A 56,113-nucleotide genomic window follows, 5' to 3' on the forward strand; every position below is an offset into this window, starting at 1 on the left:
GAGTCTTGCATTTGGTATAATTTGGAAACACAAATATCAAGATTTTAATATTTCCCCACAACATTTTGTCTTGATCCGTTTTTTCGTTTTCACTAAAGGCAAAATAATGTTAATTTTGATAGATATTGCGTGTTATAATTGTTAATATTTTTGTTTAATTAAACCATTTTTACGATTTTAAAAGTTTACTTTCGCTGAAGTAGCGATTATTCTATAAATGTCTAAACAACAAATTCAAGGGCTTTTATTTTGCTAGATTGGTGATTTTCCATATGGGGTCTTAAACTGATTTATAGTCAATAAAAAGTAATAGTTTTTTCAATTAAATTAAATCAAAACAAAATATTCTTGAATGAAATTACAAAATAGGTTTTTTCTGTTTTTCATATTTACACTCTCTTTTTCATCATTTGGTCAATACTTCCCCTCCAAAAACTACACAACCGCAGATGGTTTGCCTAATAATGCGGTGCGATCTTTATTTTTAGATTCTAAGAACGTATTATGGATTGGTACAGAAAATGGCGTTTCCATAATGCAGAATGGAGTATTTTCAACAATAGATGAATCCAAGGGCTTAGGACATAACAGTTGTTGGGATATTTCACAAGATACGAATGGTAATATGTGGTTTGCCAGTTACGGAGGTGGTGTCAGTAAATTTGATGGTCAGAAATTTACTGTTTTCACGCAGAAAGAAGGCTTACTCGCCAATAAGACAAGAAAGGTTTTTCCTTATAAGAATAAAATGTATGTTGGCACAGAGCAAGGTGTTTCTATAATTGACATTTATAGTAATAAAGTCATTACGCCAATTGTACTAGTCCATAAAGAGGATTTTATATGTATTTCGTTTTTTGAATATGGCGGTATAGTATATTTTGCTTCCGTTTTTGATGGTTTGTATAAGATTGACGAATCGGGTTCATTTCCCAAGATAATTCCTGTAATTTTTCATAAAAACACTTATGGTTTAGGTCTTTTTGGTTCTAGTTTATACAGCGGAAATAATGGTTTTGTTGATAGGTTTGATATATTAGATATTAAAAAAGGTAAATTGGGCTCTTCTCAATTTGGAAAATCAACGGTTTGGCAATTTGCTAAGGATAAAAGAAACATCGTTTTTGCAGCTGCTTGGGGTATTTATAATCCTGATGGCGGGTTGTATCGTATTGAGAATGATGAAATGATTAATATCTCTGATTTGTATGGAATCGATTCCAAAGTTTTACTCAATGTCGTTTATAATAAAAAAGAAGACATTTTATATGTTGGCTCGAATGATAAAGGAATCTATGAAGTTCGATTAGATAAAATGATTGATTATTCTCCATTTTATGGATATTCAGTCATAAATTTTGAGAATAATGGGAAACAAAAAATTGTTTTACACAGTAAGGGAGTTAGTATTTTAAATACAGATAAAGAAATTTTAAAAACGGTCTCGCTGCTTGATTTTAAAAAAGCTGAACAAGCCTTTTTAAATAAAGGAAACAATATAATAAATAAGCAAGGAGTTGAGTCAAGAGATTTTGAACTCAATTTCAATATTAAAGCCGATGGAATTGTGTTTTATGAAATGGTAAAACATAAAACGTCATTTTGGATTGGTAGTAATATTGGTATTTTCGAAATGAATTCAGAAGGGAAGATTATCAATTATATCCCTAAACACAGTCTTAAATTTGGGTTTTCATCAAATGATAAATTTATTGAAACGATTACTTATGCCGGAGTTAGGGTATATGATGATATCTATTCTCTTAAAAGTACCCATTATTCTAAGTTTGAAAAAAACACGCCAAAATATATCGTACAAATATTAAATAATAAGAACAAAACGTATCTTCTGTCGGTTTTTAATGGCTTGTATGTTTATCACAATAATCAATTTCAATCGTATTTAGCTGATGGTATTTGGAAAGAAAATAAATTCAAGCATATTACGGTAAATGAAAAAGACCAACTTATATTAGCTGCTGAATTTGGAAATGTATTTATCGTGGATGATAGGGCCGCTTTTAAAGTATTGGATACAATCAAAAAAGAGGATTTAATTGGTAAAACAATCCTTTTTCTAGAAGCTTACAAGGATTATATTTTTATTGGTACTGAAAAGGGAATCAATATTTATCAAAATGGAATCTTCCGGTTTATTAATAAAGAGCAAGGTTTGAATGACTGTAATTTCACTGTTTCCCAAATCAGGGATAATGAGTTATGGTTGGGAACAAAAAATGGTTTTTATACTGTTGATTTAGATATATTTTTAAAAGAGCAGATTGCCGTTTCAGGTATAGATATAACTAAGATAACAGTTAATAACATTCCTGTCAGTAGATCTAATTATAAATGGTTTAGGTATTCTTCTAAAAAGATAGTTTGTGATTATCAACAAAATTCTTTTTTAATTGATTTTGTTCCCAATGGAAACCCCTTTCCTGAAAAATTAAAATTTAGATATCGTTTAAAGTCAACTAATAGATGGAGTCCATACAGCGATAAGACCAATTTGTTTTTACCGTATTTACCCTATGGCAAGTATGAAGTACAAATTGAAGTATTTGATCTGAACAATGGTTTGGCGCGTGTTTTTAATGTATTGTCGATTCAAATTAGGCCTCCATTTTGGTTAGCTTGGTGGTTTATTTCTCTTATTATTATAATTGTTTTTGGTATTGTAGTTTATATAATCATACGTAGAAATAATAGCGAAAAAGAAAAAGCAGAAAAGGAAAAACAAATAACAGAGGCCAAACATGAAGCTTTGTCTAACCAGATGAATCCTCACTTTATTTTTAATGCTTTAAATTCTATTCAAGAGTATGTTGGTTCAAATGACGAACACAATTCCTCATTATACATTAGTGAATTTGCAGGATTGATGAGAAAAACTTTAAAAAACTCACCAAAGCAAACAATTACTATTGAAGATGAAATAGAGTATTTAAGTAGTTATATCTATATTGAAAATAGGCGTTTTAAAGACCGTGTTGCAATTGAAATTTTCATTGATCCTTCAATTGATATGAAGGTATTAGAAATTCCACCCATGTTAATTCAGCCTTTTGTGGAAAATGTTTTTGTTCACGCTTTTGATGAATGTCATCTTTCACCAAAACTGAAAATATCTTTTGAAATGGTCGCTGATAATATTTTAGAATGTAAAATTAGTGATAACGGAAAAGGCTTAAATACACATAAACAATCTAAATTCCACGTTTCAAGAGGTATTGCGTTGGCTAGAGAGCGAATTATTTTATTGCAGCCCTCTAATATGGATCCCATCCATCTTAATTTTACGGAGAATGAGGGTACAACGATTACGATTCGACTGATTATTTAAGAAATAGGTGTTTTGGGTTGCTAAATTGCATCAACTTACTAAGGTGCTAATAATTTTTATGGCAGTTAATCTAAATTAAAAATTATGTACTACTTTAGGGGTGGATTTTTAGAAATAATGCTCAAATACTTTCAGCTATGAAAAGAAGAACTTTTTTAACTACAACAACTATGGCTTCTGCTGGTCTTAGTGCTTTTTTCATTTCGGGTTGTACTAATATAAAAAAGAACGAGGAACCAGATGTTGTTGCGGATTCTACAGTGGTATTTGAATTAGAAGAAGAAACAATCACTAGCTTAAGAGAGAAATTAGCTTCCAGTAAATATACTTCAGAACAATTAGTACAATTATATCTAAACCGTATTGACGCTATAGATAAAAACGGGCTTGAGTTACATTCGATTATAGAAATAAATTCGGAAGCTTTAGCTATTGCAAAGGCGATGGATGGCGAGATGAAAGCGGGTAAATCAAGAGGCCCTTTACACGGTATACCGATTGTAATAAAAGATAATATCGACACGGCTGACAAAATGCAAACTACTGCTGGTTCACTGGCTTTGGAAGGGAATATTGCTTCGAAAGATGCTTTTATAGTAAAGAGGCTCAGGGAAGCGGGTGCCATCATTATTGGTAAGGCAAACTTGAGTGAATGGGCAAATTTTCGTTCCACTCAGTCATGTTCTGGATGGAGCAGTAGAGGCGGACAAACAAAAAATCCTTATATTTTAGATCATAATCCATGTGGCTCCAGCGCGGGTTCTGCAGTGGCAGTAGCAGCAAATCTTTGCGTCGTGGCTGTGGGTACTGAAACTGATGGTTCTGTGGTTTGTCCCTCTGCAGTTAGTGGTATCGTGGGTATTAAACCTACAATAGGATTAGTCAGCAGATCTGGAATTATTCCCATATCGCATACTCAAGATACGGCTGGACCAATGGCAAGGACAGTTAAAGACGCTGCTATTTTACTTGGAATATTAGCAGGAATTGATTCTAAAGACCCCGTTACTAGTGAAAGTGTTGGAAAAAGTGAAACAGACTATAATAAATTTCTAGATGCAAAGTCATTACAAGGGAAAAGAATTGGGGTGGAGAGAAAACCTCAGGGTCAAAATCAGTTTATGCATGCACTACAAAAGAAAGCGATTGATCTGATTAAAAAGCAAGGGGCGACAGTCATTGAAATCGATTATTTAGATAAAATAAATGAATTAGGAGCCGCTGAATTTGAAGTGATGCAGTATGAATTCAAAGCTGGAGTCAACAAGTATTTGGCTGCTTCAAATGCGAAAGTAAAAACATTAAAAGAGGTGATTGATTTCAATATTGCCAATGAAGACAAGACGATGCCTTATTTTAAACAGGAAACGTTAATAAGTTCGAACGAAAAGAAAGGACTTGATGACAACAATTATATTGAAGCATTAAATAAAAGCCATTTCGGTTCTAAGAAAATTTTGGATGATATAATCAAAGAGAATAGGCTTGATGCAATATGCGGATTAACAATGGGACCTGCATGTAGTATCGACAATATATATGGAGACCGTTGGGGAGATGTATTCCTGACAACTCCGGCAGCTGCAAGTGGGTATCCTCATATTACGGTGCCTTGCGGGAAGGTATATGAATTACCAATAGGTTTTTCATTCTTTGGGACAGCTTATTCAGAACCTGAATTAATAGGAATGGCCTATGCTTATGAACAAGCCTCCACTAACAGAATTAAACCTAGTTTCAAGAAATCCTTTTTATAGAAATAGTTGGTAAAAAAGACCTGTGACAAATAATGGGATGAATATCCTTTATTTGTTATGGTACTCTTGAATGTGTTTTACTTTTTGTAAATACCTATTGTAAGTTTTACTTTTTTGTCAATTGATGCGCTGTACATTCTGGCAGTTTTGAACTCCATGGTATTATTCCTGTCTTTATCCATGTAGACAATTCCATCGTCACCTGTTAATTTTAGAAATTCTCTTTGTAATACTTACAGATTGGATTAATCGGACATTCAAGGCATTTTGGAGTTGGGCGACAAATTTCTCTTCCCAGAAAAGATATTGCCATACCTATTTCGCCCCAAATTTCTTGTGGTAATACTTGCATCAATTGTTTTTCGACCTTGTTACCATCTTGTGCTTCTGAGATTAATCCGATTCTGGGCGCTACACGGATGACATGTAAATCTGCAATTATCCCTTCTGCAGGAACTTTTGCTTCGCGCAGGATAACATTCGCAGATTTGCGGCCTATACCTTTTAAAGCCGTCAAGCCATCCATTGTGAGAGGAATGCTATCGTTTTTTTTAATGGTTTTTGCGATTTCTATTAACCAATTGGCTTTAGTTTCAAAATTTTTGACTTTGGAGATATAGGGTATTAGCCTCTCTACATTCGAAACTGCCAAACTTTGTATATTTGGATAAACTTCAAAAAGGATTGGAGCTATTTTATTTATATTGGCATCAGAATCCTGAGCTGATAGAACAACCATCACCAAAAGCTGATATAAACTGCGGTACTCCAATGGATGTTTTCTTCCTTTGTATTTTATTAGAATAGGGTCTAATTTTTGTGCCCAATCATTTGAGTTTCCGAATAAATCCATTTACTATTATTTGAAATCTATTGACAGCGAATTTACGCAATACCGTTGACTGGTAGCCGTTGGGCCATCATTGAATAAATGTCCTAAATGGCTTCCACAATTAGCACAAACTATTTCGGTACGTGTCATTCCATGCGTTTTATCTAAGACATATTTTACTTTTCCAGGGATTGAATCATCAAACGATGGCCAACCACAATGCGCGTCGAACTTTGAATTGCTTTCAAATAAAGGTTCTGAGCAAGCGCCACAGCAATAAGTTCCTTCTTCATAGTGCAAATTGTAAGTTCCGGTGTGTGGACGTTCTGTTCCTTTTTCACGCAGGACACGGTATCTTTCTTCTCCCAGTTCTTGTTTCCATTGGGCTTCGGATTTTTCTAAAGGATATTTCATTTGTACAGTTGATATTGAGATAATAATTAGTTTTTGGTTACAAATTGAACCGTTCTTTTAACGACCTCCGAATCACCTAAAATTTTTCGGTGCCCCAAACCTTCTGTTAATAGGAGTTCGCCATTTTTTAAATGATCGTAAATGTTTTGGCCTGCTTTTACAGGAACTTCAGGATCATCTTTATCATGGATTACCAAAACAGGCATCGTAATTTCTTTAGCCGCTTGATAAGCGGAATAGTCGTTCATTTTTTCGCCATACTTTTTTTCAAAATGAAGTCTTAAAGTAGTGGCAAAACTAGGCTTTAGTTCTAATTTAGCAATAAAATCTTCGATAATATCTTGAACAACATCTCCACTTCCTATAATTACAGCAGTATTTAATTTAAGTCCTTTTTTTATTGCATTTAGCACCGACATTCCGCCCAGAGAATGACCAATAGCCGATTCAAAAGGACCATACTGTTTGTCAATTTCCAAAATTGAAGCGATAAACTCAGTCATTATAGATTGATTTCCAGGTGATTTACCATGTGCAGGAGCGTCAAAACTAACGGTAGAATAACCTGATTTCACTAATGCATCTGCAATCTTCACTAATTGTGTACCCCGGCCAGACCAACCGTGAACTAACAAAACTTTCTTGTCACTTTGACCATATTGGTAAACAACTACCGTTTTGTTTATAACAGGAATCTGAAGTTTTTTTTGGTCACTTATCTGATCCATTTCGAATTCCCTTTTGGGAATGGTATGTTTTATGGGTGTCGTAAACAATTTTGCGGCAAACAATATGGTGAGTTTAGACGAAATTAAAGAGATAAATTTACTAGCAAGTAGAATAGGCTTAGGAATTTTCAATGATTGCGTATGAATGGAAGTTTTTTTTGTCATATTGATAAATTTTTGAGACGCTTTTTATATTATATAATTTTTACTAAATTTAGAAAAGCATAAAAGTAGTATATTTAGTAAAGTTTTAATGTCAATTTAACCATTTACATTAAATAAAGAATGGCATTAACAAAAAAAGAATTTTCAATTCGACTACATAATTTGAAGAATAACAAAATTTAATAAATGGAAATATTTCATATTAGCGCAGAGTGTTATCCCGTAGCAAAAGTGGGTGGTTTAGCAGATGTTGTAGGGGCTTTACCAAAATACCAGAATAAAGCTGGTCACCTTGCAAGAGTTGTGATTCCTTGTTATGACACAAAATTTAAAATAGAAAATAAATTTGAATGTGTCCATTGGGGTTCTGTAAAACTGGGAAAATTCAATTTTTCATTTAATGTACTCAAGGAAACAACAGATAAGTTAGGATTTGAGTTATACCTTATTGAAATTCCCGAATTATTCGACAGAAAAGAAGTTTACGGATATGAAGATGATATCGAACGGTTTTTATCTTTTCAAATTGCGACTTTAGATTGGATAATTGGACGTGATGAGATGCCGGATGTAATCAATTGTCATGATCATCATACAGGCTTGATTCCATTTATGATGTTGTATTGTGCCAAATATAAAAAATTACAAAATACACCTTCGATGATTACCATTCATAATGGATTATATCAAGGGCAATTTGGATTTGATAAACTACACTATTTGCCAGAATTTGATTTAGCTCATGTAAATGTTTTAGAATGGGATAAATGTATCAATTCTTTGGCAGTAGGTATTAAATGCGCTTGGGCAGTGACGACCGTTTCGCCAAATTATTTGAATGAGATTAATTATTCAGCAAATGGATTAGAATCACTTTTTAATATTGTACGCTATAAATCAAAAGGAATATTAAACGGTATCGATACCGAAGTTTGGGATCCGGCCAAGGATAAAATGTTAGAAAAAAATTATTCAGTTGAAAATTTTGAGAAAGGCAAACAACAGAATAAAAAGATATTATGCACTTTATTTAATTTAGATCCTACAAAACCACTTTTTAGTTTTATAGGACGTTTATTAGAAGAAAAAGGAGGTGATTTATTACCACAAGCATCTGCTTTGGCCTTATCAGAAAATTATAAAGAAATCAACATTCTTATTTTAGGCTCCGGAAATCAAGAGATAGAAAACCATTTGAATAGTTTATTGGTAGATTATAAAGGAAATTATAACACGTTTATTGGATACAACGAAGAATTAGCGCATTTAATTTATGCAGGAGCTGATTTTTTATTGATGCCATCAAGGGTAGAACCTTGCGGGTTGAATCAAATGTACTCCCTTAGATACGGAACAATTCCAATTGTGAGAAGAACAGGAGGGTTGAAAGACACAGTAACTGATTTTGGAGATAATGGCAACGGAATTTCTCATGATCAAGCTTCTGTTGGAGATATTTGTTACTCCATTCAAAGGGCAGTAAACTTATATAAAGATAAAGAACATTTTAATGAAATTAGAAAATTAGGTATGAACACAGATCATTCCTGGGAAAAAGCATGTCAAGAATATTTAGAGGTTTATAATTTAATAATTAACAAAGTATGAAAGCTAAGAATAAAAATGTTATTGCAATTATTTTAGGAGGCGGTCAAGGATCTAGATTATTTCCATTAACTGAAAGCAGGTCTAAGCCTGCAGTGCCTATTGCTGGAAAATACAGATTAGTTGATATTCCAATTTCAAATTGTATGAATTCAGACATTAAAAGAATGTTTGTATTGACACAGTTTAATTCTGCATCCTTAAATGCACATATAAAAAACACCTATACGTTTAACGCTTTTAGTCAAGCTTTTGTTGATATTCTTGCTGCCGAACAAACTCCTGATAATCCAACATGGTTTCAGGGAACATCTGATGCAGTGAGACAATGTATGCCTCATTTTTTGAATCATGATTTTGATTATGTTTTAATTCTTTCTGGAGATCAATTATACCAAATGGACTTCAACGAAGTGATTGAGGAACATATAAAACATGGAGCAGATATAACAATTGCTACTTTACCGGTTAATGCTAAGGATGCGCCAGAATTTGGAATTTTAAAAACAAATGATGAGAATTGCATAGAATCATTTATTGAAAAACCTGCTAAGGAACTGCTGCCGGATTGGCAATCAGATGTTAGTGAACAAATGAAAAGTGAAGGTAAACTGTACTTAGCTTCCATGGGTATATATATATTTAATAGACAGCTATTAATTGATTTAATGAAAAATCCAGATACAAAGGATTTTGGAAAAGAAATTATACCCCAAGCTGTGGGAAAACAAAAAATACTGAGTTATCAATATGAAGGATATTGGACTGATATAGGAAATATAGATTCGTTTTTTGAGGCGAATATCGGTTTGACAGATGATATTCCTAAATTTAACTTATTTGACAGTGACAATAAGATTTATACCCGTCCTAGATTATTACCTCCGTCAAAATTTCACCAAACGTTAGTGGAGAAATCACTAATTTCTGAAGGTTGTATTATCCATGCTAAAGAAATTAAAAGATCAGTTATAGGGATTCGATCTCGAATAGGCGATGGGACTATTATTCAAAACACCTATGTGATGGGTAATGATTTTTATCAGAGTATTGATGATATGAATGAGGACATAAAAAACCATAAATTATTGGTAGGTATTGGTGAAAGATGTTTTATCAGTCACGCTATAGTGGATAAAAATTGTAGAATTGGTAATGACGTTTACATCAATGGAGGTAAGCATTTAGAAGATGTTTCGCATGAGTTATATGCGATAAAGGATGGTATTGTTGTGATAAAAAAAGGTGCCGTATTACCGGATAATTACATAATTAATTAAACTATTGCTACTTTTTCTAAAATTAATATTCTATTTATTTTAAATATTTAGAATCATACAAGTACTATATGAGTAAAGTTATCACGCATTCCCTTTTTACTGATTTTGACATTGACTTATTTAAAGCTGGAAAACATTACAGATTATATGAGAAACTTGGAGCGCATCTGATTGAATTAGATGGCGTAAAAGGCGTTTATTTTGCTGTTTGGGCTCCAACGGCTCATTCTGTATCTGTTGTGGGAGATTTTAATTTCTGGACACAAGGGGAAAATCTGCTTGAGGTAAGATGGGATTCCTCTGGTATTTGGGAAGGGTTCATTCCAAATATTGAAAAAGGGGCTACCTATAAATATAAAATACAATCGAATAATGGCGGAATTGTTACTGAAAAGGCAGATCCTTTTGCTTTTTATTGTGAAAAGCCACCGCATACCGCATCTATAGTTTGGAATCTCGATTACAAATGGGATGATACTAAATGGATGGAGAATCGCCAGGATCACAATGCGCTGGACAAGCCGTACTCCGTTTATGAGGTTCATTTAGGTTCTTGGAAACGACATATAGAAGACAATCGATTCTTGACTTATCTTGAATTTGCAGAAGACTTAGTTGCTTATGTAAAAGAAACTGGATTTACACATGTGGAGTTTATGCCCATCATGGAGTATCCATACGATCCTTCTTGGGGATATCAACTCGTGGGTTATTTTGCACCGACATCCCGTTTTGGAGATCCACAAGGTTTTATGTTATTAGTTGATAAATTGCATCAAGCTGGAATTGGAGTTATTCTGGATTGGGTTCCTTCTCATTTCCCAGATGACGCACATGGATTAGGATTCTTTGACGGCTCCAATCTTTTTGAACATCCAGATCGTAAAAAAGGCTATCATCCAGATTGGAAAAGTTTAATATTTAATTATGGGCGAAATGAAGTTCGTTCTTTTTTGATCAGTAATGCCTTGTTTTGGTTGCAATATTACCATGCAGACGGGCTTCGCGTGGATGCAGTAGCTTCGATGTTGTACTTAGATTATTCAAGAAAAGTAGGGGAATGGGAGCCTAATATTTACGGTGGAAGGGAAAACCTAGATACCATAAGTTTTTTAAAAGAATTCAACGAAGCAGTATATTCTAATTTTGAAGGTGTCCAAACAATTGCTGAAGAAAGCACCTCATTTCCGATGGTTTCAAGACCCACTTCCATTGGAGGTTTAGGGTTTGGGATGAAATGGATGATGGGTTGGATGCATGATACTTTAGAATATTTTCAAAAAGATACTGTTTATAGAAAGTACCATCAAAATGATTTGACTTTCTCTTCCACCTATGCTTTTTCAGAAAATTTTATGTTGCCACTTTCCCATGACGAAGTGGTGTATGGAAAAAAATCTATCCTTGGCAGAATGCCGGGTGATGAATGGCAAAAATTCGCAAATTTACGACTGCTTTATGGCTATATGTTCACGCATCCGGGAACAAAATTACTATTTATGGGTTGTGAATTTGGCCAAAGTGCCGAATGGAGTTTTGAGGGTAGTCTTGATTGGCATTTAAATGAGTATCCATACCATGAATGGGTAAGAAGGTTGATAACTGATCTAAATGGTTTATATAAAACGGAGCCGGCATTATATGAAAAGCAATTTAGTCCCGATGGATTCGAATGGATAAATTATTCAGACCATCAAAACGCAGTTATATCCTATATTCGAAAAGGAACAAAGGTAAAAGACGATGTAATTATCGTTTGTAATTTTACTCAGGTAGTTCGTGAAAACTATCGGATCGGTATTCCAAGAAAAGGAAAGCTGAAGGAGATTTTTAACAGTGATGCAACTATTTATGGTGGTAGCGGAATAAAGAATACGGCTAAATTAGGGATAGAAGCGGCACCATATGACGGACGCGATTATTCAGTAGAACTAACGCTAGCTCCTTTAGCTGTAACCGTTTTTAAAATTGTATAACCATTTAAATTATTAGGTTTAGTATTTTTATAAATAAATTCTTAATTGGGTAAACTCTATTATTTCCTAAAATTAATAGAGTTTGTTTTTTAATAAAATAGTTTACAACGATTTCGTGAATAAAAATATTTTTCAGGAAAGAAAATATACTTTTGTTGTATGTTTGGAAACAAATAAGGGGCTTAATCTTAATAAGATATAACATGATTACAAATACAGAATTAGAGTTCAAGGGAGATTTATATCCATCAAAAATTATTTCTTTTGAACATGACGTTGATTCAGTTTATTTTAACACAGATAACAGCGTTATTTTAAAAATTACTATTTTGAGAGATAGTCTCATACGTTTTAGATACACAACTAAAGGATATTTTAGCAATGATTTTTCCTATGCTATTGACAAAAGTCATTCGCATGGATATAATTTTCTTGAGGTTACTGAAGAAACCGAATATTATCAAATACTAACCAGTAAGGTAAAATGCGTCATTCAAAAAATAGATATGAGAGTGTCTATTTATGATTTAAAAGGGAATGTTTTACTTGAGGATGAATTGGGTTTCCATTGGGAGGAAAGTTACGAGTATGGCGGTAATATCGTTAAAATGAGTAAGGCTTCAAAAGATGGGGAATGTTTTTATGGCCTCGGTGATAAAGCAACCCAAATGAATTTGAAAGGGAAAAGATTGGAAAATTTTGCCACTGATCAATATGCTTTTCAAAAAGATCAGGAACCCTTATATAAAGTAGTTCCGTTCTATATTGGGTTACAAAATAAACAAGCCTACGGTATTTTCTTCGATAATACATTTAGAACATTCTTTGATTTTTGTCACGAAAGAAGAAATGTCACCAGTTTCTGGGCAGAAGGAGGAGAGATGAATTACTATTTCATCTATGGTCCTCAAATGGAGGGTGTTGTTACCAGCTATACTGATTTGACTGGTAAGCCAGAATTACCGCCTTTGTGGGCTTTAGGGTATCACCAATGTAAATGGAGCTATTATCCGGAAAGCAATGTAAAAGAGATTACAGCAAAATTCCGGGAATTAAAAATACCATGTGATGCCATTTATTTGGATATTGATTACATGGAAGGGTTCCGATGTTTTACCTGGAACAAGGAATATTTTCCTGATCCAAAAAGAATGGTCGCAGAATTAGCAGAAGATGGATTTAAAACCGTTGTGATCATTGATCCTGGAATTAAAATTGACAAGGAATACGCAGTCTATAAAGAGGCTTTGGAAAAAGATTATTTTTGTAAACGTGCCGACGGTCCTTATATGAAAGGTAAAGTTTGGCCTGGGGAATGTAATTTTCCGGACTATACTAATCCCGAAGTCAGAGAATGGTGGGCAGGATTATTTAAAGAGCTGATATCAGATATTGGAGTAAAAGGAGTTTGGAACGATATGAATGAGCCTGCTGTTATGGAGGTTCCAAATAAAACGTTCCCGATGGATGTGCGACATGATTATGACGGAAATCCATGCAGTCATAGAAAAGCACATAATATTTATGGTACGCAGATGGCAAGAGCCACTTATCATGGAGTAAAAAGATTTGCTTATCCTAAAAGGCCTTTTATAATTACAAGATCAGCATACGCTGGGGCGCAACGCTATACTTCCTCTTGGACAGGTGATAATGTGGCCACTTGGGAGCATTTATGGATTGCAAACATACAAGTGCAAAGAATGTCAATTTCTGGAATGGGATTCACCGGGTCTGATATTGGTGGATTTGCAGAACAGCCTTCGGGTGAATTGTACGCACGTTGGATTCAATTGGGTGTTTTCCATCCTTTTTGTAGAACACATTCGTCTGGTGATCATGGAGATCAGGAGCCGTGGGCATTTGATGTAGAGGTTGTTGACATTACCAGAAAGTTCGTTAACCTTCGTTATCAATTGCTACCGTACTTATACACTATGTTTTGGCAATATATTGAAGAGGGAATCCCTATGCTTAAACCATTAGTATACTATGACCAAAGTGATATACAAACACATTATAGAAATGACGAGTTTATTTTTGGAAATCAAATTTTAGTATGTCCTATTTTGGAACCTAATGCCATAGGTAGAAGAATGTATATTCCTCGCGGAGAGTGGTATAATTACTGGACTAATGATTTTGTGACTGGAGGGAAGGAAATTTGGGTTGACACTAAATTCGATGAAATTCCGGTCTTTGTAAAAGCTGGGGCTATTATTCCAAAATATCCTGTTCAACAATATGTGGGAGAATTAGAGTTTGATGAGTTGACCTTAGATTTATACTATAAAGAAGGGAAAGAGAAGTCAGTTGTTTACGAAGATGCACAAGACGGCTATGATTATAAAAAAGGCAGGTATAGTTTCTTGACTTTTCAAGTAACAGGCAAGGAAAAAGAGCTCAATATTCAATTGCATAAAGAAGGTAAATATGATACTAATTATTCTAAGTATAAGATAAATCTAATCGGATTTCCTTTTAAGGTGAAAAGCATAGAGATTGACAACGAAGAAGTTTTATTTGACAGAGTCAAATTTGAGGAAGATAATTATCTTATTGTAAATAAGGAATTTAATGTTTTGCATATCATTGGAGAATAAGAAAAAACAAAAATGTTGAAACATTTGATTTTAATTTTGCAAATAAAACATCTATTATTATTGTATTTTTGTTAAAATAAAAATAGTATCATGAAAAAAAATTCAATATTAATAGGCATTTGTACATTGGGATTATTGGTCTCATGCGCAACGAATCCGCTAACGGGAAAGAAAACATTAAATTTTGTTTCAAATAGCGAGCTTTTTCCTTCCTCTTTTGCGGAGTATGGAACTTTCCTAAATGCAAATAAAGTAATTACAGGTACTGCTGACGCCAGAAGAGTTGAAACTGTAGGGACAAAAATAAAATTGGCAGCCGAAAAATATTTGAATTCTTTAGGTCAAAAGGATTATTTAAACGGTTACCAATGGGAATATAAATTAATTGATGACAAGCAAGTTAATGCTTGGTGTATGCCCGGAGGAAAAATTGTTGTTTATTCGGGTATTTTACCAGTAACTAAGGATGACGCAGGATTAGCGACGGTAATGGGACATGAGGTTTCTCACGCTCTTGCTAATCATGGCGCGCAACGTATGAGTGCTGCTCAACTTCAAGGTCTAGGTGTCGTAGGGGTCGCTGTTGCAACAGGAGGAAAAAGCGAAGAAACACAACAAACATGGCAGCAGATTTATGGTGTTGGTTCACAAGTGGTAGTAATGTTGCCTTATAGTAGAAATCATGAAACTGAGGCTGATAAAATAGGTCTTATATTAATGGCTATTGCGGGTTACAATCCTGATCAAGCAATTTCTTTCTGGACTAGAATGGCAGCAAGTTCAAACGGTCAAGCACCACCTGAATTTTTAAGTTCGCATCCATCTGATGCTACCAGAATAGCAAATTTACAGGCTATGGTTCCAGAAGCTAAAGCTATTGCAGCAAAATTTGGAATGATCTATAAGTAATAGTTTATAGTCACATATAAAAAGAAAAGCCAATTCATTTGAATTGGCTTTCTTGCGTTAGCAGAAGATTAAGTTTTGAACATTCTAGTTATTTTATATGTTTGCTATGAAAAAATAGATAAATTCGTATAAAATAATTCAATTATGGCATTACAAAAAGGAGATAAAAAGTTAATTAATGCATGGGCTTTTTATGATTGGGCTAATTCAGTTTATAGTTTAGTTATTGCTACAGCAGTATTCCCCATATATTATGAAGCAGTAACGAGTGATAATAATGGAATGGTACAATTTTTAGGTTATGAATTTAATAATTCATCGCTGTTATCCTATTCTTTATCTTTTTCCTTTTTGATAGTAGCTTTAATGTCTCCCATTTTGTCTGGTATTGCTGATTATACAGGAAATAAGAAACGATTTCTGAAATTCTTTTGCTATTTGGGATCACTATCTGTGATGAGTTTATTCCTTTTTAAGGGACAAGATACCTTGTGGATTGGAATTGTAGGGACTATTTTAGCAAGTATTGGGTTTTGGGGAAGTATTGTTTTTTATAATTCCTATTTGCCAGAAATTGCTTTTCCTGAACAGCACGATAGAGTAAGTGCCAAGGGATTTATGTTTGGGTACGCGGGTTCTTTAATTTTACTTGCTTTTAATCTAACCATGGTTATGATGCCACACTGGTATGGAATATCAGATGGTTCTTTACCGGCGCGTATTTCATTCTTATCTGTTGGTATTTGGTGGATGGGTTTTGCCCAAGTTACTTTTCATTATTTACCTAATAATGTCTTTCATAAAAAACCAGAGAAGGATTATATCTTTAAAGGACTAAGAGAATTGAGAGTGGTATTAGATAGTCTAAAGAATATGAAGGATTTAAAACAGTTCTTAACTGCTTTTTTTCTTTATAGCATTGGAGTTCAGACTGTTATTTTGTTAGCAGGCCTTTTTGGAAAAAAGGAATTAGGTATTGATACGAGTAAGTTGATCATTATTATATTATTAATAAATGTAGTTGCTATTTTTGGCGCTTATTTATTTTCGCGACTATCAGAAAAAATTGGCAATATAAAAACATTGAAAATTACAATAGTAATATGGGGATTTATTTGTGTTGCGGCATATTTACTAGATGCCAAAAGCGACTATATTGATACTCAATTTTATATTCTTGGCGCAATGATAGGAATGGTTTTAGGAGCAATTCAGTCTTTATCCCGTTCTACTTACTCAAAATTATTACCAGAGACTGAAGATCACGCTACTTATTTCAGCTTTTTTGACGTTACTGAAAAAATATCGATTGTCGTAGGCACATTTGTTTTTGGATTTGTCGCTGCAATTACCAACTCGATGAGAAATTCATTTTTCATTTTGGCCGTGTTCTTTTTACTGGGTTTTATAGTTCTTAGTTTTATAAAAAAGACAGATGAATAGTTTATAGATTTGATATCATAAAAAAAGGTGTTTTTAAGAATTCTTAAAAACACCTTTTTTGTTTAGTTGAAAGCTTTATTTTTGAGTTATATCGCCTGAACCATTCACATTAGCATCTTTTGTTTTTGGATTTCCAGTGTAATAAATATCTCCAGAACCAGAAACCCTTGCTTTCAAATTGTTAGAACAATTTAGGGTTACATCTCCTGAACCAGTAACAGAGACATCAGCATTTTTAGATTTTAAGTCAGCTGTATTGACATCTCCTGAACCCACTAATTTGGTCATTAGACTATCAGTATTCCCTTTTAGGATCAGAGTACCTGAGCCACTTAAGTCGGCCTCAATTTCAATGGCGACTACTGTTAGAGTTATATCACCTGAGCCTGCTAACTTAGTTTTAAATTTATTGGTTTTAATGGTGGTTTTAGTACTTAGATTACCTGATCCCGAAAGTGAAACAGCATTAATATTTTCAAACGGAATAGTGATTAGTATTTTCTTATTAGTACTAATATTGGATTTTTTCTCTGTAAAAACTTTTAAAACACCATTCTCAGTTTCCGTTTTAATATATTGTAATAGGTTTTCTTCTCCTTGAATAGAAATATTTCCTTCTTTACCCGAAACCAATTCAACGTCAAAAAATCCAGCTATTTTTATTTCGTCATAATCAGCGGTTACTCTTTTCTCGGTGATTATTTTACCATTGCCTTTGATGCTGTTTTTAGAATACCACTGTGCATTTGCAATTGTTGTAAAAAGCAAGCTGCAATACAATACTGATTTTAATAGTTTTTTCATTTGTTCTAGTTTTTTTTTTGATTATTGTTTTATGATTAATGATACATTCCCGTAATCTGAAGTTATTTTTAAGGTATTGTTTGTTGTTTATTGATCATTTTTATAAGCTATTGGTTGGCTAATTTTAAATAGACGTTACTACTGATTTTTAATTTAGACTATTTTATTTCTATTTTTTGATTGTTGCACTTTTGTAAAATTACATAAGAGAGCTTCGATTAAGATTGTTTTTATTTTTCCATCTAGATTGCTAAATGAGTTTAGACTTTTCTTGCGAAAGGAAGAAAGTAATAAATTTACGACATTTTATTTAATTAACTTTTAAATTGAGTATTTTTTATTTCTTCAAAATGGCATAAAGATTGCATTTTTACTGCAGCTAATGAATAATGAGGTTTAATGCATGTTTTATTCATATTTAAACAACTGATACCTTATATTTGTTATTTACTTGAAAATTTTTAATGACAAAAAGACTCAAAAACAATATGTCAAATCATAAAATACTTACTATTGACAATCTGTCACTACAGGAATACGACTCAGAAGCAGAATTAATACCATTGTTAACTCCCGAGGATGAGGAGGAGATGATTAATGAAGAATTACCTGATTCGTTACCCATTTTACCGTTGCGTAATATGGTTTTATTTCCAGGAGTTGTTATTCCTATTACTGCTGGCCGAGATAAATCTATTAAGCTGATTAATGACGCAAACGCGGCAGGTAAAATCATTGGGGTTGTTGCTCAAAAAGACGAATCAGACGAAGATCCTACTAAAGATGATATTCACACAGTGGGCACTGTGGCTAGGATTTTGCGCGTTTTAAAGATGCCTGACGGGAATACAACTGTGATTCTTCAAGGAAAAAAACGTTTTGAAATTGATGCTGTTACTTCAGAAGATCCTTATCTGACCGCCACCATCAAAGATTTTCCTGAAAACAGACCTGAAAAAACAGATACTGAATTTTTAGCAATTCTTGAGTCCATAAAAGAATTAGCAATCCAAATTATAAAAGAAAGCCCAAATATTCCAACTGAAGCAACATTTGCGATTAAGAATATTGAAAGCCAATCTTTTCTGATCAATTTCGTTACATCAAACATGAACTTGTCTGTAAAGGAAAAGCAAGATTTGTTAGCGATCAATGATTTGAAAGAAAGAGCGCTGGAGACACTTCGTTATATGAATATTGAGCTGCAAAAACTCGAATTAAAAAACGATATCCAGTCAAAAGTGCGTTTTGATTTAGACCAGCAGCAAAGAGAATATTTTCTTCATCAGCAAATGAAAACGATCCAGGAAGAGTTGGGTGGTTCTTCGCAGGAAGAAGAATTGGAGGAAATGTTAGTTAAGGCAAAGACGAAGAAATGGGATGAAAAAACCAAGAAGCATTTCGAAAAAGAAGTGTCTAAGATGCGCCGAATGAATCCGCAAGCTCCTGATTTTGGTATTCAAAGAAATTATTTGGACTTGTTTTTAGAGTTGCCTTGGAATGAATTTTCCAAAGATAATTTTGATTTGAAACGCGCTCAGAAAATTTTAGATCGTGACCATTTCGGTTTAGAAGATGTGAAGAAAAGAATGATAGAGCATTTGGCAGTTTTAAAATTGCGAAATGATATGAAATCACCAATTATTTGTTTGACAGGGCCTCCGGGAGTGGGTAAAACCTCCATTGGGCGCTCAGTTGCAGAGGCGTTAGGTAGAGAATATGTACGTATTTCCCTTGGTGGTTTGCGTGATGAGTCTGAAATTAGGGGACATAGAAAGACTTATATTGGTGCAATGCCGGGAAGGATAATTCAAAGTTTGAAAAAAGCGGGTACATCAAATCCAGTATTTGTTTTGGATGAGATTGATAAATTATCTATTAGTAGTCAAGGTGATCCATCATCAGCGTTGCTTGAAGTATTAGATCCGGAACAAAACAATTCTTTTTATGATAATTTCCTTGAAATGGGATATGACTTATCTAAAGTGATGTTTATTGCTACATCGAATACCATGTCAACGATTCAACCGGCTTTGAGAGATCGTATGGAGATTATAAAAATGTCTGGATATACCATCGAAGAAAAGGTAGAAATAGCACGTCAGCATTTACTTCCAAGACAGTTGAAAGAACATGGTTTGACTTCTAAAGATTTAACGTTCGGAAAAAAACAATTGGAAAAAATTGTAGAAGGGTATACCCGTGAGTCTGGTGTTCGTGGTTTAGAAGCAAAAATTGCTCAAGTTATCCGAAATGCAGCAAAATCAGTTGCGATGGAAGAAGAGTACAATAAAAAAGTAACGGATGAAGATATCATAAAAGTGCTAGGTGTGCCAAGATTAGAAAGAGACAAATACGAGAGCAATGACGTTGCGGGAGTAGTGACTGGTTTAGCTTGGACAAGTGTAGGTGGTGATATTCTTTTTATAGAATCTTTAATTTCTCCAGGTAAAGGAGTAATGACCATTACCGGAAACTTAGGAACGGTAATGAAAGAATCAGCAACAATTGCTTTAGAATATATCAAAGCAAATGCAGAGCTTATGGGTTTAAATCCTGAAATGATTGCTAAGTACAACATTCATTTACACGTTCCAGAAGGAGCAACACCTAAGGATGGGCCAAGTGCAGGTATTGCCATGTTGACTTCGTTAGTCTCTGTATTTACCCAAAAAAGAGTAAAGAAAAATATGGCGATGACAGGGGAGATTACCTTAAGAGGAAAAGTATTGCCTGTAGGTGGAATAAAAGAAAAGATCTTAGCAGCAAAAAGAGCCAATATTAAAGAGATTATCTTATGTCATGAAAACAAAAGTGATATTGACGAAATTAAGCCAGAATATATTCAAGGACTTACGTTTCATTATGTAAAGGAAATGAGTGAGGTTTTGAAAATAGCAATTACTGATCAAAAGGTTAAAAACGCCAAAATTTTATAAGTAAAATAGTTTCATAAAATGATAAGTTCCAAAATCAAAGCCTAATGTAATTAAGCGATGATTTTGGAATTTTATTTGTTTAGAATTTGAAGATACAAAACTCGTGTTTATTACTATTATAATTTTATCTTCGCAATTGCGTTTTATTTTACAGAAATATAGCTATAAAGCATGTTCAAAAAACTTTTATTATACGTTTTATTCTTTGTTTGTACTGTAACTTACAGTCAAATAGGAGGTAAGTATACTTATCAGTTTTTGAATTTGGTTACCTCTCCTAGACAAGCAGCGCTTGGTGGAAAAACCATTACCATTTATGATGATGACGTGAATCAGGTTAATTTTAATCCCGCAACAATAAATGTAGAAATGGACAACCATTTGGCGTTAAATTACGGTAGTTATTATGGAGAAGTGACCTACGGTACGGCTTCCTATGCGTACACTTATGACCGTCATTTGCAAACGTTTCAGGCTGGAGTGAATTATGTGAATTACGGCAGTTTTGAAGGTTACGATGAAGCGGGTCAGCCTACTACTTCATTTACGGGTAGTGAAATTGCGCTTTCAGCAGGATACGCTTATAATATTCCGAGTACGACTATTCATATTGGGGCAAACGCAAAATTAATATCTTCAACACTCGAGAGCTATAATTCATTAGGAGGAGCGATTGATATTGGGGCGATTTTTATTGACGAAAGAAATGACGTTAATTGGGGTTTAGTGATTCGGAATATAGGGACTCAATTCACAACTTATTCTGAAGTTAGAGAAAAATTGCCACTTGAAGTAATTGTGGGTGTTTCTCAAGAATTAGAACATGTCCCGATTAGATGGCATCTGACATTAGAGAATTTACAACAATGGAATGTTGCTTTTTCAAATCCAGTTAGGGCAGAATCATCTCTTGATGGCACTTCGACACAGGAAAAAGTATCCTTTGTAAATAACGCTTTGCGACATGCTATTTTTGGAGTGGAACTTTTTCCTCAAAAATCCTTTAATATAATATTAGGTTATAATTTTAGAAGAGCCCAAGAATTGCGAATTCTGGAACAGCGTAATTTTTCAGGCGTTTCGCTTGGCTTTGGACTAAAATTCAATAAATTAAAATTTAATTACTCCTACTCAAGATATACTTTAGCAGGAAACACAAGTCTTTTTGGTTTAACAATTAACTTTCAATAATACTATTTTGAATAAAAAAATTACAATTGCGATAGATGGATTTTCATCTACAGGGAAAAGTACTTTAGCCAAACAGTTAGCTAATAATTTAGGCTATGTTTATGTTGACACCGGTGCAATGTATCGCGCTATAACATTATTTGCAATGCAAAACGGATATATAGGAGCTGAATATTTTGATAAAGAATTATTAATTAATAGTTTGACTGCCATTAGATTACAATTTAAATATAATCCGGAGTTGGGATTTGCAGAAATGTATTTGAATGATGTCAATGTTGAAAAAGAAATCAGAACCATTGAAGTTTCTAGTTTTGTTAGTAAAGTAGCGGAGATAGCAGAAGTACGTGCAAAATTAGTCGAACAACAAAAAGAAATGGGTAAGGACAAAGGTATTGTTATGGATGGTAGAGATATTGGAACCGTCGTTTTCCCGGATGCCGAACTTAAAATATTCATGACTGCTAGTGCAACTACCCGAGCACAAAGGCGTTACGATGAATTGCTGCAAAAGGGCGATGCCGTTACTTATGAAGAGGTTCTCAAAAATGTAGAAGAACGAGATTATATTGATACTCATAGAGATAACTCCCCTTTGGTACTGGCAGAAGATGCCATCGAGATTGACAATTCACATCTTACACGTGAAGAGCAATTTGAAATTGTATTAGGGTTAGTCAATGAAGTTATTAAAACAGAATAATTTTTTTGTATATCTCATTTTTAATATTAGATTTACTGCTTTTGTTATTTAAAATATAAGAATTCATTTTATGGGAATTAAAAATAGATTGACGGTAATGAGTTTTCTTCAATTCTTTGTTTGGGGAGCGTGGTTGATTACTGTTGGGAATTATTGGTTTGGGACCAAAGGATGGAGTGGTGCTGAATTTGGGGCGGTGTTTTCAACACTTGGAATTGCGTCAATAATAATGCCTGCACTAACAGGGATTATTGCCGATAGATGGATTAATGCCGAAAAATTATACGGAATATTACATATATTAAGCGGCTTAGCTATTTTTTATATACCGCAAGTTGATAATCCTACACTTTTCTACTGGGTTATATTTCTGGCGATGATGTTTTACATGCCTACCATTTCACTATCAAATTCAGTAGCTTACAATATATTGAAAAACAATAATTTTGATGTGGTAAGGGTTTTTCCACCTATTAGGGTCTGGGGAACTATTGGTTTTATTGCCGCCATGTGGATGACTAATTTATCTGGTAACAAGGCGTCAGTTAATATGTTTTATATTTCTGGATTTGCTTCTTTAGTTTTAGGAATTTATTCTTTTACATTACCTAAATGTCCTGCGCAAAAATCAGTTGTTAAAAATGCGAGTTGGACGGAAAAATTAGGATTGGATGCTTTTAAGTTATTCGGTACCTATAAAATGGCGTTGTTTTTCATTTTCTCTATGTTTCTTGGTGGTGCATTACAATTGACGAACATGTACGGAGATACTTATTTATCAGATTTTGCAAATACACCAAAATATGCAGACTCTTTTGTGTCGAAATATTCTACTATAATCATGTCGATTTCTCAAATATCTGAAACCTTATTTATTTTAGCAATTCCTTTTTTCTTGAAGCGATTTGGAATTAAGCAAGTGATGTTGATTTCAATGCTTGCTTGGGTATTGCGTTTTGGATTGTTTGCTTATGGTAATCCTGGAGATGGATTATGGATGATTATTATGTCTTGTGTGGTCTATGGTATGGCATTTGATTTCTTTAATATTTCAGGATCATTATTTATAGAAACTACTACCGATTTTAGAATACGTTCTAGTGCACAGGGATTGTTTATGATGATGTCCAATGGTTTTGGCGCCTTCTTTGGAGGGATTTTCAGCGGAATAGTTATCGATAAATTTTTCACGCATGATGGGGTTAGAGACTGGCACAACATATGGCTTTCGTTTGCAGGGTATGCCTTAATCATAGCCATTGCTTTTGCTGTTTTATTCAAACATAAACATTATGCAGAGGATGTAGCCACTGTAACTCATTAATAATTATTTTTTTAAATATATAGAACCCGATACTTCCGACGTATCGGGTTCTTTGTTTATTAGAACTTCTATGCGTTGTAATTAGCCCTGATGGAGCCGGTATCCTCGCAATGAAATGGAGAGATAAAGGCGAGAGCAGGAGGAAGGTGAATTAGAATGAAGGGAATTTATGCTCCTGATAAACAGTTATTTATATTAATTTAATGTTAAAAGAGTGTTTATTTCTTCGTAATTAATTATCAGACAGTTATTTATTTTGTAGTTAAGTAAAAAAGTATTAATTTTGCACACCTTTTGGTGAATAAGAGTTTCCTTTAGGTATCAATTAATTATACAAACAACTTCTGTTGTTTTCTATCACATTAAGAAGCTCGAGAGAATACAGAATACAAATTTTTATCAGCATGTCTGAACAAATCCAATCACAAGAAGAGTTTTTAGCAAATTTTAACTGGCACAACTTCGAAGAAGGTATTGATGTCGTTAATCAAGAAAACTTAAAAGAATTCGAAGAATTAGTTACAAAAACATTTATTTCTACTGATCAAGAAGAAGTAGTTGATGGAACAGTTGTTAGAATTACAGATAGAGACGTTATCGTTGATATCAACGCAAAATCGGAAGGTGTTATTTCATTAAATGAATTCCGTTACAACCCAGCATTAAAAGTAGGTGATACTGTTGAAGTATTAATCGACATCCGTGAGGACAAAACTGGACAACTAGTTTTATCTCACAGAAAAGCACGTACTATCAAATCATGGGATAGAGTTATTGCTGCAAACGAAACAGGAGAAATCGTTAATGGTTTTGTAAAATGCAGAACTAAAGGTGGTATGATCGTTGACGTTTTCGGAATTGAAGCGTTTTTACCAGGATCTCAAATTGATGTTAAGCCAATTAGAGATTACGATGTTTACGTAAATAAAACAATGGAATTCAAAGTTGTGAAAATCAACCACGAATTTAAAAACGTTGTTGTATCTCACAAAGCGCTTATTGAAGCGGATATTGAAGTACAGAAAAAAGAGATCATCGGTCAATTACAAAAAGGACAAGTATTAGAAGGTGTTGTTAAAAACATTACTTCTTATGGTGTCTTTATTGATTTAGGTGGTGTTGATGGATTGATTCACATTACTGACCTTTCTTGGTCAAGAATCAATCACCCATCTGAAGTTCTTGAATTAGATCAAAAATTAAATGTTGTAATCCTTGATTTCGATGATGAGAAAACAAGAATTCAATTAGGATTGAAACAATTAAACGCTCACCCTTGGGATGCTCTAGATGCTAAATTAGCAATTGGAGATAAAGTAAAAGGTAAAGTAGTTGTAATCGCTGATTACGGTGCTTTCATCGAAGTTGCTGAAGGTGTTGAAGGTTTAATCCACGTTTCTGAAATGTCTTGGTCTACTCATTTACGTTCTGCTCAAGATTTCGTAAAAGTAGGTGATGTTGTTGAAGCTGTTATCTTAACATTAGATAGAGATGACCGTAAAATGTCATTAGGTATCAAACAATTGTCTCAAGATCCTTGGACTGACATTACTTCTAAATACCCAGTAGGTTCTAAACATTCTGGTATCGTTAGAAACTTTACAAACTTTGGTATCTTCGTAGAACTTGAAGAAGGAATTGATGGATTAATTTACATCTCTGACTTATCTTGGACTAAGAAAATCAAACATCCATCTGAATTTGTAAATGTTGGAGAGAAACTTGATGTAGTAGTATTAGAATTAGATGTTGACGGACGTAAATTATCTTTAGGTCACAAACAAACGACTCCTAATCCTTGGGATCAATACGAAGATTCATTTGCTGTTGGAACTATCCACACAGGTGAAATCGCTGAGATTGTTGACAAAGGAGCTACTGTAGAATTTGGAGATGATATCGTTGCTTTCATTCCTACTCGTCACCTTGAAAAAGAAGATGGTAAGAAATTGAAAAAAGGTGAATCTGCTGATTTCAAAGTAATCGAATTCAACAAAGAATTCAAAAGAGTAGTTGCATCTCACACTGCTATCTTCCGTGAAGAAGAAGAGAAAAATGTGAAAGCAGTTACTGAAAACAATTCTTCAGCTTCAAGCTCAACTAATGCACCTGCATCTACTTTAGGAGATAGCAATGATGTATTGGCTGCATTGAAAGCTAAAATGGAAAAATCTGAGAAAAAATAATTCTCACTATTTCTTATAATAAAAAAGCCTCACAGTAATGTGAGGCTTTTTTTGTTAAAATATATTAATTTTTTGCTATATATTTACAGGACTTAATATATCAAAATGAAAAAAATCTACTTTTTAGTTCTGGCTTTATGTTTTTTTAGTGGTTTGACTGCGCAGGTTGTCACATTTCAGGATTTTAATCTTAAAATGAAGTTACTGTCATCTCCTGTGAATATGAACTTTAATTCTGAAATTGAAATCAGTGAAGCATTAAATGCGACCTATTTGGATATTAGTAACTCTAATATTACTTCATTGCAAGGATTGGAAAGTTTTGCCAATCTTGAGTATTTAAATTGTAGTAATAATCCACTTCTTAATAACATTGATTTTAATCAACTTAAAAAACTCAGTTATTTAAACTATTCTTTTATTCAAAGTATAACCTATTTAAATTTTGAGAATACAAATATTTCCATATTGGTATTAGAGGGATTAACAAATTTAAATACAATTTATTGTACTGGTAATAAGAACCTTACTTCGTTAAATCTAAACGGCGCAATGAATCTCGTTGAGGCATGGGTTTCACATAATAATTTGACATCATTAAATTTAAGTGGATTAGCAAGTATTACAAAATTAGCATGTCAGGTTAATCAGTTAGCAACATTAGATGTTAATGATTTAATCAGCCTAAAAAGTTTAGAATGTGGAGGTAATTTATTAACCTCTCTAAACGTAAGTAAATTAACTAATCTTACGAATTTGGAATTAAGTTATAATAAATTGCAAAGATTAGATGCAGGTAATTTATCAAAACTTATAGAGCTAAATGCTAGTTTTAACGAATTACTAGAATTGAAAGTAAATGGATTGGTTAATCTTAAAGATCTAAATTTTGACTCAAATAAAATTTTCTCAATAAATCTTGAAGACCTGACAAACTTGAAAAATTTATATGGCAGTGGAAATGAATTAAAAACGCTGGATGTTACAAAATCAACAAAAGTTATAGATTTAAGGTGTTCTTATAATCAGCTATCTTTTTTAGATTTGAAAGGATTAACATCAATATTAAACTTGGAATGCTTTCACAATCAATTTACGACTTTAGATTTGAGTGACTTAAAAAGTATTGAACGATTAAGATGCGATCAAAATCAACTTACTTCATTATTTATTAGAAATGGCAGCAATGAAGCGAAGTATTTAAACTTCTCACAAAATCCTGGCCTAAAATATATCTGTGTAGATGAAAGTCAAATAGAGCAGGTTAAGGAATTAGTTGTGAATTATGGTTATGACAATTGTAATATCAATTCCTATTGTTCATTCAATCCTGCTGGAACGTATTACACAGTTCAGGGAACTAACAAATTTGATGGAAACAATAATGGTTGTGATGGCTTTGATACAGGTTTTCCTAATTTAAAATTTAATATATTCGATGGAACAAATACAGGAAGTGAAATAACCAATGCAAATGGTAATTATTCAATTTCTTTACCGGAAGGAACACATACTCTAACTCCTGTTTTAGAAAACCCAGCTTATTTTTCTATTTCACCTTCAACATTAAATGTAAGTTTTCCAAGTCAGGCAAGCCCATTGGTAGAAGATTTTTGTATTACCGCAAATGGAGTACATTCTGATTTAGAGGTTGTAGTTTTACAAACTGTTCCCGCGAGACCAGGATTTGAAGCTTCTTATAAAGTTATTTATAAAAATAAAGGTAATAATTTACAGTCAGGTGCTATAACTTTAATTTTCAATGATTTGGTGTTAGATTTTCTTACTTCAAATCCAGCAGTAAGTGTACAAGAAACAAATACTTTATCATGGAATTTTATCAATCTTAAACCATTTGAATCCAGAGAAATTGCTTTTAGGGTTAAAGTAAATACTCCAACTTCTATTCCTGCAGTAAACAATGGAGATATTTTGTCTTACACGGCAAACATTTTATCTTCAAATACGGATGAAACACCAAATGATAATATATTTGCTTTTAATCAAATTGTAGTTGGTTCTTATGACCCCAATGATAAAACCTGTTTGGAAGGTACAGTTATTACCCCAAGCTTAATAGGCGAGTATGTTCATTATATGATTCGTTTTGAAAATACAGGGAGTTATTCTGCGCAAAATATCGTGGTAAAAGATATGATTGACCTATCTAAATTTGATGTTTCGACTTTAATACTAACTAGTTCAAGTCATTCTTTTGTAACCAAAATTTCTGAAGGAAATAAAGTAGAATTTATATTCGAAAATGTCAATCTTCCTTTTGACGATGCCAATAATGATGGCTACATTGCTTTTAAAATCAAAACAAAACCCACACTTGCTATTGGCGATTCATTTACGAATGACGCTAGTATTTATTTTGACTATAATTTTCCAATAGTTACCAATAAAGCGACTTCAACATTCAAAACATTGAATGCGTTTGATTTTGAGTTTTCGAATTATGTTAGTTTGTATCCAAATCCCACCAATTCAATTTTGAATATTAGTGCTAGAAATACTATCGAAGTACAATCGATTGCAGTTTATGATATTTTAGGAAGATTGATGATAGCAATTCCTAACGCGAAAAACACGACTGCAGTTGATGTTTCTAACCTTAAGTCAGGGAATTATTTTATAAAAATAAACTCGGATAAAGGAACTTCGAATACGAAGTTTGTGAAGAATTAATTTGCTGATTGTTTGTTGAAATCTATTTTTTAACAAATAAACACCTATATTTAACTCCTGATTATTAAAAATTAAATATGGAAGAAAATTTTACAGAAGTGGTGTCAAAAAGAAATTTTGAACTATCAGAAGAGTCACAAGGATTTTTAAAGGAAACAGCTAAATGGGCTTACTTCTTATCAATCATAGGATTTGTTGGTGTAGGTTTTATGGTGTTGTTAGCGTTTTTTATGGGGACTATATTTTCAGTTCTAAGTAGTAGTTTTGGTACTGGTATGAATCCGATGATGGGTTTTGGGGCAGGATTTACTGTGCTCTATTTATTAATTGCTCTACTTTATTTCTTTCCAATTTATTACCTGTTTCAATTTTCATCAAAATTAAAGAAAGCTTTCAAGTTTAATGACAATGAGGAAATAAATGCTTCTTTTGAATTTTTGAAGTCGCATTATAAATTTATGGGAATATTAGCTTTGATTTTTGTTTGCTTTTATGGCTTCATCATTTTGATGGGTTTAATTGTGGGAATATTTTCTGGTTTTTAAAATTAATATTCTAATTTTACTATAACCTCCAATTCTGTGAAAAGAATTGGAGGTTTTTTTTTATAAATAAATAATTTTCAACTATTTGATTTACAGCGAATTTTAAATAATTATTCTTTTTTTTTCTTTATTTTAAAACCATAACTGCTATTGTGGCGTAAATGCTTTTATATAACTTAATAAATAGATTTATGAAAACTAGAAAATTTTTATCAGTAGCCTTTATGGCATTAGTATTTGGAGCAACATCATTCGCTCAAAAAACAGTAATGGTTGGTGGAGCGGCGATGTATCCTTCAAAAAATATTATTGAAAACGCAGTGAATTCAAAAGACCATACTACGTTAGTTGCCGCAGTAAAAGCAGCTGGTTTGGTAGAGACACTACAAGGAAAAGGGCCGTTTACCGTTTTTGCACCTACAAATGCAGCTTTTGCTAAATTGCCAATGGGAACAGTTGAGACATTATTGAAGCCAGAAAATTTAAAAATGTTACAAACGATTCTTACCTATCATGTTGTAGCTGGAAAAATGAATGCTGCTGATATTGCTAAAGCCATTAAAGCTGGAAATGGAAAAGCTAAATTGAAAACCGTTAGTGGTGGAACTTTAACTGCCTGGATGAAAGGTAAAAAATTATACATTACAGATGAAAATGGTACAATGTCACAAATCATAATTGCTGATGTGAATCAATCAAACGGTGTCATTCACGTTGTAGATACTGTAGTATTACCAAAACAGTAATTTCAATTAAGAGGTTGGTTTTTGTTGGTTGAAAAGTCCTGTGTTGTACAGGACTTTTTTTATGTCAAAAAAGCTCAATTCTAAATATTAGAATTGAGCTTTCATAATTTAATTTAGATCGCGTTCTTATCTTAAGCTAGCTCCTAGTTCTGTTTCAAAATTCTTTTGCAGTTTACCCATAATTTTATCAATTTGAGCATCAGTCAAAGTTTTTGAACTATCCTGTATGATAAAGCTTAGTGCATATGATTTTTTACCTTCAGGTAGGTTGCTGCCTTCGTAAACATCAAATAAGTTGACGTCTTTTAAGAGGCTTTTTTCGCTTTGTTTTGCAATTGTGTAAATACTGTCGTACGTTACGTTTTCATCTACTAACAAGGCTAAATCTCTTCTTACTTCAGGGTATTTTGGAATTTCAGTGAATTTAATTTTATTGGATATCATTTTAATAATCACATCCCAATTAAAGTCAGCATAAAATACTTCTTGCTTTATTCCAAAATGCTTTAAAATTGATTTTTTTACAACTCCAAATTCAACCAATGCATTATGACCGGCACCGATTGCAATCCCTTCTGAAAAAACATCAGATGTTACAGGACTATTTTGTGTTTTTTGAATTCCAAATCTAGCAAGAACGGCGTCTACATAACCTTTAAACAAAAAGAAATCAGAAGGTTTTTGTGTTGCAGTCCAATTTTCCTTAGATCTGTTCCCTGTAAGGAATAAGGTCAGGTGTTTGTGTTCTTCAAAACCAGATAAAAATTTATGATAGCTTTTCCCAAATTCAAATAATTTCAAATCACTATTTCGGCGATTTATATTATAAGAAATGGCTTCAAGTCCAGAGAATAATAATGATTGTCGTAATGTGGCTAAATCGTTACTCAACGGGTTCAACATCGTTACATTGTGTTCTTCCTTCAATTTTTCTGAAAGCTCAACGTAAGAGGCTGTCGTTAATGAATTGGCCATTATTTCATTAAAACCTTGTGAATTTAATTGAGTGGCAACTATATTTTGCAATTTATAATCTTCGTTTCTAGGAGAATTAGATACGGTTGCATTCAGTTTTTTTGAAAAACTGATATTGTTGTATCCATAAACTCTTAGTATTTCTTCAATTACGTCAATTTCTCTTTGTACATCAACACGATATGCTGGAATTGTTAAACCTAGTCCTGCCTCTGAAAAGCTATTTACCTTAATATCTAATGAAACTAAAATTTGCTTTATAGTGTCTTTCGGTATTTCTTGTCCGATGATTTTGGCAACATTCCCAAAGTTTAAGAATACAGAGAAATCTTCCATTTTCTTTTGGTAAACATCAATCAGATCAGATGTAATTTCACCGCCTGCAACTTCTTGAATTAATAAAGCGGCACGTTTTAGTGCGTAAGCAGTAATTGTAGGATCGATTCCTCTTTCAAAACGGAAGGAAGCGTCTGTATTTAATTGATGTCTTTTGGCTGTTTTACGAACGCTCACGGGATTGAAGTAAGCACTTTCCAGAAAAATAGAAGTAGTATGCTCTGAAACTCCCGAGTTTTTACCACCAAAAACTCCTGCGATACATAAAGGGCCTTTTTCGTCACAAATCATTAGATCTTCTTCATGCAGTGTTCTTTCAACATCATCTAATGTTGTGAACTTAGTTCCAGAAGGTAATGTTTTTACAATTATTTTCCCATTAATTTTTGAAGCGTCAAAGGCGTGCAAGGGTTGGCCTAATTCATGCAAGACATAATTAGTTACATCAACCACATTATTTTTAGGTGTAATTCCTATTGCTTTCAATCGATCCTGTAACCAATTAGGCGATGGTTTTATCGTTATTCCTGAAATAGTAACACCACAATAACGAGGTGCTAACAGAACCTCTTCTACGTTCACATCAATTTTAAGTGTTCTCATGTCTACTCTAAAATTGCTGACAGAAGGAGTTATAAACTCTACATTTACTCCACGTTGCAATAAACCGGCTTTCAAATCACGAGCGGTTCCTAAATGGCTCATCGCATCGGCACGATTGGGTGTAAGTCCGATTTCGAATACTTCGTCATTTTCTATTTTAAATACATCTGCCGCTTTTGTACCTGCCACAATTGAATTGTCTAATATCATAATCCCGTCATGACCAGTTCCAAGACCTAATTCGTCTTCGGCACAGATCATTCCGTGACTTTCCTGTCCACGAATTTTTCCTTTCTTTATGGTAAAAGCAACTCCTGAACCATCATATAATACAGTACCTATTGTTGCTACTGGGACTTTTTGTCCTGCATCAACATTAGCGGCTCCGCATACAATTTGTAAAGGTACGCCATTGCCTAAATCAACAGTTGTTATTTTTAGTCTGTCGGCATCAGGATGCGGGATGCAAGTAAGTACATGTCCAACTACTATTCCTTCTAAGCCACCTTTTATGGATTGGTATTTCTCAACAACTTCTACTTCTAGACCTAGATCTGTAAGCAATGCTGCTGTTTCTTCGGAATTCCAGTCTGTTTTTATAAATTGTTTTAACCAATTATATGATATTTTCATCTGTCAATTTTAATAAGATTGCAAATATAAGGATTGCAGTTTGTAGTAAGAAACTATTTTTTTGGTTTTTTAACACACAAACGAGATATTTTAAAAGTATTGCTAATATGAATTTAACAATATAAGTCTCTAGTGTTTGTCAATAAAATAAAATAATAACTATAAAAAAACACATATGAAAATTTAATGCTATTTATTGGAGGAATAGTGCTATAATAAAGAGTTTTGTCAAGCTATATTTGATAAAATTTAAATTAGATAGATATGAGTAACATAGTTTCAAGACCTGATTTTAAGGCAAAGTACGATAATTATATAGGCGGGAAATTCGTAGCTCCCATTAAAGGAGAATATTTTGATGTGATTTGTCCGATTGACGGAAAGGTTTTTACACAAGCAGCACATTCCACTAAGGAAGATTTAGAACTTGCTGTAGATAAAGCGCATGAAGCTTTTCAAACTTGGGGAAAAACTTCGGCTACAGAGAGAAGTAATATATTAAATAAAATTGCGCAGCGAATAGAAGATAACTTAGAGTATATCGCAACTGTAGAAACGATAGATAACGGGAAAGCGATTCGAGAAACTTTGGCAGCTGATATCCCTTTGGCAATTGACCACTTCAGGTACTTTGCAGGAGTGATACGTGCCGAAGAAAGCTCGATTGCTGAATTGGATTCGCAAACGGTTTCTATAGCTTTGAGCGAGCCGTTAGGAGTTATTGCTCAAATTATTCCTTGGAATTTTCCAATATTGATGGCAGTATGGAAATTGGCACCAGCCTTAGCAGCCGGAAATACTGTGGTACTAAAACCAGCAGAAAGCACCCCTATCTCCATATTAGTTTTAATGGAATTGATAGGCGATATTCTTCCTCCAGGAGTAATTAATATCGTAAATGGTTTTGGTGCGGAGCTTGGAAGAGCTTTGGTAACAAATAAAAAAGTCTCAAAAGCCGCATTTACAGGTTCGACACCCACAGGCCGTCTAGTGATGCAATATGCCACTGAAAATATTATCCCTGTAACATTAGAATTAGGAGGTAAATCCCCTAATATTTTCATGAAATCTGTTGGTGATGCTGATGATGATTTCTTTGATAAGGCGATTGAAGGAGCAGTAATGTTTGCTTTGAATCAGGGAGAAATATGTACATGTCCTTCCAGATTATTGGTGCATGAAGATATATACGATAAATTTATAGCTCGAGTAATTGAAAGAACTGAGGCTATAAAAATGGGGAATCCATTAGATAAAACAACGATGATGGGCGCACAGACTTCATCGGTTCAACAACAAAAAATTCTTAGCTACATTAAATTAGGAAAAGAAGAAGGGGCAGAAGTATTGACTGGAGGAGAGGAGAACCACTTACAAGGAGATCTTTCTACAGGGTATTATATCAAGCCTACTCTTTTTAAAGGGAACAATAAAATGCGTATTTTTCAAGAAGAGATCTTCGGACCTGTTTTGGCAGTTACCACTTTCAAAACAACTGAGGAAGCCATCGCTATTGCAAATGATACGATGTATGGTTTGGGCGCCGGACTCTGGACACGGGATGCACATGAGATTTATCAGGTTCCAAGAGCGATTCAAGCAGGTCGTGTATGGATAAACCAATATCATTCTTATCCTGCAGGAGCTCCTTTTGGAGGATACAAACAGTCTGGAATTGGACGTGAAAATCATAAAATGATGCTTGCACATTATCAACAAACAAAAAATATGTTGATTTCGTACGATAAAAAGAAATTAGGTTTCTTTTAGAATGAATTATTAATAGAAAAGGGAAAGTAATAAAGCTTTCCCTTTTTTTAAATCCATATATTATGTTACCAAAAACAATGAAGGCTGCAGTGATTAGGGAATTCGGATCGCTTCTAAAGATTGAAGAAGTAGAGGTTAAACGTCCTGGTCGCAATGAAATTTTAGTAAAAGTAATTGCAAGCGGAGTTTGTCACACTGACCTACACGCTATTCAAGGAGATTGGCCCGTAAAACCAAAAATGCCACTAATTCCTGGTCATGAAGGGGTAGGGTATGTTGTAGCAGTAGGGCCAGATGTTAAGAATGTAAAGGAAGGAGATGCTGTTGGGGTGCCATGGCTATATAGTGCTTGTGGTGGTTGTGACCAATGTATCACAGGTTGGGAAACGCTATGTGATACCCAGCAAAATGGGGGTTATAGTGTTGATGGTAGTTTTGCCGAATATGTAATTGCTGATGCGAGGTATGTAGGACGCTTACCGTCGAATGTCAATTTTATGGAAATGGCCCCAATACTTTGTGCTGGTGTGACTGTGTATAAAGGATTAAAAGAAACTGAAGTAAAACCAGGAGAATGGGTGGCTATTTCGGGAATTGGAGGTTTAGGGCACGTTGCCGTGCAATATGCAAAAGCGATGGGAATGCATGTAGCTGCTATTGATATTGCAGATGATAAGTTAGAATTAGCAAAGAAATTGGGTGCCGACTTAGTCGTAAATGCTAAGAATCAAAATCCTGGAGAATTTCTTAAAAAAGAAGTTGGCGGAATGCACGGAGCGTTAATTACGGCCGTTTCTCCAATCGCTTTTAAACAAGGATTGGAAACCCTGAGAAGAAAAGGAACGATGGCGTTGAACGGACTTCCTCCTGGTAATTTTGATTTATCGATTTTTGATACAGTATTAAATAGAATTACAATTCGTGGTTCTATTGTAGGTACTCGAAAAGATTTACAAGAAGCCATACAATTTGCGGTCGAAGGAAAAGTAAAAGCAACTGTCACATCGGCAAAATTAGAAGATGTAAATGATGTTTTTGAAAAAATGAAAAAGGGACAGATCGAAGGAAGGGTAGTACTCGAAATTGCAAAACCATAATTAAAATTATTAAAGCAGAAAATAGGCGTTTACGCGTGTTTTCTGCTTTATCAATCACGAACAAAAGATGACAAGAAGAATAGATGCAACCGATAAAGCAATTGAATTAATAAAAATATTACAGGAAAAACACGGCGACTTGATGTTTTATCAGGCTGGAGGATGCTGTGAAGGAACGCAGCCACAATGTTTTGAAAAAGGCGGCTTCTATCAAAGATTGGGTGATGTTTGCATTGGTTTGGTGGAAAACACTGAATTTTGGGTAGACAAGGACTTATTCGAATATTGGAAACATACGCATTTTACTTTAGATGTAATTGATGCTTTTGGCGTGGGTGGATTTTCTTTGGAAACGCCATTAAAGAAGACATTCCGAATTGAATACAGGATTTTTACACCAGAGGAAGAACAATCACTTGAACCACTAAAATATATAGAATAATCTAATTCACGTACAACAACTGATATTGTTTTGGCGTAATACCTTCGTGCTTTTTAAATAAACGAATGAAGTAATTACTGTCTTCAAAACCAGATAAATGACAAACTTCATTAATTTGAATTGCCGGATTTTTCAATAACTGCTTTGCACATTTTATTTTTTCTCTAATAACAAATTCTATTGGCGTCATGCCTAATTCTCTCTTGAAAAAACGATAAAAAGAGGTTGTACTCATGCAAGCTTTCTCACTCAAGTTTTTAAGACTTATGTTTTCTCGGATATTTACTCTAATGTATTCCAATACTTGAGTTATCGGACTATTAGGATCAGTATAAAGTCCGTCCTCGATAGATTTAGCAGTTTGAGTTTGTACAATTCTTATGAGTAATTCTTGTAACGTCAAATCAGCCAATACATCCTTGGTAACAGAAGTGCTCATGCATTCTTTTATCAATTTATTGATGGTTGTGGCTAATTCTACATTGTTGTAGAAATAGTAGTTTTGGTAGTTTAAATGCCAAAATTGACTGTTACCTTCCTTAGGATAACGATCATTTAAAAAATGCAAGGTTTCATTTATTTTTTGCTGGTCTATCGCCAAAGCCAGACATTGGGTAGGATTATTTTTTGTGGCTTCCGGGAAGTCAATTTTCATTTCTACATTAGACGGAATTACTACAGTTTCACCAGGCAAGTATTCAAAACTTGGTTCATCAAAAAGATGCATTACTTTTTTCCCACGCAACATACTGGTTACAACCAAATCATTAAATTTCAAAGGCACTAATTGTGATTCTTTGTAAGTTTCAAACAGATTTAATTCACAATGATTCAAATTGTAAACCGTTCTATTTTCAACTAAGGTTTTTAACGATTTTTCACTCGATAAATTAGGAGGATTGATGTAGTTCCGGTTCATAAAATTAGTTTATAAAGAAAGAGTTATAAACTTAATGAAAATAAACGAATTATCTAAAGCTTACTTTGTTAAAAAGGATACAATTTTAATCTGATGAATGTCATTGTACAAAGCTTAAATTCAAAGATTTTGCTGGCTGTAGCAAGTTCTTTTAAAAGTAATTGCAAATCGCACCACAAATTTACAAATTAAATTAGGCAGCCATTTTTTTGCATAAATCTTTATGGCAATTAAGGATTTATTAGTTTTCAGATGTTGGCAAGGATTCAAATGTTTTTCTTTTGTTTTCGTACCATGCATTCATACCTTCTGGAAAATGCATTAACTCTTGCATTTCTCTCAGTGCTGTTTTATGTGCATCATCTTTTTTTTCAATCATTTCTAAAGCGTGGTTTTTACTCAATTCAGCTATTTCCTCAAAAGTATTGGCATGGAATTTTGCTTCACATGCTCCTCCAAGCTGTTTACAAGTCATTGTTTTCATAATTGTTGGTTTTAATTAATAGAGAACTAAATAGCGAGAGATGATATTTAATTTAATGCAAATTTAAAGACGTATTTTAGTCATTAAACAGTGTATTATTGTAAATATAAAGGAATTAAACAACAAATTAGCGGGTTTTAGCAAAAAAGTGTCTAAGAATTATAGTTTTTATAAGTTTAAAAGAGGGCTTTTTTACTCAAAATATTATATCAAAAGTTCCAATTAGTCACAAAAGTAAAATAGATTAACTAGGAAATTTTACAGCAATTCCTCAACATGTCTTTTGATATTTTCGGCTATTTTTTTTGTAGGAAGGTCATTCGCGTCATTTCCAAATGGATCTTCAATTTCTTCTGCAATCAATTCTAAACTAGCCAGAACATAAAAGATAAATACAACTACGGGAATTACATAATAGCCTAAATTAAAAACATATCCAAAAGGCAAAGTTAGTACGTAAAAGAAAATAAATTTATTGATAAAAGCACTATAAGAATAGGGAATAGGTGTGTTTTTAATGCGTTCACAGGCACCACAAATATCAGTAAAGGATTGTACTTCATGATTGAGTATTATGAGTTGGTCTCCAGTTATTTTTTTGCTGGTATACAAGTCATTTATTTTTTGAAATATAATCTTTGCCACCTGATTAGGTCTGTGATTATGATGCTCGATGATAACATCGTCAAAAAGCTGCTTGCTTGTTTCTTCATTTTTTAAATGTTTGTTTAAAATAGAGGCATAGCTAGGAATAATTTTTCTGAAAAAAGCGCGATCACTTTCATCACTAAGCATTACCGATAATTTGATTGTGAGATTCCGACTATTGTTTACTAAACTACCCCAGATTTTTCGTCCTTCCCACCAGCGATCGTAAGCAGTATTGGTTCTGAAAACAAGTAATAAAGAGATCACAAAACCCAACATTCCATGCATGATAGAAATATTTTTCACATGACTGCTTTCTGGTAAATTCCAATATTCAATTTCGAGATACGCAATTCCAGCTGAGTATATCCCTATAAAAATCATCATCGGAAATAGTTGGCGTAAAGTATCGGCTTTGTGAAAACGAAAAATAAAAGTTATCCAATTTTTTGGGTTGTATGAAATCATCTAGTATAAAGTATTTCTACAAATGTATTTTAAAAATTAATATTCCCCGCTAATTCTCGTAAAGCAATTTCTGACAACTTTGCCTGAAATTGAGCATTGCTATAACGTACTGTAGCATTTACATAATTCAATTGTGCGGTTCTAAACTCTAGTGTAGTTATCGTTCCAATATGGAATTTATCTAAAGTAATATCTAGATTTTGTTTGGCAATAGCCTCATTTTTTTCTTCGAGTTCAATCAATTCTAGATTTGTCAAATAAGTTTGGTAGGAAGTGGATAATTGCGAATTTAACGCTAGATTAAGTTGTTCTATATTCAGCTTCGTATTCTCAATTTGAATTTTAGCAATTTTTTCATTTCTATTTTGTGAAAAACCATCAAACAAATTTAGAGAAGCCGCAAAACCATAATTAAATCCTTTAGATTGCGATTGTGATAGAAAGCCAAGACTTGACTGACTTTTAGAAAAATTATAGGAAGTATTTACTCGCACTGTCGGATAACGTGCCGCCTTGATTTGTTTCAATTCTAATTCGGCGGCTCTTTTATTGATGATTTGAGTTTCTAGCTGTGGATTTTGTTTTTTTGCTAATATGGTAAGTTCGTCAAGCAATAGCATTTCATCGACTTTTAGGACATCAATTACTTTAAAATCTGTAGTTACATCTCTGGCTAATAGTTGATTTAATAAAATCTTACTGTTTGCGTATAATTCTTTTTGTCTTAGCAAAGTTACTTGATCAGTATTCAAATCTACTTGTGCGTTTAAAACCTCCAACTTCGATGCTTTCCCAATGGTAAATCTGTTCTTTGCCAAAGTTAATCGCTGATTTGAAATAATCAGTGTGGTATCTAATGCCGCTAATTGCTGCTGCTGTTGTACTAAATCATAATACTGGGTATTTACATCGCTAATATTTGTAATTAAAATTAGTTTTAACTGTGCTTCACCTAGTTTTTGCAATTCTTTTAACTGATCCAATCGGGCGAACATTCTCAGTCCATCAAAAATAGTCCAGTCTAATCCAACCCCATAAGTCAAACTAGTGTTTTTAGCATTATTTAATGTAGTTTGAACTCCATCTTGACGGGTTTGTGAACTATTTTGAATGCTGTTATTGTCAAGAAGCGAACCCGTTAAAGTTGGTAACATACCAGCATTTCCAATGGCTACATTTGTTTTGTTAATATCTAAATTATTGTTAGATATTTTTATTTGAAAATTGTTTTCCAATGTGATTTTTACCGCATTTTCAAGCGTTAGCAATTCCTGAGCATTTGTTTTCACAATGCATAATAAAAATAAAATTAGACTTTGTACTAGAACTTTGTAATTCTTCATTTTATTTACTTTCATTTTCATATTCTTCAATGTGATCAAATTCTGGATAATGTTTTTTGGTTCTGGACCACATCAAATAGATGGCCGGAATTACAAATAAGGTCAAAACTAAGGAGAAAATAGTTCCGCCAACGATTACAACTCCCATTCCCATTCTACTTGTTGAAGCTTCTCCAAGTGACAAAGCAATAGGTAGCGCACCAAGTGAAATAGCTAAACTCGTCATTAAAATAGGTCGCAATCTTGCTTCTGAGGCTTCTAATATAGCTTCTAATTTTGGTTTGCCTTGCTCTCGAAGCTGGTTAGCAAATTCAATAATTAAAATTCCGTTTTTAGTTACCAAACCAATAAGCATTACGGTTCCAATTTGGCTAAAAATATTCCAAGATTGATCGAAAAGCCACAACGAAAATAATGCACCAGCTACTGCCATTGGAACAGTTAAAATGATAATCATTGGATCGATAAAACTTTCGAATTGAGCTGCTAAGATTAAAAATATCAGTAATAATGCTAAGCCAAATGCAAAAGCAGTGTTAGAACTACTTTCCACAAAATCTCTTGACTCTCCACCTAAATCAGTGGTAAAACTTTCGTCTAAAACTTTCGCTTTTATTTGATTCATTGCTTCAATTCCATCACTTATACTTTTGCCGGGAGCAAGACCTGCTGAAACGGTTGCCGACATGTATCGATTATTGTGGTACAATTGTGGAGGATTACTTTCCTCCTCAGTCGTAACAACATTATCCATTTGTATTAATTCCCCTTTATTGTTTTTGACAAACATTGATGTTAAATCCAATGGTTTAGAACGATCTTGTTCTTCAAATTGCCCTATTACTTCATATTGTTTTCCTTTTCGCATAAAATAGCCAAAACGTTGTCCACTTAATGATAACTGTAGTGTTTGGGCAATATCAATTACAGATATTCCTAAGCTTTCTGCTTTTTCCCGATCGATTGAGACACTAATTTCTGGTTTGTTAAATTTTAAATTAACATCAGTTATTGAAAATGTAGGATCCTTTGCCGCCGCATCCATAAATAATGGAATTTTCTCCTGTAATTTGTCAAAGGTTGTCGCTTGAATAATGTATTGAATAGGTAATCCACCACGTCTGTTTACAGAAATAGTAGGTTGTTCTGTCACCGATGTTTTCGCTTCAGGAAAACCTTTCGTCCATTGGGTTAGTTTATCAGCTATTTCACTTTGAGATCGCTCTCTTTCATTTGGTTCAGTTAAAGCTATTCTAACTCGACCACTATTAACAGAAGAGGATCCCCAACCTGGAGACGTAATAATTAATGCTACTTTTTTTTCAGGAATAGAATCATCAATCAACCTTGAAATTTCTTGCATGAACCTGTCCGTGTACTCATAAGACGATCCTTCGGGTGCGGTTATATTCATACTTAAAGCACTTCGATCATCATAAGGAGCCGTTTCTTTCTTTAATAAACCAAAAAATAAATAAATTAATCCAAAACAAGCTATTAAAATAGGGAAACTGAGCCATTTTTTCTTCATGAAACGAGATAAAGCACTAGCATAACTACTATTTAAATTTTGATAAAAAGGTTCTGAATAAATATAAAATTTTGATTTCTTCTGCTTTCCTCCTTTCATTAAATAGGCATTCAGCATTGGCGTTAGCGTTAATGAAACAAAAGCTGAAATTAATACAGCTGCACCTATGACGACTCCAAATTCCCTAAAAAGACGGCCTACAAAACCTTCGAGAAAAATTACGGGTAAGAAAACGGCAGCTAAAGTTATCGAAATAGAAATTACAGCAAAAAATATTTCATTGGAACCTTTAATTGCAGCCTCGATTGGCGACATTCCCTCTTCTACTTTTTTGAAAATATTCTCCGTAACTACAATTCCATCATCTACTACTAATCCTGTAGCTAAAACGATAGCTAATAATGTCAAAACATTTATTGAATATCCAAATAGCCACATGATAAAGAAGGTGGCGATAAGCGAAACGGGAATATCAATTAGGGGTCTGAAGGCGATCGCCCAATCTCTAAAAAATAAATAAATAATTAGAATTACTAGAAAAATAGAAATGGCTAGCGTTTCGGCCACTTCAACTACTGATTTTTTTACAAAAATAGTACTGTCAATAACAATATTCAGTTTAATATCTTTAGGCAAATCTTTTTTTAGAGACTCGTATTCTTTGTAAAATGATTTTGAAATATCGAGATAATTAGCTCCAGGTAACGGTACGATTGCTACCGCAACTAGAGGAAGACCAGATTGACTCAACTTGCTTTCAATATTGGCAGGACCAAGTTTAGCATATCCAATATCGCTTAAACGAACAGTTTTTTCTCCGTCAGAACGGATAATAATGTTGTTAAATTCTTCGGCAGTTGACAGATTTCCTGCAGTTTTTACAGTTAACTCTGTATTTGCGCCTGTTAGTTTTCCCGAGGGTAATTCTACATTTTGTTGGTTCATTGCGGCTCGCACTTCTGAAACTGTGCAACCATAAGAGGCTAATTTTATTGGATCAATCCATAAACGCATAGCATATTTCTTATCTCCCCATATTTGAACTCCACTAACACCAGGAATGGTTTCAAATCGTTGTGCGATTACATTTTCGGCATAATCACTTAATTCTAATGTGTTTCTGCTATCACTTTGAATCGTCATTGATATAATTGCCTGACCATCGGCATCAGCCTTAGAAACGACTGGGGGTGAGTCAATGTCTTCTGGTAAATTTCTTGCTGCTTGAGAAACTTTATCTCGAACATCATTTGCTGCCGCTTCAAGATCTTTATCTAAATTAAATTCAATAGTAATATTACTACTTCCTTGTATACTTGATGAAGTCACATTTCGAATACCATCAATGGAATTAATCGCTTTTTCAAGGGGTTCTGTAATCTGGGATTCAATGATGTCTGAATTTGCACCAGTATAATTGGTGCGAATTGAGACTTGTGCAGGGTCGATAGAAGGAAATTCTCGAACACCCAAATAACTATAGCCAAGTAGTCCAAATATAACTATCGCTAAGTTAATTACGATAGTAAATACCGGTCTTTTAATACTAGTAGTGGATAAACTCATTTAAATTTTTTTATTTTAAATCGTTGATTTTAGATTTTTTTGTAAGGACTTAGAATCTGAAATCTCAAGACTATTTAATTTTTACTTTTACAAGATCATCTTGTTTTAAGGACATAACACCAGTGGTCAAAATTGTATCACCTGGTTTAACACCTGACAATATTAAAATTGAAGCATCGGTTCGAGTAGCTGTTTCAACATTGACTTCTTTAACTTTGCCGCTATTAGAAATTAAAACTTTTTTTCCGTTTTGTACGGGAATAATGGCTTCAGTAGGAACTAAAATGGCATTTGTTATAATATCTAATGGCAATTCTACATTAGCATAAGTCCCAGGAAATAGTTTTCTGTCTTTATTTTCAGCAATTGCGCGAATTTGTAATGTTCTTGTGGCAATTTCAACGGTAGGTTCTATCGCATATATTTTGGCAATAAATTTTTCTTTGGAGCCAGAAACGGTAAAATTTAAATCGGTATCGGTTTTTATTTGACTCGCATATTTCTCAGGAACCGAAAAAGTAATTTTTAACTTTCCAATGTTTACTAATTTTGCAACTAAAATCATGGGAGTGATGTAGGTACCAGTCGAAATAGAACGCAAACCAATTTTACCAGAAAAGGGAGCTCTTATTGAAGTTTTTGCAATTTGAACCTTTATCAATTGACCTTGGGACTGAGCTAATTTATAATCAGCCCTTGCGACATCATATTCTTCTTGACTTATCGCTTCCTTTTGCAGTAATAGTTTAGCCCTACGTTCATTTTCAGCTGCTAATCCTTCTTTTGTGTTGGCTTGTCTTAATTGTGCTCTTAACTCAAGATCGTTCACTTTAAAAAGTACCTGTCCTTTAGAAACAGTACTTCCTTCTTTAAAATAAATTCCTTCGACGATTCCAGAAACTTCACTTCTAATTTCAACTTCTTCATTTGCTTCTACTGACCCAGAAAGGGATAGAGTATTATCGAAGGTTTGCGTTTTAGCAATTATGCCACTAACATTCAAGGCTACATTCATTCCGTCTTTGGATTCGTTTTTTTTACTTTGATTATCTATAATTCTATAGGTTACGAAAGCGCCAAAACCGACGATCAGTAGGGTGTAAATAAGGTATTTTATTTTCATAATTTTTAGGGGAGGGTATTGTTATAAAGTATATTTGTCTATTTGGTAGACAAAGGTAGTCTTTAAAATTGGGCTATTTATACAACGGTTAGACTTTCAAAAAGTAATAAGGTTTAATCCTTAGCTAATATAATTCCAGATATTTTTCTTTTTAGTCAACTCAATATAAACACTTCTTAAAGTAGCATGTTCTGGTTTTTGCAAAGCCGCATCAGCAGTAAGGATTTTTATAGCTTTTTCTCTGGCTAGAGCCAAAATATCCTTGTCGCGAACAATATCGGCAATTTGAAGATTGAGTACTCCACTTTGCTGGGTTCCCATCAGGTTTCCGGGACCGCGAAGTTTTAAATCAACTTCAGCAATTTCGAACCCATCATTTGTTTGAACCATGGTTTGCATTCGGGTTTTACTGTCAGAACTTAATTTGTGGCTTGTCATCAGGATGCAATAACTTTGATCAGCTCCACGGCCTACACGACCGCGCAATTGATGTAGTTGCGAAAGTCCGAAACGCTCTGCACTTTCGATAATCATTACCGAAGCATTAGGAACATTTACTCCCACTTCAATAACGGTTGTAGCAACCATAATATTAGTTTTTCCATCTGAAAAGCGTTTCATTTCAGCATCTTTATCGGCAGGCTTCATCTTTCCATGCAAAATAGAAATGGAATAATCTGGCAAAGGAAAGTCACGAGAAATACTTTCATAACCGTCCATTAAATCTTTGAAATCCATTTTTTCTGATTCTTGAATCAGCGGATAGACAATATATATTTGTCGGCCTAATGCGATTTCATATCGAATAAATTTCCACACTTTCAGACGGTTACTGTCAAAGCGATGTACGGTTTGAATGGGTTTTCGTCCTGGAGGTAATTCGTCAATAACAGAGATGTCCAAGTCACCATATAAACTCATCGCGAGTGTTCGCGGAATAGGAGTGGCGGTCATTACCAAAATGTGTGGCGGAATTTCGTTTTTCTTCCACAATTTAGAACGCTGCTCTACCCCAAAACGGTGTTGCTCATCAATTACTGCTAAGCCTAAATTTTGAAATTTCACTTTGTCTTCTAATAAGGCATGTGTACCAATCAATATTTGTAAACTTCCGTTTTCTAGTTCTTCGTGAATGATTCTTCTAGCGGCAGTTTTACTCGATCCTGTGAGTAATTTTATATTCAGATTTAGCTTTTCAGCTAATTCTGACAATCCAATAAAGTGTTGATTTGCTAATATTTCTGTTGGAGCCATCAAGCAAGCCTGAAAGCCATTATCAAGCGCCAGCAGCATGCTCATAAAAGCCACAATCGTTTTTCCAGACCCCACATCTCCTTGTAATAAACGATTCATTTGGGCGTTGCTTCCCATGTCTGTTCTGATTTCCTTGATTACTCTTTTTTGTGCTCCAGTTAGTTGAAAAGGCAGATGATTTTGGTAGAAATCATTAAAAATATCACCCACTTTAATAAATGGATGTCCCTTTATTTTATGTTTTTGAACTAGATTTTTGGTAATTAATTGCAACTGGATAAAGAATAATTCTTCAAATTTTAATCGGAATTGGGCTTTCGCCAAAGCTTCTGCGCTTTTAGGAAAATGAATGTTGAATAGAGCCGCTTTTTTAGAAATAAGTTGTAATTCCTGAATTAGATATTCTGGTAAGGTTTCGGTAAATAAGGCTTGAGTTTCTAGAAACAGTTGTTGCATTAATTTATTAACCACTCGATTTGAAATTCCGCGATTGCTTAGGGTTTCCGTCGATGGATAAACGGGTTGCATTGCAGAACGCAAACTTTGTTCGTGCTCGCTCATCGCTTCAATTTCGGGATGTGCCATATTGTAGGCGCCGTTAAACGAAGTGCATTTACCAAATATTACGCTGATTTCGTTTAGTTTCAGCGATTCTCGAACCCATTTTTGTCCCTGAAACCATACCAATTCCATCTGGCCTGTATCGTCTACAAAAGTAGCGACGAGGCGTTTTCTGCCTTTGGCAAATTCGACGGTTTTGATATTGACGATTTTACCAATTATTTGTACCTCGGCGACATTGTTTTGCAACTCGTTGATTTTGTAATAACGCGTTCGGTCAATGTACCGGTTTGGGTATAAATTGATTAAATCCTTGTATTTATGAATACCCAGTTCCTTACGCAGCAATTCGCCCCGATTAGGGCCAACGCCTTTTAAATATTCGATAGGAGTAAGTAGGAGGTTGCTCATGTAGGGTTTTCCAAGTTTAAAATTCCAAGATGATTATTCAAAATTCAAACTTGTTTTCTTAAAGAAGCGAAGATAGTTTTTTGTTTGGAATTTAAGAAATCAGAAGGACTGAAAAGCATGTAAGAAAAAAGAATATATTTGATGATTCTGTTTCAAAAAATAATTTATACAAATCATTGAATGAAAAAAATCATAAGATATTCTTTAGTAAAAGTACTTTTTTTAAGTGTCCTAATTCAATTGACAACAACAAGTATTGTTGCGCAAAACAAAGCAGCAGAATTGGATAAGTTAATGAACCAAGCACATGCTAGTGGCGTATTCAATGGAACCGTTTTAGTTGCTGAAAACGGGAAAGTGATTTATCGCAAAGCTTTTGGCTATGCCAATAAAGAAACAAAACAACAATTAACACCAGATTTCTGTTTTGATTTAGCCTCCGTTTCTAAGCAATTTACGGGCATGGGAATTATGATATTAAAAGAAAGGAAACTACTTTCCTATGATGACAAGATTACTACGTTTTTTCCAGAATTTCCTGCCTACGGAAAGGATATTACGGTACGAGATTTACTCAATAACATTTCAGGAATGCCTAAATACGAGTCATTCGCTACTGAATACAATCTGTCGAATACGGAAATCTTAAAAATAATTGAAGAGAGAAAGTCGCTAGATTCTAATATCGGGGAGAGATATGTGTACAACAATGCCGGTTACGTTATGTTGGCTTTAATTATAGAAAAAGTTTCGGGAATGTCCTTAGCAGATTTTTTGAAAGAAAATGTTTTTAGACCTTTAAAAATGAAAAACACTTTGGTTGGTGATACTCCAAAAATCAATTTAAAAAATCGAGCGCTTGGTTATTCTGTTATTGGTGAACTCGATGATTATCAAGTTTCACACACGGGATCTACAAGTATATTTTCAAACGTTGATGATCTATTTTTGTGGGATCAAGCGTTATACACTGATAAATTAGTTTCTAAGAGAACAATTGCCGAAGCATTTACGCCTATAGTTTTAAATGATGGTTCCGTATCTAATTACGGATTTGGATGGTTTCTAACTCCAGAAAAAGAATCCGTAAATCATTCAGGAAGTGATTTTGGTTATCGTAATTTTATCTTTAGAGATTTAGCTAAAAAAAATACCTATATATGGCTTACAAATGCTGGAAATGCGGTTTTAAAGGACGAAATAAATGTAGCTATTGAAAACATCTTAGCTTCTAAACCCTATAAAACGCCCAAGATTACTGTTCTTTCAGAATTACAAAAAGCATTGCAAACTAATTCTGTAAACGACGCGATTGCTATTGCTAGTAAATCAATAAAAGCGAATCCAATTCAGTTTGCGATGGACGATGCCGCTATTAACGAATTGGGGTACAAATACCTGAACGAAAAAAAATTAGCAGATGCGTTCTCCATTTTCAAATTCAATTTGGAACTAAATCCAAATTCCTCGAATGTGTATGACAGTCTTGGCGAAATTTATCTATTGCAAAAAGACACGGTCAATGCTATTGAGAATTATAAAAAATCAGTGGCTTTAAATCCTAATAATGCAAATGCGGTAGGAGCATTAAAAAAATTAGGCGTTGCGACAACGGAGTTGATTATAGAAGTGAAAGTGGCGCCAGTCGTTCTTAAAACCTATATAGGAAGGTATCAGCTAAATGAAAATTATTCTTTTACCGTAACCGAAGAAAATGGAATACTTCATATTCAGGGAACAGGTGAACGCCTAACCACTGTGATTCCAATGAGTGAAAATAGATTTTATAGTAAAATAGTCACTGCCCAATTTACATTTAACAAAGACGAAAAAGGGATTGTTGATAGCTTGACATTAAATATGGGAAAAGATATGGTAGCTAAAAAAGTGGAGTAAAATGGTATTTATGCCATTTGTAATCTGTGTCGTTACATTGAATCGATATAATTATTATCGTCTTAATCGCCGATTTTATTAATTATCGCTTTATTTAACGATAATATAAAATATCGTCATATTTAACGATATTTTTAGTATCTTGCTTAAAATTTAGAGATATGAAGGCAGTAATCACTGGTGATATTATTAACTCGAGAAAAGTAGCTTCGGCACTATGGATGGAGGACTTAAAGGATATTTTGAACGCTCACGGCAACGAACCGAAGGACTGGGAAATCTATAGGGGCGACAGTTTTCAGTTGCTAGTGAATCCTATTGATGTGCTAGAAATCGCCTTATTAATTAAGGCCACCATTAAACAACACAAAGCACTAGATGTCCGAATGGCAATAGGAGTAGGTACTGTCGATTATACTGCCAATAAGGTAACAGAATCGAATGGTGCTGCTTTTGTAAACTCAGGGGAATGTTTTGAAGGATTAAAAAAACAGACTTTGGGAATACAAACGCCTTGGTCTGAATTTGACGATGCCTTCACGATTATTTTACAATTAGTTGTTTTATTTGCTGATAATTGGACGACGACATCAGCCGAAATTATAAAAAAAGCATTAGAAAATCCAAGTAGTAATCAAAAGGAACTGGCACTTGCTTTAAACAGAAAAAGCCAAAGTTCGATTAGTGCATCCCTAAATAGAGCAGGGTATGAGGAATTAAAAAATGTGATTGAGTATTATAAACAACAAATTAAAAAACAATGGTAGAACTATCTTTAATGCTTGTTTTAGCTCATTTAATAGGTGACTTTTTATTGCAGCCCACTTCTTGGATCAAGGATAAAAAGAAATGTAAAATTAAATCAAAATACCTGTATCTTCATCTGCTAGTGCATTTTATACTCTTGCTTTTGATTACAAAATTTAATACCGAATACTTTTTTGCGGTGATTGTAATTGTTACTAGTCATTTTGCCATTGATTGCGCCAAATTATATTTCGAAAAAAAGAAAACGACAAAAATCTGGTTCTTCACAGACCAATTATTACATTTAGCTGTGATTGCTGCCGTGGTGCGTTATTATTACCCGTATGAAATTGATTTTGAAGTAGTATATTCGGCTAAAAGTCTAGCACTACTAACAGCATTAGTCACGGTGACTTATGTGAGTGCAATAGTGTTAAAAATAATGCTGTCTAAATGGAGTAATCAAATCACTAAAAACAATAACGACGACACTAATAATGCTGGAAAATACATCGGGATTCTGGAGCGCTTGTTTATTTTCTTTTTTGTGGTAATTAATTTTTGGGAAGGTATCGGGTTTTTATTGGCAGCTAAATCCATTTTTAGGTTTGGAGATCTTAAAGAATCTAAAGATGTAAAACTTACTGAATACATCTTGATAGGAACTTTATTGAGTTTTGGACTCGGTATTTTGTGTGCGATGGTTTATAAATATATTGTGTAAAGTGACCTAGTTTTCTGAAGTCTCCTGACTTCGTTTTTTTTATTATAGTTCAAACTAAACCACGATGGACTGAAAGTCTATAGATTTGGTTGGGCAGACTAAAAGTCTGCAAAGTTGGATTGCAAATTTTCACCGCAGATTCGCAAATTATTCAAATTTCAAATATTTTAAAATCTATGAATCTGCGGTAATAAAATTTTTAGAAGCTAAAGCGAGATGCACTAAAAGTGCATCGTTTTAAACTCTATTTGAGACCAATAAAATTGTTCTACTTTATTTAATTAACGTATTACGCTAGAAAACAAATTCTTATGATTTTTTCTTTTTTAATCGAAGTGAAAGCAAGTTAAATAATACGTTTTAAACAAAAAAATGTATTTCGTCGATTATTTTTGGTGATTTATCAAAAATACACGTATGTTTAAAAATAATTAGAATAGATACAGGATATAAAATTAAAGAAGTTTGCTCCACAATCTACTTTAAAGTTAAACTACTGAATTAAGAATGCAGATTTATATCATGCTACTATTTTAGTAATTTTCTATTTACCTTAAAGTTCTAAAGCTCTTGAAGTACTATTAAAAGCATAAGTTATGCGCATAGCACAAGTTTTAAAAAAAATCCTGTAATGGGAAAACAATAGTATAGCAACATTTTTAATAAAATATAATTACGTTTGTTTAGTTTGAAACACCCCGAATATTAATTGATATCCGGGGTGTTTTTTTTATAACTCTGTAATAATAAATTCGCTACGTCTATTTAGTTGATGCTCTTCCTCAGTACATTCGATTCCATCAGTACATTTGTTTATGAGTTTAGATTCGCCATATCCTTTAGCTGTTAAACGTTTTTTGTCCACTCCATTTTTTACTAACCAACCAATGGTTGATTTTGCTCGTCTATCTGATAAAGCTTCATTGTATTTTGTTGATCCTCTACTATCAGTATGAGAACGGATATCCAATTTCATCGCTGGGTATTCTAGTAATACATCTAGTATTTTTTCTAAATCAATGGCAGCTTTCATGTGTATGTCTGATTTATCAAAATCAAAGTAAATCATTTTTATGCCAAAACACAGCCCTAAATCATCTCCCACGGCCACTTTACATATTTGTTTTTTCAATTCTATATTTAGTTCCGTTTTTCCATTTTCATCCAATGTTACTATTTTTTCTTCTTTAGTGGTATAATCTATTTTTTCAGCTCTCACATAAAGATCTTTGCCGCAATCTACCATAAAACTATGGTTTCCTTCTTTATCTGAAAGTGTTGTTCCTAATAGATTAAACATATTATCAAAGACTGTAATTTTTGTGTCTGGAAGTATTTCATGAGAAACACTATCTGTTACTTTTCCGTAGAGTTCTTGTTCACAAAGTAATCTCTTTGTTTCGAGAAAACTATAGATATCATCGAAGCCTTGTCCACCGTTTTTATTCGAACTAAAAAATCCTAGTCTTGATTGCGAATCAATTATATAGCCAAAATCATCCATAGGTGAATTAATGTCAGCACCTAAATTTTGAACCTTAGTAAAGCTTCCTTCAGCATTTAATTTAGATACAAATACATCGAGTCCTCCAAGACCTGGATGGCCATTTGAAGCAAAGTAAAGTTCGTTGTCTGCACTTATATAAGGAAAGGTCTCTCTTCCAGCTGTATTTATTGGATTTCCCAGATTGATAGGCGTACCAAAACTGCTATCCTGATTTATTTCTACTTTAAATAAATCTGACAAACCAATCGTTCCAGGCATATCTGACGCAAAATATAATGTTTTTTCATCTTTACTTAGTGCCGGATGTGCAGTGCTGTAATTATCACTATTGAACGGAAGCTCAGTTATATTTACCCATTTATTGTTTTCAAAATTCGCCTTATAGATTTTTACAAGAGTGATGTCGTTACCATCGAAGCCTTTTTTACCATTGTTGAAATTATTACGAGTAAAGTACATCGTTTTTCCATCTTTGGTAAAAGCGGCGCTGGATTCATGAAATCTAGTATTTACTGATTTATCAAATTTAGCTATTTTACCTAAGGACATATCAGTACCTAATTCAGCAGTGTATAAATCAGAGAAATATTGATTGTTCCAGGAGTGTTTTCTTTGTTGCAGACCGCCAGTATCCTTTGCCGATGCATACACTAATTTGTCTAAATAAATAGCTGCTCCATAATCTGAATATGGAGTGCTTATAATGGTTGGTGCTATATTATACCTTCCAGAATTTGCTTTTATTTGTGATAAATAGTTCTTGTTTTTCATGAAAAGTATAGCTCTATCATCATTATTTGAAAAAGCATTAAACTGCATCATAATTTCATCTGCTTTTTTATTTTCACCGATGGATTTTAATGTTTGAGAATATCGATAATAATATTCTGGCTCTATATCAGTAGTTAGATTAAATAGCTCTTTATACCATTTAGAAGCATCTTCAAGTTTTGCATTAAAGTAATATGCGTTACCCAATTTTTTAAACATTTCAGGCGACTTATACCCTTTATTGGCAAGTTTTTCGTATGTTTTGATAGCATCTATATATGCATAGTTGTCGTATTTTTCTTCAGCTTTGGCTATTCTAGCTTTTTGCGAATAAATGTTTATTGAAAAAACACTTATAATCGCGATGTATAAAAGTAAATTATTTTTCATAATAATTGTTTTTATAATGAATCAATGAATTCTCATTTTTTCTATTAATTTATTTTTGATTTTTCTATGAATATTGTCATCATCTTCTCCGCTTTTAGAGTATTACCTACCGCTTTTAAAGATTGTGCATAACGATAATAGTATACAGTTTCAAAATCAGTAGTAAGTGAAAATAGCTTATCGTACCACTTAGCTGCATCTACTAAATTAGAGTTAAAAAAAGAAGCATTCCCTAGCTTTTTTAACATATCTATGGATACATATCCTTTATCAGACACCCTGCCATATGTTTTTATTATATCAATATTCTCATAACTATTTTGATTTGTATTAGATTCAGATGTTTTCTGAGAATGAATAGCATGCGAAATAGCACATAAAATTAGTATAAATGCAAGTATATTATTTTTCATAGTTCCTCATTTATTTATTGATTTAATTTTTGCTTCTCTTTAAAAAGTTGCATTATTTGATCTGCTTTTGCATTTTCATTAATAGCGGATAATGATTTAGAATATCTATAATAATACTCAGGCTCTAAATTAGTATTCAATTTAAATAGCTCTTCAAACCATTTTGCTGACTTTTCGAATTCACCATCATAAAAGAAAGCATTAGCTATTTTCTTTAACATATCTTCAGTTCGATATCCTTTTATAGCTATTCTTTCATATGTTTTTATCAAATCTACATATGCAGTTCCATTAGTTCTCTTTAAGTTAATTGAAGTTTTAAGACTATTTTTATTAGAGCTCAAAATTTGTGATTCTTCGATAGTATTTTTAATCGAGGAATCAGATGAATTTAAAATTCCTATGTTACTATTTTCAATAGACGCTGCACTCTTTTTTTTTACTAATTCTGACTTATTGAATACTACCTTTTTTGAGGGTATATTTATGTCTGAATTTTTAATTGATAATTGATTTTTTTGTATGCTTTGTATTTCCGGTGAAATAGCCACTTTATTTATTTTTTCACTTTTTACGGATATACCTGATTTTTTTAAGTTTGAATTAATGGAGTCTGTTTCTAATTTCTTCAAATATTGGGAAGTGACATAAATTTCTACATAAATCGGAGTCACAACTCTTGTGTTATTTGGTCCCAAATCATATTTATTTACCATGCTAAGTTGAGATACAGTATACGTTGTTTTATGTCCGCCAAATACCGAATTTATATTTTCTACTACATGATATGATTTTATTATTCTTATTTTTATAGGTGTTTCAGCTGTATTAATTTTAGGATTAGTACCGATATCTGTTTGCCCTACCGCCACCAGCATATTCTTTTGTGAATAAATGCTAGGGGTTAATAAATTAAATAAAATTATAAATATTTGAACTTTATGTTTCATACTTCATTTTAAAAAAATCGTTGTATTGTCATTTTTTCATTGTTTTTAAACAAATCGAATCTTAAAAATATTTCATGAGATCCAGAGTTGTAGTTGTCTAATCTTGTGGTTTCTAAGTCATAGCCATAGCCAACATATAAAGCTTGAGAAATTTGGAAGCCAACCATTGCACTCACAGCGGCGCTCCATCGATAAGAAAGGCCAACTGTCAATTTATCATTGAACATTAAACTTCCCGAGACATCTACTTGTAAAGGAGCTCCTTCAACTAGTTTAGTAAGAAACGCGGGTTTAAATTTTATTGAATTATTTAAGTCAAAAACATATCCAGCGATTAAATAATAATTAATTTTTTCTTTAAATATGGCGACTTCATTATCGTCGTATCTATTGGTTTCAATAAAGTTAGGTACGGACAAACCGACATATGCTTTGTCTGAGTGTAAATAAACACCTGCCCCAAAATTAGGTGAAAATTTATTATTATAATCACGTAAAGTAGGATCATCATTAACTGGGTTTAATTTAGACACATCTAAATCAAATAAGTTTGCTGTAGCTTTTATACCAAATGATAACAAAACATTTTCAGATGTTGGTATGCTGTATGAAAAATCACCTGAAATTGTGTTTTCTTGTGTAGGTCCAATTTTATCATTTATGACAGTCAGACCTAATCCTATACGACTTTCACTTAAAGGCGTATTTACTGATACGGCGTTAGTAATTGGCGCACCATTTAATCCAACCCATTGTGTTCGATGCAATGCAAATATACTTAAAGCGCCTCTAGAACCTGCATAAGCAGGATTAACATTAACAGTGTTATACATATATTGTGTGAATTGAGCATCTTGTTGCGCTAAACTTACAATTGTTGTAAACATTAAAACGAAAGTGAATATAATTGTTTTCATAGTAGGTGTTTATTAGATAAATTATCTTTCGAACCCATTATTTGTAGTTCGGCAGGTTATATTGAAAAATTTATTTTTTCTCTATTAATGAGGAACAAGGTTTAAATCTATTTTATTAATTTTATTTAGTTAAGTATAAATACCCGTCTTTTTGATTGACTTGAGTGTCTCCAACTCCATCAACTGAGGTGTATTTAAGTATATAGAAATAGACTCCTGAAGGTAATCCTGATGATTGGCTTATTGTTGTTCTACCTGTAGAAATGCCTTTGAAATTATTACTAGTATTACTGTAGTTTCTAGTTTCAAAAACTAATACTCCCCAACGATTATATATTTCAACAGTATTATCTGGATAGCAAATAGTATCGTCAATATTGTCAATAACAAAAACTTCATTTATACCGTCGCCATTAGGTGAGAAAGCATTATGGACTACAATATTTCCACAACCAAGAACAATTGATTTATCTACTACTTCAGTATCTGATGCATTAACAGGTTCATCTTGTGGTGTCAACCCGCTTGCAGTAGCTATGTTGGTTACAGAGCCCACTTCTAAGTCATTTTTAGTTACTGTATAGCTTACATTAAATACTTGGAAAGCTCCAGGAATTAAACTTGGAATAGTAATATCTAATCCAGTCAAAGGGTCTTTTATAATGATTTGATGTAGTATTAAATTACCATTGTTTGTTACTTGGATTGTATAATTGATAACATCTCCCACAAAACTATAATTAGCATCAAGAGCAGCATTTTTCTCTACTTTAAGGTTCGGTGTTTGTGCTAAAGGTGTTATTGTGCAATCCGGACATGTAGGGTCAATTGGACAAGATGTACATGGAGTTGGATCTGTTGAAGAATCTGTTACAGGATTGCCAACTGGAGGTGTTCCAGTAGTAATGGCAATATTATACACATATCCTTTATCAATATCGCTTTGAGTAATCACATACGTAGCAGTAAATGCACTACTATTACTAGTACCAGCCAATAAGGTTATAGGATTACCAATAATCACTACGTTGTTATCAGTAATGATTACATTTGTAAGAGTTAAATTACCTGTATTTGTTACCACAAAACTATATGTTATTTGATCTCCCACATTTGTAATTCCATCTTTGTTAGTATCAACATAAGTTCCATCTTTAGTGATAGCTATACCATCATTTGTACAAATAGATATTACATTTGGATTATCGTTCTCTGTTGAGTCACCAGATTGGTCAGTAACTACAGTAGTGTCTGGAGCAGTACCATTAACAGAAGCTTGATTGGTTATGTTACCAGTGTCAATATCGGCTTGAGTTACTGAATAGGTTGCAGTATAGATCCAAGTTTCTTTAACCTCTAAAATGTCGTTACTATTCGCGTCACCACTTATCAGGGCGATAGTCGATAAATTTGAAAGAGGATCAGCAACGATTACATTACTTAAACT

General features: G+C 33.4%; 39 protein-coding genes. 22 read left to right on the forward strand and 17 right to left on the reverse strand.

Features of this window, described 5'->3' with window-relative positions:
- The first annotated feature begins 352 nt into the window (after positions 1-352).
- Positions 353-3,346 carry a sensor histidine kinase gene (locus AC4PRO_RS15570; protein ID WP_492118020.1) on the forward strand — a complete coding sequence of 998 codons (2,994 nt, stop codon included), beginning with the start codon at positions 353-355 and terminating at the stop codon, positions 3,344-3,346.
- Between the two features lie 137 nt (positions 3,347-3,483).
- On the forward strand, positions 3,484-5,103 hold the full coding sequence (locus AC4PRO_RS15575) for an amidase (protein WP_492118021.1): 1,620 nt from the start codon (positions 3,484-3,486) through the stop codon (positions 5,101-5,103).
- Between the two features lie 211 nt (positions 5,104-5,314).
- Here AC4PRO_RS15575 and AC4PRO_RS15580 read toward each other — a convergent pair whose 3' ends face one another.
- Genes AC4PRO_RS15580 through AC4PRO_RS15590 form a run of 3 tightly spaced genes read right to left on the reverse strand, consistent with a single transcriptional unit; the run spans position 5,315 to position 7,242 of the window.
- Positions 5,315-5,956 carry an endonuclease III domain-containing protein gene (locus tag AC4PRO_RS15580; RefSeq protein ID WP_492118022.1) on the reverse strand — a complete coding sequence of 214 codons (642 nt, stop codon included), beginning with the start codon at positions 5,954-5,956 and terminating at the stop codon, positions 5,315-5,317.
- Between the two features lie 6 nt (positions 5,957-5,962).
- The gene (gene msrB, locus AC4PRO_RS15585) at positions 5,963-6,349 is read right to left on the reverse strand and encodes a peptide-methionine (R)-S-oxide reductase MsrB (RefSeq protein ID WP_492118023.1); all 387 of its coding nucleotides are present in this window, start codon (positions 6,347-6,349) and stop codon (positions 5,963-5,965) included.
- A 26-nt stretch (positions 6,350-6,375) separates the two neighbouring features.
- Positions 6,376-7,242 carry an alpha/beta hydrolase gene (locus tag AC4PRO_RS15590; protein ID WP_492118024.1) on the reverse strand — a complete coding sequence of 289 codons (867 nt, stop codon included), beginning with the start codon at positions 7,240-7,242 and terminating at the stop codon, positions 6,376-6,378.
- 186 nt (positions 7,243-7,428) lie between these two features.
- Here AC4PRO_RS15590 and AC4PRO_RS15595 point away from each other — a divergent pair, with 186 nt between their 5' ends.
- From AC4PRO_RS15595 to AC4PRO_RS15620, 6 genes are all read left to right on the forward strand, one after another.
- Positions 7,429-8,850 (forward strand): glycogen synthase, encoded by a 1,422-nt coding sequence (locus tag AC4PRO_RS15595; protein WP_492118025.1) that lies wholly within the window; start codon positions 7,429-7,431, stop codon positions 8,848-8,850.
- Positions 8,847-10,127, forward strand: a complete 1,281-nt coding sequence (locus AC4PRO_RS15600) for a glucose-1-phosphate adenylyltransferase (protein ID WP_074724603.1) — start codon at positions 8,847-8,849, stop codon at positions 10,125-10,127. Before AC4PRO_RS15595 ends, AC4PRO_RS15600 begins: the two co-directional genes overlap by 4 nt.
- A 68-nt stretch (positions 10,128-10,195) precedes the next feature.
- Positions 10,196-12,103, forward strand: a complete 1,908-nt coding sequence (glgB, locus tag AC4PRO_RS15605; protein WP_492118026.1) for a 1,4-alpha-glucan branching protein GlgB — start codon at positions 10,196-10,198, stop codon at positions 12,101-12,103.
- 203 nt (positions 12,104-12,306) lie between these two features.
- On the forward strand, positions 12,307-14,706 hold the full coding sequence (locus tag AC4PRO_RS15610; protein WP_492118027.1) for a glycoside hydrolase family 31 protein: 2,400 nt from the start codon (positions 12,307-12,309) through the stop codon (positions 14,704-14,706).
- Positions 14,707-14,796: 90 nt separating this feature from the next.
- Positions 14,797-15,615 carry a M48 family metallopeptidase gene (locus tag AC4PRO_RS15615; protein WP_492118028.1) on the forward strand — a complete coding sequence of 273 codons (819 nt, stop codon included), beginning with the start codon at positions 14,797-14,799 and terminating at the stop codon, positions 15,613-15,615.
- A gap of 144 nt (positions 15,616-15,759) precedes the next feature.
- The gene (locus AC4PRO_RS15620) at positions 15,760-17,058 is read left to right on the forward strand and encodes an MFS transporter (RefSeq protein WP_492118029.1); all 1,299 of its coding nucleotides are present in this window, start codon (positions 15,760-15,762) and stop codon (positions 17,056-17,058) included.
- 75 nt (positions 17,059-17,133) lie between these two features.
- On the opposite strand, the gene AC4PRO_RS15625 is transcribed toward AC4PRO_RS15620, so the two are convergent.
- Positions 17,134-17,862 carry a head GIN domain-containing protein gene (locus AC4PRO_RS15625; RefSeq protein ID WP_492118030.1) on the reverse strand — a complete coding sequence of 243 codons (729 nt, stop codon included), beginning with the start codon at positions 17,860-17,862 and terminating at the stop codon, positions 17,134-17,136.
- Positions 17,863-18,350: 488 nt separating this feature from the next.
- On the opposite strand from AC4PRO_RS15625, the gene lon reads away from it, so the two are divergent.
- The 8 genes from lon (at position 18,351) to AC4PRO_RS15665 (ending at position 30,187) form a co-directional block, all read left to right on the forward strand.
- On the forward strand, positions 18,351-20,801 hold the full coding sequence (lon, locus tag AC4PRO_RS15630; RefSeq protein ID WP_074724632.1) for an endopeptidase La: 2,451 nt from the start codon (positions 18,351-18,353) through the stop codon (positions 20,799-20,801).
- 171 nt (positions 20,802-20,972) lie between these two features.
- On the forward strand, positions 20,973-21,992 hold the full coding sequence (porQ, locus tag AC4PRO_RS15635) for a type IX secretion system protein PorQ (protein ID WP_492118031.1): 1,020 nt from the start codon (positions 20,973-20,975) through the stop codon (positions 21,990-21,992).
- A 7-nt stretch (positions 21,993-21,999) separates the two neighbouring features.
- Positions 22,000-22,695: a (d)CMP kinase gene (gene cmk, locus AC4PRO_RS15640; RefSeq protein WP_492118032.1), complete on the forward strand. Its 696-nt coding sequence runs from the start codon at positions 22,000-22,002 to the stop codon at positions 22,693-22,695.
- Positions 22,696-22,765: 70 nt separating this feature from the next.
- Positions 22,766-24,019, forward strand: coding sequence for a nucleoside permease (locus AC4PRO_RS15645; protein WP_492118033.1), 1,254 nt, complete (start codon positions 22,766-22,768; stop codon positions 24,017-24,019).
- Between the two features lie 404 nt (positions 24,020-24,423).
- The gene (gene rpsA, locus AC4PRO_RS15650; RefSeq protein WP_492118034.1) at positions 24,424-26,205 is read left to right on the forward strand and encodes a 30S ribosomal protein S1; all 1,782 of its coding nucleotides are present in this window, start codon (positions 24,424-24,426) and stop codon (positions 26,203-26,205) included.
- A gap of 105 nt (positions 26,206-26,310) precedes the next feature.
- Positions 26,311-28,896: a DUF7619 domain-containing protein gene (locus AC4PRO_RS15655; RefSeq protein ID WP_492118035.1), complete on the forward strand. Its 2,586-nt coding sequence runs from the start codon at positions 26,311-26,313 to the stop codon at positions 28,894-28,896.
- A gap of 77 nt (positions 28,897-28,973) precedes the next feature.
- Positions 28,974-29,441, forward strand: a complete 468-nt coding sequence (locus AC4PRO_RS15660) for a hypothetical protein (RefSeq protein WP_492118036.1) — start codon at positions 28,974-28,976, stop codon at positions 29,439-29,441.
- Positions 29,442-29,632: 191 nt separating this feature from the next.
- Complete coding sequence (locus AC4PRO_RS15665; protein ID WP_074724614.1) at positions 29,633-30,187, forward strand: fasciclin domain-containing protein; 555 nt, start codon at positions 29,633-29,635, stop codon at positions 30,185-30,187.
- 126 nt (positions 30,188-30,313) lie between these two features.
- On the opposite strand, the gene pheT is transcribed toward AC4PRO_RS15665, so the two are convergent.
- On the reverse strand, positions 30,314-32,734 hold the full coding sequence (pheT, locus tag AC4PRO_RS15670; RefSeq protein ID WP_492118037.1) for a phenylalanine--tRNA ligase subunit beta: 2,421 nt from the start codon (positions 32,732-32,734) through the stop codon (positions 30,314-30,316).
- A gap of 264 nt (positions 32,735-32,998) precedes the next feature.
- On the opposite strand from pheT, the gene AC4PRO_RS15675 reads away from it, so the two are divergent.
- The 3 genes from AC4PRO_RS15675 to AC4PRO_RS15685 all read left to right on the forward strand — a co-directional run bounded on the left by AC4PRO_RS15675 (position 32,999) and on the right by AC4PRO_RS15685 (position 36,043).
- Complete coding sequence (locus AC4PRO_RS15675) at positions 32,999-34,504, forward strand: aldehyde dehydrogenase family protein (protein ID WP_074724616.1); 1,506 nt, start codon at positions 32,999-33,001, stop codon at positions 34,502-34,504.
- 62 nt (positions 34,505-34,566) lie between these two features.
- Entirely contained in the window at positions 34,567-35,601 is a 1,035-nt protein-coding gene (adhP, locus tag AC4PRO_RS15680) for an alcohol dehydrogenase AdhP (protein WP_074724617.1), read from the forward strand.
- A gap of 67 nt (positions 35,602-35,668) precedes the next feature.
- Positions 35,669-36,043: a DUF779 domain-containing protein gene (locus tag AC4PRO_RS15685; protein WP_492118038.1), complete on the forward strand. Its 375-nt coding sequence runs from the start codon at positions 35,669-35,671 to the stop codon at positions 36,041-36,043.
- Between the two features lies 1 nt (position 36,044).
- Here AC4PRO_RS15685 and AC4PRO_RS15690 read toward each other — a convergent pair whose 3' ends face one another.
- The 7 genes from AC4PRO_RS15690 to recG form a co-directional block, all read right to left on the reverse strand.
- Complete coding sequence (locus tag AC4PRO_RS15690; RefSeq protein WP_492118039.1) at positions 36,045-36,962, reverse strand: AraC family transcriptional regulator; 918 nt, start codon at positions 36,960-36,962, stop codon at positions 36,045-36,047.
- A gap of 241 nt (positions 36,963-37,203) precedes the next feature.
- Positions 37,204-37,446 carry a DUF1059 domain-containing protein gene (locus AC4PRO_RS15695; RefSeq protein ID WP_074724620.1) on the reverse strand — a complete coding sequence of 81 codons (243 nt, stop codon included), beginning with the start codon at positions 37,444-37,446 and terminating at the stop codon, positions 37,204-37,206.
- A 258-nt stretch (positions 37,447-37,704) separates the two neighbouring features.
- Positions 37,705-38,562 (reverse strand): bestrophin family protein, encoded by an 858-nt coding sequence (locus AC4PRO_RS15700; protein WP_074724621.1) that lies wholly within the window; start codon positions 38,560-38,562, stop codon positions 37,705-37,707.
- 29 nt (positions 38,563-38,591) lie between these two features.
- The gene (locus AC4PRO_RS15705) at positions 38,592-39,926 is read right to left on the reverse strand and encodes a TolC family protein (RefSeq protein ID WP_492118040.1); all 1,335 of its coding nucleotides are present in this window, start codon (positions 39,924-39,926) and stop codon (positions 38,592-38,594) included.
- A complete protein-coding gene (locus tag AC4PRO_RS15710; RefSeq protein WP_074724622.1) occupies positions 39,907-43,002 on the reverse strand; it encodes an efflux RND transporter permease subunit in 3,096 nt (1,031 codons plus the stop codon). Before AC4PRO_RS15710 ends, AC4PRO_RS15705 begins: the two co-directional genes overlap by 20 nt.
- Before the next feature lie 70 nt (positions 43,003-43,072).
- Positions 43,073-44,125: an efflux RND transporter periplasmic adaptor subunit gene (locus AC4PRO_RS15715; protein WP_074724623.1), complete on the reverse strand. Its 1,053-nt coding sequence runs from the start codon at positions 44,123-44,125 to the stop codon at positions 43,073-43,075.
- Positions 44,126-44,245: 120 nt separating this feature from the next.
- Positions 44,246-46,351 carry an ATP-dependent DNA helicase RecG gene (gene recG, locus AC4PRO_RS15720; protein ID WP_492118041.1) on the reverse strand — a complete coding sequence of 702 codons (2,106 nt, stop codon included), beginning with the start codon at positions 46,349-46,351 and terminating at the stop codon, positions 44,246-44,248.
- Between the two features lie 180 nt (positions 46,352-46,531).
- Here recG and AC4PRO_RS15725 point away from each other — a divergent pair, with 180 nt between their 5' ends.
- The 3 genes from AC4PRO_RS15725 to AC4PRO_RS15735 all read left to right on the forward strand — a co-directional run bounded on the left by AC4PRO_RS15725 (position 46,532) and on the right by AC4PRO_RS15735 (position 49,718).
- Positions 46,532-48,247 carry a serine hydrolase gene (locus tag AC4PRO_RS15725; protein ID WP_492118042.1) on the forward strand — a complete coding sequence of 572 codons (1,716 nt, stop codon included), beginning with the start codon at positions 46,532-46,534 and terminating at the stop codon, positions 48,245-48,247.
- A 161-nt stretch (positions 48,248-48,408) separates the two neighbouring features.
- Positions 48,409-49,014, forward strand: a complete 606-nt coding sequence (locus tag AC4PRO_RS15730; RefSeq protein WP_492118043.1) for a transcriptional regulator — start codon at positions 48,409-48,411, stop codon at positions 49,012-49,014.
- Positions 49,008-49,718 (forward strand): DUF3307 domain-containing protein, encoded by a 711-nt coding sequence (locus AC4PRO_RS15735; RefSeq protein WP_074724627.1) that lies wholly within the window; start codon positions 49,008-49,010, stop codon positions 49,716-49,718. Before AC4PRO_RS15730 ends, AC4PRO_RS15735 begins: the two co-directional genes overlap by 7 nt.
- Positions 49,719-50,448: 730 nt before the next feature.
- Here AC4PRO_RS15735 and AC4PRO_RS15740 read toward each other — a convergent pair.
- From AC4PRO_RS15740 to AC4PRO_RS15760, 5 genes are all read right to left on the reverse strand, one after another.
- Entirely contained in the window at positions 50,449-52,386 is a 1,938-nt protein-coding gene (locus AC4PRO_RS15740; RefSeq protein WP_492118044.1) for an OmpA family protein, read from the reverse strand.
- Positions 52,387-52,430: 44 nt separating this feature from the next.
- Complete coding sequence (locus AC4PRO_RS15745; protein WP_492118045.1) at positions 52,431-52,799, reverse strand: hypothetical protein; 369 nt, start codon at positions 52,797-52,799, stop codon at positions 52,431-52,433.
- 14 nt (positions 52,800-52,813) lie between these two features.
- Positions 52,814-53,749: a tetratricopeptide repeat protein gene (locus AC4PRO_RS15750; protein WP_492118046.1), complete on the reverse strand. Its 936-nt coding sequence runs from the start codon at positions 53,747-53,749 to the stop codon at positions 52,814-52,816.
- Between the two features lie 8 nt (positions 53,750-53,757).
- Positions 53,758-54,666 carry a PorP/SprF family type IX secretion system membrane protein gene (locus AC4PRO_RS15755; protein ID WP_492118047.1) on the reverse strand — a complete coding sequence of 303 codons (909 nt, stop codon included), beginning with the start codon at positions 54,664-54,666 and terminating at the stop codon, positions 53,758-53,760.
- 121 nt (positions 54,667-54,787) lie between these two features.
- Positions 54,788-56,113, reverse strand: a 1,326-nt coding sequence (locus AC4PRO_RS15760) for a DUF7507 domain-containing protein (RefSeq protein ID WP_492118048.1), incomplete at its 5' end; no start/stop codon positions are given.

This window comes from Flavobacterium sp. DW-iso2 (assembly GCF_058725285.1).

Coding starts and splice junctions, on each gene's coding strand:
- AC4PRO_RS15570 (WP_492118020.1), top strand. CDS start 353: ATGAAATTACAAAATAGGTTTTTTCTGTTTTTCATATTTACACTCTCT.
- AC4PRO_RS15575 (WP_492118021.1), top strand. CDS start 3,484: ATGAAAAGAAGAACTTTTTTAACTACAACAACTATGGCTTCTGCTGGT.
- AC4PRO_RS15580 (WP_492118022.1), bottom strand. CDS start 5,956: ATGGATTTATTCGGAAACTCAAATGATTGGGCACAAAAATTAGACCCT.
- msrB (WP_492118023.1), bottom strand. CDS start 6,349: ATGAAATATCCTTTAGAAAAATCCGAAGCCCAATGGAAACAAGAACTG.
- AC4PRO_RS15590 (WP_492118024.1), bottom strand. CDS start 7,242: ATGACAAAAAAAACTTCCATTCATACGCAATCATTGAAAATTCCTAAG.
- AC4PRO_RS15595 (WP_492118025.1), top strand. CDS start 7,429: ATGGAAATATTTCATATTAGCGCAGAGTGTTATCCCGTAGCAAAAGTG.
- AC4PRO_RS15600 (WP_074724603.1), top strand. CDS start 8,847: ATGAAAGCTAAGAATAAAAATGTTATTGCAATTATTTTAGGAGGCGGT.
- glgB (WP_492118026.1), top strand. CDS start 10,196: ATGAGTAAAGTTATCACGCATTCCCTTTTTACTGATTTTGACATTGAC.
- AC4PRO_RS15610 (WP_492118027.1), top strand. CDS start 12,307: ATGATTACAAATACAGAATTAGAGTTCAAGGGAGATTTATATCCATCA.
- AC4PRO_RS15615 (WP_492118028.1), top strand. CDS start 14,797: ATGAAAAAAAATTCAATATTAATAGGCATTTGTACATTGGGATTATTG.
- AC4PRO_RS15620 (WP_492118029.1), top strand. CDS start 15,760: ATGGCATTACAAAAAGGAGATAAAAAGTTAATTAATGCATGGGCTTTT.
- AC4PRO_RS15625 (WP_492118030.1), bottom strand. CDS start 17,862: ATGAAAAAACTATTAAAATCAGTATTGTATTGCAGCTTGCTTTTTACA.
- lon (WP_074724632.1), top strand. CDS start 18,351: ATGTCAAATCATAAAATACTTACTATTGACAATCTGTCACTACAGGAA.
- porQ (WP_492118031.1), top strand. CDS start 20,973: ATGTTCAAAAAACTTTTATTATACGTTTTATTCTTTGTTTGTACTGTA.
- AC4PRO_RS15645 (WP_492118033.1), top strand. CDS start 22,766: ATGGGAATTAAAAATAGATTGACGGTAATGAGTTTTCTTCAATTCTTT.
- rpsA (WP_492118034.1), top strand. CDS start 24,424: ATGTCTGAACAAATCCAATCACAAGAAGAGTTTTTAGCAAATTTTAAC.
- AC4PRO_RS15655 (WP_492118035.1), top strand. CDS start 26,311: ATGAAAAAAATCTACTTTTTAGTTCTGGCTTTATGTTTTTTTAGTGGT.
- AC4PRO_RS15660 (WP_492118036.1), top strand. CDS start 28,974: ATGGAAGAAAATTTTACAGAAGTGGTGTCAAAAAGAAATTTTGAACTA.
- AC4PRO_RS15665 (WP_074724614.1), top strand. CDS start 29,633: ATGAAAACTAGAAAATTTTTATCAGTAGCCTTTATGGCATTAGTATTT.
- pheT (WP_492118037.1), bottom strand. CDS start 32,734: ATGAAAATATCATATAATTGGTTAAAACAATTTATAAAAACAGACTGG.
- AC4PRO_RS15675 (WP_074724616.1), top strand. CDS start 32,999: ATGAGTAACATAGTTTCAAGACCTGATTTTAAGGCAAAGTACGATAAT.
- adhP (WP_074724617.1), top strand. CDS start 34,567: ATGTTACCAAAAACAATGAAGGCTGCAGTGATTAGGGAATTCGGATCG.
- AC4PRO_RS15685 (WP_492118038.1), top strand. CDS start 35,669: ATGACAAGAAGAATAGATGCAACCGATAAAGCAATTGAATTAATAAAA.
- AC4PRO_RS15690 (WP_492118039.1), bottom strand. CDS start 36,962: ATGAACCGGAACTACATCAATCCTCCTAATTTATCGAGTGAAAAATCG.
- AC4PRO_RS15695 (WP_074724620.1), bottom strand. CDS start 37,446: ATGAAAACAATGACTTGTAAACAGCTTGGAGGAGCATGTGAAGCAAAA.
- AC4PRO_RS15700 (WP_074724621.1), bottom strand. CDS start 38,562: ATGATTTCATACAACCCAAAAAATTGGATAACTTTTATTTTTCGTTTT.
- AC4PRO_RS15705 (WP_492118040.1), bottom strand. CDS start 39,926: ATGAAAATGAAAGTAAATAAAATGAAGAATTACAAAGTTCTAGTACAA.
- AC4PRO_RS15710 (WP_074724622.1), bottom strand. CDS start 43,002: ATGAGTTTATCCACTACTAGTATTAAAAGACCGGTATTTACTATCGTA.
- AC4PRO_RS15715 (WP_074724623.1), bottom strand. CDS start 44,125: ATGAAAATAAAATACCTTATTTACACCCTACTGATCGTCGGTTTTGGC.
- recG (WP_492118041.1), bottom strand. CDS start 46,351: ATGAGCAACCTCCTACTTACTCCTATCGAATATTTAAAAGGCGTTGGC.
- AC4PRO_RS15725 (WP_492118042.1), top strand. CDS start 46,532: ATGAAAAAAATCATAAGATATTCTTTAGTAAAAGTACTTTTTTTAAGT.
- AC4PRO_RS15730 (WP_492118043.1), top strand. CDS start 48,409: ATGAAGGCAGTAATCACTGGTGATATTATTAACTCGAGAAAAGTAGCT.
- AC4PRO_RS15735 (WP_074724627.1), top strand. CDS start 49,008: ATGGTAGAACTATCTTTAATGCTTGTTTTAGCTCATTTAATAGGTGAC.
- AC4PRO_RS15740 (WP_492118044.1), bottom strand. CDS start 52,386: ATGAAAAATAATTTACTTTTATACATCGCGATTATAAGTGTTTTTTCA.
- AC4PRO_RS15745 (WP_492118045.1), bottom strand. CDS start 52,799: ATGAAAAATAATATACTTGCATTTATACTAATTTTATGTGCTATTTCG.
- AC4PRO_RS15750 (WP_492118046.1), bottom strand. CDS start 53,749: ATGAAACATAAAGTTCAAATATTTATAATTTTATTTAATTTATTAACC.
- AC4PRO_RS15755 (WP_492118047.1), bottom strand. CDS start 54,666: ATGAAAACAATTATATTCACTTTCGTTTTAATGTTTACAACAATTGTA.